The following is a 55,390-nucleotide window of genomic DNA, read 5'->3' as shown; positions in this document are numbered from 1 at the left end:
GACTGCCGACCCGGGCGCCGCGATCCGCGCGGCCACCGACGCCGCCCAGCGCGCGGCCGGGGTGATCGCCGCGCGACGGCGCGGGGACGACGCCGGAGCCGAGGCGCTGCTGGAGTCGTTCCCGGACGAGGGGGCGAAAGCCGGCGCGTTCTTCGTCCTGGCTGACCTGGCGATCGCGCTCCTGGCGAGTGCGTCGAACCAGTCCACCGACGAGGTCGTGCAGGACCTGACGATCCTGCTGGCCGCCAACGCCACGGTGCCCGACCAGCGCTGAACATCTTTGCGGCTCGGATCGTCCACGGGGGACGATCCGAGCCTCAGCGTGCGGAGCCGGCCAGGCCCGCGGGGGCGGGTGCAAACTGAAGAAGCGTGTCGCGCAGAAGCGGCACGTCATCCAGGGCGCGCCGGGCGATGGCGTCGGTTCGGGCGAGCCAGGCCAGGTGCCGGCAAGCATGCGCGGCGACCTGCCGGACTTCGACGGACGGCGGGCTCGGCCGCGTCGGGTCGTCGCTGACGGCGAGCTCCGCGGAATCCAGCGTCGCGGCGGGCAGCGACGGCGAGGGATCCGGCAGCGCCACGTAGGTGAGAACGAGACCGCCGTCGGTGTGCCGCCAGGACGTCGAGTGCAGCAGCGTCGGCCGTCCGCCCAGTTCGAGGGCGACGTTGTCCGGGTGGCCGTCGCCGGTCAGCGGTGCCGTCACGCGCCGGTAAGCCAGCCCGGTACCGGTCGCGCGCAGGAGGAGCAGCTCGACCGTCACCGCAGGGGCGTCACGTTGCGTCACGAGAGCCACTATCTAGCTCTTGCGAATCAGTTGCAACAAAGCCTGCATGGGGCCAGTGTCCTGGCTACCGTCAAGTTGAGCGGCCTGCACATCGGAGGTGCCCGATCGACGGGATTCTGGCGTTGATGGGCTCCGGCGAGACGAGCCCGACGATGGTGACCGTGCATCGGGAGCTGGTGTCCCGGCTCGGACTTCGGGCACCGCGGGCGGTCTTGCTGGAGACGCCGTACGGCTTCCAGGAGAACGTCGCCGACATCTCTCGCAAGACACAGCGGTACTTCGCGCAGAGCGTCGGCCTGGACGTCGTCGTGGCGCCCGGACTGCGAGGCGGATCCCCGGTCGACCCGGACGCGAACACCGGCGCGGACGAGGGTCTGGCGCTGGTGCGCTCGGCCGACTGGGTGTTCTCCGGGCCTGGTAGCCCGACCTACGCGCTGAATACCTGGTTATCGGAGCCGGTCGGGGCGGCCTTGCGTGACCGGGTCCGGGACGGGCGGGGCGTCACCCTGTTGGCGTCGGCCGCGGCGGCGACGGCCGGGGTGGTGGCGGTGCCGGTCTACGAGTCCTACAAGGTCGGGACGGCGCCGTTCTGGGCCGAGGGCCTCGATCTGCTCAGTGAGCTCGGTTTGTGTGCCGCGGTGATTCCGCACTACGACAACACCGAGGGCGGCACCCACGACACCCGGTTCTGTTATCTGGGGGAGCGTCGTCTGCGGATGCTGGAACAGCAACTTCCGGCCGACGCCGCGGTGCTGGGCGTCGACGAGCACACCGCCGTGTTCCTCGACCTCGCGACCGCAGCGGTGAAGGTGGTCGGGCGAGGTGGTCTGACCGTGCGCCGATCCGGGAACAGCACGGTGCTGCCGTCCGGGACCACGCTGCCCCTCGGCGAACTGCGTGGGCTCACACAGGGCGAGGCGTCCACGGTGACTCCGCCGGCTACGGACACGCCATCCCGCGGGGAACTCAACCTCGTCGAGATCACCGCGGCGTGTGAACGCCGCTTCGACGAGGCGGTGCGTGCTCGCCGCGCGCCGGACATGGTGCGCGCGATCCTCGACCTGGAACAGGCCATCCAGGACTGGGCCGAAGACACCGAAGAGGACGAAGGAACCGAAAGGTCCCGCGCGGTGCTGCGCACCCTGATCGTGCGGCTCGGTGATGCAGCCGCGACCGGAGTCGCCGATCCCCGGGAACAGCTCGCACCGATGGTCGATCCGCTCGTTGCGCTCCGCGGCCACCTGCGCGCCAAGCGCAATTTCCCGGCCGCCGACTCGATCCGCGCGGCGCTGGGAGCGGGCGGAGTTCGGCTCCGCGATAACGATGCTGGGACACAGTGGTCGGTCGGGTGACCGCGCTGGGCCGCTACACCGCCGCGCACGTCGTGACGTGGTTCGGCGGCGCGATGACCCTCGTCGCGTTGCCGATCCTGGTGTTCCAGCGGACCGGGAGCGCCGCGCTCACCGGGCTGCTGGCCGCGCTGGAGGCGCTGCCGTACTTCCTCTTCGGGCTGTTCGCCGGGGCGTTGGCCGACCGATGGGATCAAGGCCGCACGATGGTGATCACCGCCGCGCTCAGCGGTCTGGTGATGGCCGGCGTCCCGGTCGCGCACTGGTTCGGGATGCTGGCCACCGATCATCTGCTCGCGGCCGCGATCGCGACGCTGTTCGTGTTCTATGACGCCGCGAGTTTCGGCGCGCTGCCCGCGATCGTGGGCCGGGAGCGGATCGGTGCCGCGACCGGGCGGCTGTCGGCGCTGTCCACCACCATCGATCTCGCCGGGCCCAGCGCTGCCGGGCTGCTGATCGCCGGCATCGGGGTGGTGAACCTGATCGCGCTCGATGCCGCCAGTTATCTGCTCGCCGCGGGCGTGCTCGCGACGGTGCGCTGGACACCGGTGGCGCGCGGGCCGGGCCGGGCCACGATCGCCGAGGGCCTCGCCTATCTGTGGCGGCAGCCGGTCATCCGCAACCTGACGCTGCTCGGCGCGGCCCACAGCCTCGCCGGGGGCGCGGTCACCGGCTTGCTCGTCGTCGTCGGTGTCCGCCGGCTCGGGCTGGCCGCCGACGATGCCCGGCTCGGACTGCTGTACGCGGCGGCGGCCTGCGGCGCGCTGCTGGCCAGCCTCGCCATCGCCGGGCTGCAACGCCGGTACCCGATCGGGTCGATCACTCTCACCGCCCTGACCGTCTCCGGCCTCGCGTTGACCGGCTGGGCATGGAACGGGTGGTGGCTCCCCGGGCTGTTCCTGCTCGTGATCTGGCAGGCCGGAGCCACCACGGTGATTCTCAACGCGATCATCGTCCGCCAGACCCTCACTCCCGATCACCTGCAAGCGCGGGTCAACACGACGGCCCGGATGATCGGCTGGGGCGGCACACCCTTCGGTGCGCTCCTCGGTGGACTGCTGGCCGAGGCCGCCGGTACGCACATCGCGCTCTCCGCGGCTGCGGCGCTGCTCGGCGCGGTCGCCGTCGTCGTCGCGTCCACATCAGTGCGTCGTGTCCCGACGTTGAGCGATCTACGCGCGCCGCAGACGGTGGGAACCCTATTGCAATGAGTTTGCAGTTACGAGACAGTTGCATCTGTGTCCAGAGGAGGTTCGGCGTCAGCTCTCGCATTGGGGGCGCTGTGGGTCGACCCGCTGACAGCCGCAGGCTGATGACCTCCCACTCGATCCCGGCCGCCGCCGCGTTCTACGACCGTCTCGGCTGGCACCGCCTGGCCGGCGACGCCGACCTGCTCGTCCACGTCAGTCCCTCGACCTGATTCCGCCGCTTCTCGTCTCCGACGGAGTGCCCCCATGCGTCGATTTCGTCTGCGTTTAGCGGCTGCGGTCGCCATCGCCCTGCTGGCCGTGTCCGCCTGTTCTGATCCCTCGGCGTCCGAGGGCGGCCGAACCGACGGCACGCTGGTCGTCGCCACCTCCGGCGAGCCGGACAACCTCAACCCGATCCTGGGCTATGGCTCCGATGGCGGGACGCTGCTCTTCGACGGCCTGGTCGCCCGGGACGCTTCGAACAAGCTCATCCCCGCCTTGGCGAACGCTCTCCCCACGGTGTCCCCGGACGGGAAGACCGTCACCGCGACGCTCCGCGACGGTGTGACGTTCTCCGACGGGACGCCACTGACCGCCGACGACGTCGTCTTCACCTACCGGTCGGTGCTGGATCCCAAGATCGACTCGACGATCCGTTCCGATCTGGACATGCTCGCGACGGTCGAGGCGCAGGATTTTTCGACCGTGGTGTTCACGCTGAAGTACGCCTACGCGCCCTTCCTCCAACGTCTCGCATTGGGGATCGTCCCGGCGAAGGCGTTCGCGGGTCAGGACGTCAACAAGGCGCCGTTCAACCGCACGCCGATCGGCACCGGCGCCTACACCGTCGACTCCTGGACCGCCGGCGACCGGCTCGTGCTCACCGCGAACCCGAAATACTGGGGTGGCGCGCCGGCCAACGACCGGGTGATCATCGCGTTCGTCGAGGACGACAACGTCCGCGCCCAGCGGGCCCGGGCCGGCGAGTTCGACGCTGCTGAGCTCGCGCCGAAGCTGGCCGCGAGCTTCGCGAACGTCGACGGGTACCGCGTGGAGAAGGTGGCCTCGGCCGACTACCGCGGCGTGATGTTGCCGTTCGGCGACCCCGTGACCGGCGATGTGGCGATCCGGCGTGCGCTCAACCAGGCCGTCGACCGGGCCGCGATGGTGCAGGGTGTGCTGGGCGGTTCGGGTGAGCCGGCATTCAGCCCGGTGCCGCCGTCCTCGGAGTTCGTGGATCCGACCGCTGTCGGCAAGGACACGGCGGACGCCACCGCTGCGACGGCCGCGCTGGAGGGCGCGGGCTGGAAAGCCGGCTCGGACGGCATCCGCGCCAGGGGTGGGCAGAAGGCTGAGTTCACGCTGATGTATCCGGCGGCCGACAGCCTGCGCAAGGAACTGGCGTTGGCCGTCACGGCAGACGCCAAGAAGGTCGGCATCAAGGTCAACCCGGAAGGCCTGACCTGGGACGCAATCGAACCGCGAATGAAATCCGACGCGCTGATCATGGGGTGGGGTACACCGTTCGACCCGGATTTCGTCTCTTACCAGCTGTTCCACTCCCGGTTCGCCGGGCAGGGCTTCTTCAACCCGGGCTTCTACAAGTCCCCGGCCACCGACAAGGCCCTGCAGGACGGCCGCGACCACGCCGACACCGCGGCCCGCAAGGCCGCGTACTCGGCGTTCCAGAAGCAGCTGGCCGCCGATGTGCCGTGGATCTTCCTCACCTACTTGCAGCACACCTACGTCGTCCGCGACAGCATTCAGGGCGTGAGCCCGCGGGTCGAGGCGCACGACCACGGCACGAACGCGATCTGGTGGAACATCCGCACCTGGAAAGCCGCATGACCCAGCCCTCAACGCCGCCTGCAACGCCCACTGCCGGGGGCCGGTCGGTCAGGGCGCCGCGACCGGCGCGGAAGCGTCGCACGGGAGCGCTGACGGTGGTCCGCCGTCGGGTGCTGGTGGCAGTGCCGGTGCTGATCGCCACCAGCATGGGCATGTTTCTGCTCGGCGCGGCCTCCCCGATCGACCCGGCCAAGCAGTACGCCGGAGCCGCCGCGTTCACGATGAGCCAGGAGAACCTCGCGCAGTTGCGCGCGAACTGGGGCGTCGACGACCCGCTGCCGGTGCAGTACACGCGCTGGATCGGCAACCTGCTCCGCGGTGACTTGGGCTGGTCGACCAGCCGCCACGAGTCGGTGACCGCGGTGATCGGCGCCCGCGCCGGGTGGACGCTGCTGGTGATCGGCCTCGCGCTCGGCGTGGTGCTGGTGGGCAGCCTGCTGCTCGGCACGATTGCCGCCTACCGGCGCGGCGGATGGTTCGACCGTGCGTTGCGGGCCGCCGCCTACGCGGTCGAGTCGATGCCGGTGTTCTGGCTCGGGCTGGCCGCGATCGCGATCTTCGCGCTCGGCCTGGGCTGGCTCCCGGCGGGTGGCCTGACCGACGTGCGGGCCGACGGAACGTCACCGGCAGACGTCGCCCGTCACCTGGTGCTGCCGGTGACTGTGCTGGCTATCTCGCAGGCCCCGTGGTTCCTGTTGTTCGTCCGCGACTCGGTGGCCGATTCCCTGCTGGACGATCACGTGCTCGCCGCCCGGGCCCGCGGCTTGCCCGGCAGAGTGGTGCTGTTCGGCCACGCGCTGCGCACCGGGCTGCTGCCGTTCCTCACCCTCATCGGCACGCATCTGCCGGAGCTGGTCGGCGGGTCGGTGCTGGTCGAGACCGTGTTCTCCCTGCCGGGTCTGGGCGGCGTCACCGTACAGGCGGCACTGGGCGGCGACTTCCCGCTGCTCGCGGCGATCACGCTGATCACCACCGTCGTCGTCCTCACGGCCAATCTGCTCGCCGACCTCGCCTACGCCGCCGCCGACCCGAGGGTCGCCCTCGATGGCTGACCTCGCGCTTCCGCTCAGCGGGCGCCGCCTGCTGCGGCCCGGCCAGGCGACGACGATCCTCGCCGGCACGATCCTGGCCGCCGCGGTCCTGGGCGGGCTGCTCGCCCCATGGATCTGGCCGCTGGACCAGAGCGCCGTCGACCTGGGCCGCACCCGGCTCGCGCCGTCGCTCGAACACTGGGGCGGCACCGACGACCTCGGCCGGGACGTCCTGCACCGCAGCGTCTACGGGCTGCGCGTGTCGCTGCTCGTCGGCGCGGTCGCCGCGCTGGTCGCCACGGTCATCGGCGGGGCGGTCGGAGGGATAGCGGGCGTCGCCGGTGGATGGGTCGACCGGGTGCTGATGCGGATCATCGACACGGTCTCGGCGCTCCCGCACCTGCTGCTGGGCATCTTCATCGTCGCGATGCTCCGGCCGTCGCTGTATGCGGTGGTGCTCTCCGTGGGCCTGACGCACTGGCTGTCCACGGCCAGAATCGTCAGATCCGAGCTGCTCAGTCTGCGGTCCCGGCCATTCGTCGACGCCGCGATCGCCGGCGGAGCGAGCCGTTGGCGGGTACTGCGCCGGCACCTGCTGCCCCACGTCGCGCCGAAGATCGCGCTGGCCACCACGCTGATGGTGCCGCACGCGGTCTGGCACGAGACCGCGTTGTCGTTCCTCGGGCTCGGGTTGCCGCCGCACCTGGCGTCGCTGGGCAACATGATCAACGACGGCCAGCGCTCGCTGCTCACCGGCGCCTGGTGGGCCAGCATCGTGCCGGGGCTGCTGATCATCGTCGTGACGCTGGCGTTGGCGGCCGTGGTCGCGCGGTGGCGGGACCGGCTGGATCCGCGGGTGCGCGCGGAGCTCGAGCTATGAGCACCGTGCTGAGGATTCGGGATCTGACTGTCCGGTTCCGGCTGCGGGACACGATCGTGCAGGCGGTGAGCGGCCTCGATCTGGATGTCCGCCGGGGTGAGCTCCTGGCGATCGTCGGGGAATCCGGCTGCGGCAAGTCCGTGCTCGCCCACTCCCTGATGGGCCTGCTCCCCAAAAACGCGCAGGTCACCGGCTCGGCCCTGCTCCGCGACACCGATCCGGCGGACACCGGTCCGGTGGAACTGATCAGTGCCGCACCCCGTCGGTTCGCCCGGGGAATTCGCGGTCGGCGCATCGGGCTGGTGCCGCAGAGCCCCGCGACCGCACTCACCCCGGTGCGCACCGGCCGGAAACTCCTCGAAGAAACGTTGCGAGTCCACCGCCGGACCACCGACGCCGACACCCTCGCCGCCGACGTCGGCCTGGCCCCGGCCGATCTCGACCGCTACCCGTTCGAACTCTCCGGCGGCATGGCCCAACGGCTGACCACCGCCCTCGCGCTCGCCCCCGACCCGCCTCTGCTCATCGCCGACGAGCCCACGACCGGCCTCGACCGCCCACTGGTCGACCACACCCTCGACCTGCTCCGCCGCCGCTGTGACACCGGCGGCACGGTCGTCGTCATCACCCACGACCTCACCGCCGCCGAACGGGTCGCCGACCGCGTCGCGGTCATGTACGCCAGCCGCCTCGTCGAACACCGCCCCGCCGACGCGTTCTTCGCCAGCCCGTCACATCCCTACGCCGCCGCGCTGCTCGACGCGTTGCCGACCCGGTCCTTCAACCCGGTACCGGGGCACCCGCCGATGCTCACCGCGCTCCCCGACGGCTGCGCGTTCGCGCCCCGCTGCCCCGCGGCGAACTCCGACTGCGCGCGCCGCCCGGACCTCGATCCGGACACCACCGAAGGGGTGGCCTGCCACCACCCGCTCGTCACCGAGGAGGTCGGATGAGCACCCTGGCCGCCCGCGGAGTCGGCGTGACCTTCGGCCATGCAGTTGTCTTCGATGACGTGGACGTCGAACTCGCGCGCGGCGAAACCGTCGGGCTGCGCGGTCCCTCCGGATGCGGCAAGTCGACGCTCGCCCGCGTGCTGGCGCTGCTGCACGGACCCGATCGGGGGCACGTCAGCATCGACGGCTCGCCGATCGAGGGCGCCCGCTACGCGGTGCCAGTGGCCACCCGGACGCGGATCGCTCTGCTGTTCCAGAGCCCGCGGGCGGCCGCCGACCCACGGCTGAGCCTGCTCGACCTGATCGCCGAACCGCTGCTCGCGACCGGGACCGATCGCACTACCGGGCGCGCGCGGGCCCGTGCGTTGGCCGACGACGTCGGGCTCACCGAGGATCTCCTGGAACGCCGCCCGCACGCGGTCAGCGACGGCCAACTCCAGCGCGCCTGCCTGGCCCGCGCACTCGTCCACAACCCCGACTACCTACTGCTCGACGAGGCCACCGCGATGCTCGACGCGTCCACCCAGGCCCTCGTCGCCCAGGTACTCATCGCTTACCAGCGACAGCACCAGGCGGGCGTCTTGCTGGTCAGCCATGACCTCGCGCTCCTCGACCGCTGGGCCGACCGAACGATCGACTGGAACGAGCTGATCTCCTGAACCGGGGCGTGCCCAGGCCGCGGGAGCCGAGCGGCTCACCGCGCCGATGTGTGCCACCTCCGCCTACCGCGCCACGCCTGAACGCCTCGCGGAGACCATCCTGGCCGTCGTCGAAGCGCCAGCAACGCTACCGAGAGGCATCCCCGGCCGCCGAGGAGAACGACACATGATCGGTGGTCGGCGAGACCTCCACTGACGAGAAGTTGCAGTTCAACGCGGCCCCGGCTGAACGGACCTGCGCGGCGATGCCTGCCGCGGTTGCCTCAATGCCTTGATCCGGGAGTTGGGGTGCGAGTAGTCCGAGGATGCGTCGTTCGCTGAGGTAGAGGTTGCGTGGGTGGCCGTCGGGGGCGGGTCGGGCGCTGGTGTGGCCGTGGCGGCAGCGGTAGCCGGGTCTGCCGTGGACCCAGTGCGGTTGCATCCGTCGTCCACACGGTGCGCAGCGGACCAGGCCGGTGAAGGCGTAGGTGCGGGTCGTACCGTTGGTGGGCCGGGCCCGGTCGCTGATCGCTTGGGCGGCGACGAAGTCGGACTCGCTGACGAGTCCGAGGTGACTGCGCTGCGCCGAGACGGCCCAGTCTCGCCCGGGGTTCCACCGGCGGCGCGCGGCGACGTCCGCGGTCTCGTCGGTGGGATGCTCGGTGCCTTGGCGGTTCCAGACTTGCCGGCCGGTGTAGCGGGGGTTGCCCAGGATGCTGGCCACTGTGTGCACGGTCCAGTACTGGGTGGCCCGGTTCGGGTTACGGCCGGGGTCGGCGGCCGAGGGGCACGGGATGCGGGCGTCGTTGAGGCTGCGGACGATGGCCGCGACGCTGCGCCCGGCTAACCGCTGGGAGAAGATCCACGTCACATTGATCGCGGTGGCCGGATCGGGTTCCAGGCGGAGCAGGCGCCGCCCCCACTGCGCGTGCGCGGCGTTCGGGTGCGGACCGGCGTCGACAAGACGGTAGCCGTAGGGCGGGCGGCCACCGAGGTAGCGGCCCTGCACCAGGGTCTGGTGGCGCATCGCCGCGGTGGTCCGGAACCGAGCCCGGAGGATCTCCTTCTTCGATCGCGCGCCGAGCAGCAGCACGGCGGCGGCGTGGTCGGGCTCGGCGGGGTCGACCGGGCCGCCGAACTCCGGCAGCCACAGGTCGACACCGTGGGCGTCCAAAACGGGGAGCAGCTGACGGAGTTGACGGCCGGCGAAGGCGCGTTCGTACTCGCCGACGACAATCGCGTTGAACGCACACTCCGGGCAGCCGAGGTCGGTCAAGAGCCGGGCGGCTTCCGGACGGCGACTCCAGGGCCGTCGCCGGGTATGACCGACGTCGAGGTACTCGACGACGATCCGGCCGTGACCGGCGATCAGTTCCTCGGCGGCCTCGCGCTGCCACCCCAGCGACGACTCCGGGTCCTGGAACTCCTTGGTAGACATCCGCGCGTAGAACGCGAACCTCAACGACCCGAATCCGCCGCACGGGCCTTCTGCAACGTTCGTCCCTTGCTTTTCGACGAGCCAATTCGCGAACGAATCGGGCACAGAGTAACCAGCATCAGACATCGGCGATCCTTCGATCGGACGCCCCTACCGAACATGGTGCGACGGCGCTGCGCGCCCTGGTCATTCGCGGCCGTATTAACAGCCGATCAAGGTGCCTATCCACGCAGATCGGGTCAGTCGAATAGCGCGCCCAGTGCGCGATAGAAAGAGATTTGTGTGATTGCGAGAGAACATTGCGTCAAATGGCAACCTGTGAAATAAAAGGTGCATGGACACCCGCTTAAAGCGGATGTGCTGGGTGTGGGGGTTCAAGTCTCGGACACAGAATCCCCCCACGAGCGTTGTTCCTGCTGGTGAGGGTCTTGTGGTCTCGGGCTGGGAACTTGCGGCCTACGACGTTCGGCCGATCAGTCGGCGCGGTCGTCAGCGATAAGGACGAGTTCCTCCCAGCCGCATTCGATCGATTCGCTGGCATCGCGCAAGAACTGCGCCACCGTCGCCGAGGTGTCGGGTGAATCGGTGGCCCCCGGAACGCCTTCGGCGATGCGGTCGACGATGTCGTCTTCGCGCCAGTACACGTTTCTCGGGTGCCCGGCCGGTTTGCGCCGCGCGCTGGTGTGGCCGTGCCGGCAGCGGTACCCGGGTCGGCCGTGTGTCCAGTGCGCTTCGAGATGTCGGCCGCAGATGGCGCAGATAAGCAGTCCGATCAGGGCGTACCGCCGGTCGGGGATAGGTGTGCCGGGCGTCGCGTCGATCGCTTGGGCGGCGACGAAGTCGGATTCGCTGACCAGGCCGGGATGCGACACGGCCTCGCTGACGACCCAATCGCGTCCGGGATTCCAGCGTCGTCCGCCGAGCCCGGGTTCATCGGGCGGAGCCTCGTCCGTACGGGCTTGGCGATTCCACACCTGACGACCGGTGTATCTCGGATTGCCGAGCACGCTGGCCACCGTCTGGACTGTCCATGGCCCGCCGACCCGGTTGCGGTTGCGTCGGGGATCGGCGCCGGACGGACTTGCGATCCCGGCGTCGTTGAGGTGCCTGGCGATGCGTGCCAGGCTGCAACCGGAGAGGCGCTGCGCGAAGATCCACCTGACGTTCAGGGCCAGTTCCGGATCGGGGTCCAGGCGGTGCAGCCGGCGTCCCCACTGCGCATGAACCATGTTGGGATGCGGACCGGCGTCCACGAGGCGATAGCCGTAGGGCGGACGGCCGCCAAGGTACCGGCCTTGTTCGATCGTCTGGCACCGCATCGCGGCCAAGACCCGGAACCGGGATCGCTGTACCTCACGCGTCGACTGCGTCCCGAGGAGCAGCATGACGGCCGCATGCGTTGGATCGCCGGCCCGTACCGGTCCGTCGAACTCGGGGAGCCACAACTGGAGGCCACGGTCGGTGAGGAACGGAAGGAGCCGTTGAAGTTGGCGTCCGGCAAAAGCCCGCTCGTACTCGCCGACGACGATCGCGTCGAACGCTCTGACCGCCGATGTGGCTGCGTCGAGCAACGCCGCCGCCTGCAGGCGGCGCTCCCAAGGGACGCGGCGTGAGCAGCCGATATCGACGTACTCGACGGCGATCTGGCCGGAGCCGGTGATGAGCGCGGTGGCGGCAGCACGCTGCCAGGCCACCGACGAAAATGGGTCTTGGAAGCCAATAGTGGAAGTTCGTGCATAGAACGCGAACCGCATGCCTTGTCCGGGGCCGACCTTCTGCGGAACACGAGATCGGGGCCGCCGCCTGGTCATCCAGGCGGTGAACGGATCGTCTGCCAATCTCGTCGTTCTGGCCATCGTGGCGTCCTTGATCTGTAGGCGCCCCGGTTCCAGTCGAACATACGGAGCAGCCCATGGCAGGCGTCGAATGACTAACACCGCGGGGCGCTCTGACTATGCTGGTATGTATGAGTGAGGCGGCCCGGCCGGGCTGGGTAAACGACCCGGAGCTACCGTCCGCGGTCGACGACCTGCACGGCCCATTGGACGGCGAGATCCGTCTGCCGCTCCGGGTCTACTGGACCGGCCCTGACCCCGAGGCGGTCATTTGGGACCTCGCCCGGGAAAGCCGTAGGGCACGGCTCTACGAAATCGTGCTCCGCGAAGGCACGCTCGACGACATTCGGTCACTCGTCAACGGCCGGGAGTTGGTGCGGCTCTGGGACCGGCTCTGGCTACCGGTCCATCTACGCCGCGCCTGGCAACCGCTCATCGATGCCGCGGGCCTCGCCTGAGGATGGCTCTCGACCCGCTCCAGGAGCAAATCACCCAGACGGCGCTGTCCCTCCCGCAGGCACACACTCTGGCGCTCGCCGGCGGCGGCGCGATGATCGCCCACGGCCTCGTCGACCGCGCGACCCACGATGTCGACCTGTTCACCGAGATCGACGCCGACGAAGCCGTCCGAGTGGCCGCCGCTCTGCGTGACACGCTCGCCGCCGCCGGACTGGAGATCACACCGGCGGCGCGGCCCCACACGCCAACCGCTTCATCGCGCACGACCCACGGACCGGACTGTCCTGCGAAGTCGAAGTCTTCCCTGACGGCGGGCGCCTCCGCCCCACCGTCGATCTCGGGCTCGGCGCTGTTCTCCACCTCGACGACCTCGCCGCCGACAAAGTCCTCGCCCTCTGGGGTCGAGCCGAAGTCCGAGACTATATCGACGTCGTTGCGCTCCTGGACCGATTCACCAAGGAACGTCTTCTCCGACTCGCCGAGGAGAAGGACGCTGGCTTCACACCAGCGACCTTCCTGGATGCGCTCGGAGCCATCCGGCGATTCGATCCAGAGGACTGGACCGCCACAGGCGTCGATACCGACGCTATCGAACGCACTCAGCAGGTAGTCGCGGAATGGATCGAAGAACTGGGCAACTGACGGGACTGTCTCACCGTTGGTCAGACAGTCCCGGCCGATCTGGTCGTCGTGCCGCTGTATCAGCGCTCGGCAAGGGGGAGCAGCACGACGAAGGTGCTGCCGCCGGGCTGCTCGGTCACGGTGAGGGTGCCTCCGTGCCGTTCGGCCACCACGCGGGCGAGGACGAGGGCGATACCGGTGCGAGTGTCGGCGTCGCCGGTGCCGGTCGTGTTCGCCCGGGAAAATCCGTCCGCGCTCAGCGTGAGTCGACGTCTGCTGCCGACGGTGAGTTCGGCGTTGTCGCCCAGCCGCCGAAGCGTGACCATCGGCATTTCGGAACCGTCGAGCGCGAGGGTGAGGAGTTTGTCGGCGAGTTGGCGGAGCCGGTCCGGATCGCCGTGGACGCCGATCGCCGGTTCGAGCCTCAGCCGGAGCGTGCGGCCCGGGTCGTGTTCGGCGTGCGCATCGGAGATGAGCGCGGTCAGGTCGACCGGGTAGGTCGGCAGTGGGTCGTCGTCGCATTCGAGGGCGGTGATGTCGAGGAGCCCGTCGACCAGTTCGCGCAGCACGGTGGTGTTGCGGTCGATGCCGTGCAGCAACTGCAGGTCGGTGTCGGTGCGGGGAGTCGGGTCGTCGAGAAGCAGCTGGTTGTAGGTCGCGATGGTGGTGAGCGGGGTGCGCATGTCGTGGCCGATGAGCGCGGTGAAGTCGGTTCGGGCGCGGCGGAGCTCGGCGGCGAGCTCGTCCGCGCGGCGCCGGGCGAGGAACTGGCCGGCCTGGGTGGCGAAGTCGAGTAGCAGACCGGTGGTCTGGAACTCGTCGTGGTGCAAGGCCGGCGCGAAGCAGGTGAGGACACCGAGAACTTCGTCGCTGTCGAGGATCGGCACCGAAACCACGGCGCGCAATCCCCGGTCGGCGTAGGTGCGAGCGCGAGCCTGGGACTCCGATTTCTGCATGTACGGAGATCGGGCCAGGTCAGGTTCCCAGATCGGCTGTCCGGAGGCCCAGACCGCCACGGGGATCTCGCGGGCCGACCGGGTCAGCCGCTCGGGCAGCAGGTCACCGAGACGAAGCTCGGCGGGATGCCAGACGGCCACCCGATGCAAGGTGTCGGTGGTCCGGTCGACCAGCCGCAGGCTCAGGTAGGACCAGCCGAGAGCGTCTCCGATCAGGCCGAGTGCCTCGGCGCCGAGCGTGGCGAGGGTTCCGGGGCGACCCAGAACACGGGCGACGGCCAGTTGGCAGTCGCGGAACTGCTGGGCCCGGTACTGCTCGGTGATCTCCCGGATGGTCGCGACGGCACCGACCGGCCGTCCGGTCGGACCGACGATCGGTCGCGCGTCCGTGCTGAGATAGCGGTCGGGATGACCGTGACGACGGATCAGCGCGACGAACTCGTGCGTGGACTGTCCGGCGAGAGCGCGGACGAGGCGGCTGTCGGCCGGGTCGATTCGGGTGCCGTCGAGGTGACGCAGCTGCGCCAGGCCGGCACGGTGAGCCTCATCGGGCGACAGGTTCGCCGGCAGCTGATGGATCTCGCGGAGCGCGCGGTTGACGATTACCGCGTGGCCGGTGCGGTCGACGGCGACCACGCCTTCATCGAGGCTGTCGAGCAGCGTGTCAGCGAAGCCTCGTTGGGTCCGGGCGTCGAGGTCGGCTGCCGTAGCGGCGGCTTCGGCCGCTCTGGTGGCGGCTACCTGAGCGGTGATGTCGGTCAGGAAGACGCAGACCGCCGCGCCGCGGGGACTGTGAAGCACCGACATGCGCGCGTGCGCGTGCACGGGTTGGCCGTCGCGGTGCCGTGCCTCCACGACGCCGGCGATCCGGCTCGGGCGGGCCAGCAGTTCGGCGATCACCTCGGGGACCGGCCGCTGCCCCTCGTAGCGGGCACGCAGCAGCACATCGATCGGTTGGCCGTAGGCCTCGGCGGCGGTGTAGCCGAACAGGTCGTGCGCGGCGGTGTTCCAGCCGGTGACCCGCGCGTCGATGTCCAGGGCGACGAACGCCTCGGAGATGGCCTCGAGCACCTCCTGGCTGTTCAGATCGGCGAAGGTGACTGGAGGTGCGGCGGGCACGTGGTCGACGAGAGCAGCGATGTCCGCCAGCATCGCGAGGTCGGATTCGGTCCAGGGGCGGGGCCGGTCGTCCAGGACCGTCAGCGATCCCACCCCTCGGCCTTCGGCGTCGTGCAGCGCAACGGTGACGAACGCACGGACGCCGTGGTCGTGGGCCAGCGGGTGGGTTTGGGATTCCGCTCGGACGTCCGTGCACGTCACCGGGGTGCCGGGCGAGTTTTCGAACAGAGAAGCGAGGTCGGCCGGATGCCCGTCGGTGGTGAGCGGCTCCGGGAACCCGTAGGTTTCGACGAGGTGCCCGTCGCCAACGATGACCACCAGCCCCATCGGCGCGTGCAGCGCTTTCGCGGCCAACCGGGCTATCCCCGTCAGCGGTATCGAAAGCCGGTGCTGAGTGCGTCCGCTCGCAGCCGGCCGATCAGGGTCGTGCAGTGGGCCACTCTCGGTGATGCACATGACTGCGGACGCGCCTTCCTGACGGACGGGCGATCCCTAGCCCTGTGGCTTAAGGCTGACCACACCGGCGCGTCGATCCGCTGGGAGGCGACGTCGCGTGTAGTGAGGAGTCGGTCTGCGCACGTACGGTTAGTTTGGGGTGATTATCCGGCTGGACGGTGGGGTCGACGCGCAGGCGCGCGGAGCGGTGCCGATGCTCCCCGAACTCTCGACGGGCGGAGCTACCGGCCGGTCGGTTATCGTCCACCAGTGCTCCACGATGCGCCGTCGAACGGCTCGGACAGCGGTGTCTTCGAGATCCTGATCGTCGACGACGACGCCGGTGACGTCCTGCTGATCGAGGAGGCGTTGGCGGACCGGCAACTGGATCATCGGTTGCACGTCGCCGCTGACGGTGTCGCCGCGCTCGAGTTCCTCCGGTCCGAGGACACACCCCGACCGAACCTGGTCCTGCTCGATTTGAACATGCCCCGCATGAACGGCCGCGAGCTGCTAGCCGCGGTGTAGGCCGATCCCGAGCTGCGGTCGATTCCCGTGGTGGTGCTGTCGACCTCAACCGTCGATGAGGACGTGGCGGTCAGCTACGACTTGCAAGCCAACGCGTTCGTATCGAAGCCGGTCGACTTCGACGACTTCGTGGCGGCCGTGCAGCACATCGACGCGTTCTACCTCGGCGTCGTGCGACTGCCGTCGTCGCGCCGCTAGACCTGGACGAAAGCCGCCGCGCTGCGATCAGGGAGTAGTTCTCACCGATTCTGCAGGTCATCGGGTACGTGGTCGATGACAGGGCGTCGATGGTAGGTCTGATCGCACGGGGTGGGGCCCGGCTGTGAACATGATGGGCGGCCTGTTCGGTAGTCGGCGATGGCGGGTGTCCGAGCGGGGCAAAGTGACGCTGCTCGCTGCGGCCTTGGCGTTGCCGCTGCTGGTGGTCTCGGCGGCCTACGTGGGCGTGGAACACGGGCGTCTGACGTCCGGTCGGCTCGAGCGGGCCGGCGCGGACTATCTGGTGCCGTTGAGCCGGCTGGCCACTGCCGTGACGCTGGCCCGCCACACCGTCGCCGCCGGCGGGCGCGGTGACGCCGCGGAGATCGACGCATTGGTGCGGTCAGCGGAGGAGGTCGACACTCGCGAAGGTCGAGCGCTCGGCGTCCGCGCGGAATGGCGGGCGACGGCAGCAGCGGTACGCACAGCGCTCCAGCCGCGCTCACGACGGGTGACGGTAGCGAACTACAACCTGGCCGTCGACCGGATCCTGGCGTTGATGACGCACGTGCGGGATCCGAGCACGGCCCTGGACGGCGACGTGGACACGTACTACGTGATGAACGCCGCGATCTACCAGCTTCCGGTGCTCCTGGACACGCCGTTGCGCGCCATCGACGCCGTGCTGTTGGACACCGCCTCCGGCACGAGCACCGGCGCAGCCGGGCTGGCGCCGATCGCAGCGATGGCCGGCCGCACCACGGTGCTGACGAACTCGCTGGCGAACAATCTGAAACGTGCGTTCGCGGCAACCGGCAGCGAGGAACTGCGGGGCTTGCAGCGCCTCGCCGATCGGGCGGTGGCCACCCACCGGCAGGGCGCGCAGTTCGTGCTGCGGACCGCGGCCGCCGGACGGCCGCTCGCGGTCGAGGCGGCGTTGCTCGAACCCATGATCGAGCAGACCACCGCGCTCAGCGCAGCGTTGCTACCAGTGCTCCGCCACCTCATCGACGCACGCATCACCACCCTCGAGCACCGCATCTACGGTGTAGGCGCCGCAACGGGGCTGGCGGTGCTGATCGCGTCCTATGCCTTGATGTCGTCGCTGCGCGGCATGCGTCGGGACCGGGACCGCGCGGTGGCCGCAGCCGCGGCACAAGCGGCGTTCCTGGCCACCATGAGTCACGAGATCCGCACTCCGCTCAACGCCGTGATCGGCATGACCGGGGTGCTGATGGACACCGATCTGGACGCCGATCAGCGGGACTACGTCACGACGGTCCGCGACAGCGGCGAGGCATTGTTGAGCACAATTAATGACATCCTCGACTTCTCGAAGATCGAGTCCGGTGAGCTCGATCTGGACGACGAACCGTTCGACGTGCAGGAATGCGTGGACAGCGCCCTGGCGCTGGTCGCGCTGGAGGCCGACCGGAAAGGCCTGGAGCTGGTCGGGGCGGTCGAGAACTGTTCCCCGACGGTGCGCGGTGACGTCACCCGGCTGCGTCAGATCCTGGTCAACCTGCTCTCCAACGCGGTGAAATTCACCGAGCGCGGTGAGGTGGTGGTGACCACGACCGCGCAGCCGCTGACCGACGATCCGGCCGGACGGGTCCGGCTACGGGTCGCCGTGCGGGACACTGGCCCCGGCATTCCCCCCGATCGGATGCACCGGGTCTTCCGGTCCTTCGCCCAGGTCGACTCGTCCACCACCCGCGTCCACGGCGGCACCGGGCTCGGTCTGGCGATCAGCCGGCGTCTCGCCCGGGCGATGGGCGGTGACATCACCGTCGACAGCGCGGTCGGCGCCGGCTCGACGTTCGTCGCAACGGCGATCGTGACGAGCTGGCCCGATGATGCGGTCACCGACGCCGATGACGGCCGACTCGTCGGTGCGTCCGCGCTGGTCGTGGACGACAACGCCACCAACCGGCGCGTTCTGTGCCTGCAGCTGGGCGGATGGGGCCTGCGCTGCGTCGAGGCGGCCTCCGCGGCCGACGCCCGCGCGTTGGTCGACGCCGGAGAGCGGTTCGACGTCGCCGTCCTCGACCTGCAGATGCCCGAACACGACGGGCTGGAACTCGCCCGCGCGCTGCGCACCGATGCCCGGACCGCCGGTCTGCCGCTGATCCTGCTCAGCAGCATCTACTGGCGGCCGACCGATGCCGATCGAACCTTGTTCGTCGCGATGCTGTCCAAGCCCGCCCGGGCCGCGCTTCTCCGCGACCACCTCCGCCGTGCGCTCGCGCGGCCGGCGGAACCGCGTGACGTCTCCTCCAGCCGTTCCGGCGTTCCGAGTCCTTCGGCTGCGTTGCGGATCCTGCTGGCCGAGGACAATCCGGTCAACCAGAAAGTCGCCCAGTTGTTGCTGGCCAAACTCGGTCAGCGCGTCGACACCGTCGCCAACGGCGCCGAAGCGCTCCAGGCCGTGCAGCGCGTCCCCTACGACCTGGTGCTCATGGATGTGCAGATGCCGGTGATGGACGGGCTGGAAGCCACCCGGCGCATCCGCAGTGAACTACCTCCCGAGCGGCACCCCTGCATCGTCGCCATGACCGCCAGTGTGCTGGTCGAGGACCGCAACGCCTGCAGCGCCGCCGGCATGGACGACTATCTCCCCAAACCCGTGCGCGCCCAGGACCTCCACGCCGTGATCTCACGACTGACCGGGCGCATTGTGCCCGGCGAGCACCCCGTCACGGCTGATCAGAGCCGTGATCCAGCCCGTGAGGAAGAGATTCCGGACGCGATCCAACGGCGCATTCGGGACTTGATCGGTCCCACCACCGACCCTGAGGAACAACACTTCCTGGCCGGGATGCTGCGCGCCTTCACGACGACCGGCGACCAACTGCTCAGCGAAATCGACCACGCCCTACACACCGACGATCATCAGGCCGCCTTGGCGGGGGCCCATCGGCTCAAAGGATCCGCGGCCAACCTGGGCCTCGACGACCTCGCCCAAGCCCTGGGCGACCTTGAGGAAGCGCTCCAAGGTATTCCGCCCGGATCGGGACGCCTGGAGCACCTCGTCACCGCCGCCCGGACCGACCTGCATCTCGCAGGCCCTCATCTTCTCCACGCGGCCGACGCGTTGGAGGAGCCAGGAACAGTCCACGCGAACCCAGACTGAGCGTGCCTCCGGCTGCTCCTCACCCGCGGATGATCGAGCGGGCGCATCACGACGGTGGGTCGGGGAACTGCGCCGAGACGTGTTTGGTCTTCGTGTCGTCGTCGACGTATCAATCGACGTCGAGGGCCAGTTCCCGCGCCAGGTGCAGCCCGAGTCCGCCGTCGCCGGGAGCGCGTCCGACCGCGTACTCCGGCGGGTTGCTCAGGTCGTGGTCAGCCACGTCTAAGACGAAAGAGTCACCGGTATGCAGTAACCGGACGATGCTCGGCGGCAACCCGTGCTTGATCGCGTTGGTCGCCAACTCCGACGCGACCAGCACCATCTTCTCCGGCACGTCCTCCAGCCCCACGTCCGGAGGCAGCTGACGTCCTGTGATCGCCTCGTACACTCGGGCCTGGAGCATCCCCAGATCACCGGGGCTGGTCAGTACCCACCGCCCGATTTCGGTGTGCGGTGTCGCCGGGCGAGTGTTGGCCAGGGACGCCATGAGTCTCGCCATGCCCGGCCGCAGCCCGGGCTGCACGCCGCCGATGCGGTGGTGTCGGCGTCCCACTCCGCTCGTAGTTGCTCGGACATGACCCGCGCGCGGGCCGCCTCCGCCTGGAACCTCACAGTGAGGGATGGATCGCGCACCGAGTGCGCCACGTCCTCCCACATGATCGTGGTTCGCTGCATCGAAGCCAGAAACATCCGGCGCATCTGCATGGCGCGTTCGTGATCCATGGCCCCTCCTCGGCTCGCTTCCGGTCCCAGGAGGTATCCCGGATGTGAGGAATCATTCCGGGCTCGGCCGTCCGGAACCCCGTCACTCACCACCCACGGCGGTGAGGCCCCATTTCTCGCCGCTGGACACGTACAGTGCGGAACATGGCGGACGAGCTCGATCTGGTGCTGCAACCGATGATCCATGTGAACGACGTGGGCGCGACCGTGGCGATGTTCGAGGCGCTCGGTGGCGAACTCGTGCAGGGCAGCCGGGACGGAGACTGGGTCCAGATCCGCATCGGCGGCGCCGAGATCGGTCTCCTCGCACACCCGCCGAATCCAGCTCAGGGCGAAGGCGTCGTGGAGTTGAACTTCGAGTCGAAGAGCCGCTTGGAAGACGTGGAGCAGGTCGCTCGCTCGCGGGGCATCGAGATCGCCCGAGCCGCCTCGGACGAGCAGTTCGGAAGGCAGCTCCAGCTACGCACACCGGACGGTCTTCTCGTCAAGATCAACGAAATCGACGGTGATTTTGTCACTGGAAGCGGTCGCGACTGAGTAGCTCCGACGGCTCTCCGCTCGCGGAGGGCTCAGCTGGCCGGTCTCCTGGTCGATGTCCCGGCCGAAGAGGGCCGCGACCTGCGGCCCCGGGCCGGGGCCGAGGGGGCACGACGTGTCGTCCGATCTCGTCGCCCGCAAGCAGCGCCGGTTTCCCTCCGTGCCGGGTTCGATCATCGCCACGCGGGGTGCGCTGACCGCCACCACCGCGGGCGGGTGGGCGCTGGTCGGTCCCCTCGGCGTCCTGACCGCCGTGCTGACGCCCGGTGACGAGCCGAGCGGGCCCGTCTGGGAATCTCGGGGGTCGCGTTGGCCGCCGGTGCGGTGCTCGCGGTGGTCGGCACCCGGATCTCCGCGGAGATCAGCCCGGGCGCTGAGCCGGTCGTCGTGAACGACGACCGCAGGCTCTCCACTACTTCAGCGAGTAGCCCTGCATCGCTCGTGACGGAGCCGGTTGCCGAGACGGTGCCGAGGGTTCAGCGGCGGGGGCGAGGTCGCCATGATCGCGATCACCGCGTCTGCAGCCAGCGCGACGAACAGCAGGTACGTGACCGCCGGTGCGAAGACCGAAAACGGGAGCTCCCCGGTCACCCTCAACCCGGAGGGGGTGCGCCAGGCGGCGTAGCGGGCCTTGTAGTCGCCCGGAGATACTTCGGGTAAGAGGCCGTGCAGTTCCGCGCCTTCGACCGGAGGGCTGGCGGTCAGCGTCGGTCGGCCGTCGTCGGCGCGGCGACGGCAGCACCGGGTATCCGGCGATGACCCGGCCGAGGACGCAAACAGCGAGCAGTGCGGCGAGGCGACGCGCGCGCGGGGCGCTGCGCGGGCTGTCGTCGTCGTGCTGTCGGGGTCGGTGGCCATACTCGGTGAAATCCGGCACAACGTCGCCGATGCGTTGACCGCGCGCGGTCGCGGCGGCGGGTTTGATCGTGTTCGCCGGCAACGAGGCGATCGCCCGTTACCGCATCCGCGTCGGACGCAAGATCGGCTCAGCGGCGATGGTCGCCGACGGACTGCACGCTTGTACCGACGGGTTCACTTTCCTGGCGGTGCTGTCCCCGGCATGCGCGACGTAGAGGCGGTGAGGCTGCGGTGGATCGGGTGCCGTCTGCACGCCGAACCCGAGATCGTCGCCGACGCTTTCCGGTGATGGGGAACCAGCCTCTGCGCGTGGCGGGTGGTTCGCCGGTCACAAGGGGGGTTCGGCGGGGTCGACGTGCAGCCGGGGGAGGACGCCGCTGAGAGTAAGGACGCGGGAGGCGATGCGGGAGGGCCGGTGGATGACCAATGTGGTGCCGGTCGCGGTAAGGCCGGCGAAGATCCCGGCGGCGGCGGCGCTGAAGTACGCAATGGAGTGCAGGTCGAGATGAATCGCCGGGCGCTGTCGCTCGGAGGTGGCCTGCTTGATCGCGGCGGCGAGGCGGTCGCGGAACCACGCCTCGCTGCGCACGTCGATGTCTCCCAGCAGTTGCAAGGCCGCGCGTTGGGTGGCGGTGTCGACGCGGGTGTAGGCCGCGAGCAGGAGGTCCCCGTTCGCGGCATCGAGTTGGTCGTAGCTGAATCCCGGCGATAGCCGGATACCGTCCGGCGGCGTGGGCAGGTCGAGGTGGTCGGTCATCAGCGGGTGACTCTGTTTCCCGGGGTATCCGTGGGCAGCGACAGGGGATGCGCGTACCCATGCTGGCCGCGCCCCGACGCGGGGAGTTCGCCAGCGGGTGGGCACGCGTTCTGACCGGTGTGGACCCTTGTCTGGATCGATGTGCCTGGCTACGTCCCAGCCGTGCACACCTGTACCGCTCGCGAGGACCGATAGTACACACGTGCTACGCGGAGTAGGCCGGTATCGGAGGACGTGGGTGGTGAGGCCTATTCACCTTGGGCGAGCGTGTTCCACCTGTTTCCGGTCGTGAATCTGCTTCGGCTCGGCTGCCTCGTGTCTCACCGAGGAGCACCTCGACGGCTAACGGGACAATCAGAGCGCACCGGCTCCTGACCGTACTGACTTCATCGCCCGTCCCGCGGTCACTACCTAAGACGCGGGAGAACCTCGATGGTGAACAGGTCGACGATCTCCTGCCTGCGTGAGCCCTCACCGACCGGCGAGAAGATCAGTGTCTCCGCGCCGGCTTCCGCAAACTCACGAATCCGGGCGATGACGCGCTCGGGATCGCCGTGCAGCAGGTACCTGTCGGCCAGCCGGTCGAAGTCCTGCTGATAGGTCGTACTGACCCCTTCGACGACCTCCCGCCTGGCGACCGCCGGGTCCGCATCGACGCCGCCCCAGCAGAAGATCGCGCCGCGTACGCGGGCCGGATTGCGGCCCGCGGCCTCCGCGACTCCGCGGACCTCGGTGAGGCTGCTGGCGAGCTGCTCCGGTGTGTACATGTACGGCAGCCAGACGTCGGCGAAGCAGCCGGCGCGGCGGACCGCTGCCGGACGCCGGCCACCGAGCCAGATGGGTGGCCCGTTCGGCTGGACCGGCTCCGGCGCTAGCGCGAGTCCGGGCACCCGGGTGAACCGGCCGTCGAAGTCGACTGCTCCGCCCTTCCAGAGCGCCTGCAGCAACTCGAGCGCTTCGTCGGTGCGGGGGCCGCGTTCGGTCACGTCGACGCCGGCCGCCACGAACTCCGGTGGGTACTCACCACCCACGCCGATGCCGAAGTCGAAGCGGCCGCCAGAAACTTGGTCGAGGGTGGTGGCCAGTTTCGCCGCCAGCGCGGCCGGGTAGAGCGGCAGCACGGTCAGCGAGCTCAGCAGCCGGATGCGCCGGGTGGCGCCGGCGGCCGCGGCCAGCGTGACGAAACCGTTGCTGTGCGGGCCGTGGAAGAACAGGTGCTCGCCGGTGGCGAGGCCGTCGTAGCCGGCTTTTTCGGCCGCGCGTGCCTCCGCCGCGACCGCTCGCTGGTCGAAGCTCAGCATCAGGTTGACCCGCACGGGGCGTCCCTATTCGGCCGGCGCCGGCCCCGGAGCCAGCGCCGGGGACGCCGCGTCGACGTCCTGCCGCGCGTGTCCCAGACGGCCGTCTGTCTCCCCGCCGGATGCGGTCCGGACCGTGCCGAAGTAGGACGCGGTCTTGGCCTCGGAGGGACTGACGAACAGGCCCATAGCCTCGACCAGAACGACCTCGGGTTCGGCCTCCGTCGTGATGGCTCCGGTCACCGTGGTGCGACGACCGGCGGCTCCCGCCATCCGGCTGGTCAGCAGCAGCGGCGTGTGGAGGGGAACCGGCCGGCGGTAGCGAAGGGTCAGCTCCGCGGTCATGCCCCATCGGCCGGTCACGATCGCGCCCTGGCCCAGGATCTGGTCCATGAGCAGTGCGGACACGCCGCCATGGACGAAAGTCGGCGGCCCCTCGTGGACCGGGCCGAGCGTGGCGCGGGCCAGCACTCCGTCTCCGTCCGGCTCGAAGCGGAGCGGGAGCGCGAAACCATTGCCCGGCCCGACCACCGGGTTGAACATGCGGATGCCGCGCCCCATGTCGTCCAGCGGCGAGAGCGTCGCGGGGGAGCGCACTTCCTCGGTCAACGGCTCGATCGCGTCGCGGATCGCGGCCGCCGCCTTGCGCAGCTCGGCCGGCGATGCCACCGCGGTGGCCGCGGCCGTCAGCGCCGCGCGCAGTGCGTCTCCCAACTCGGTGGTGGCGTTGTAGAGGTCGGTGAGTTCGTCGTCCAGGGAAGCCGTTCAGTCGAGGAAGGCGCTGAGGCGCCGAATGATGGACGCCGCTTCGGCCGCCATCGCGGGCACGAACTCGGCGATGTTCACCAGGCTAGTGATCGCGGAGGCGACCTGGTCTGTGAGCGCGAGACCGTTCTCAACATCACCGTCGGACTGCGCCCGCTGCATCGATTCGATCCCTTGTTCGTGCCGGAGTCGCGGCGAGCCCGGTCGTCGCCGGGCGCCGGAGCTACCCCCTACTCCCAACTCAGGCCGCAGGACAGCTCTCGTCAACGGTCTGCCGGGAAATCGTCATCGTTCCGTCACAGAAGCATGTACGGATGAACGCTTTCTCGGTTCGTCGCGTCTCTGGGACGGGTGGCCGGCATCGAGGCGATGCGGCCGTCACCGCGGGGCGACCGGCTCCGCGGGCCGACGAACCAAGGAGAGGCCATGCAGCACCAGGGTTCACACGCGCGGCGGCGGGGTCTTCAAGGCGCCGGGCCGCCCGGGATCGCCGCGGTCGCGATCTTGCTGGCGGCGTTGGCGACCGCCTGGGTCTACCGGGCCGATCTCGGTATCGGGACTGCCTCCGCGCAGCCCGCCGCCAACCTGGCCGGGGGCCACGACACCGGTCACTCGGCGCTCAGCCCTGCGGATGCCGTGACTCCGATCGACGCGAGTCAGGCTCCGTCTTCCGGCCCGGTGAGCGAGCTCGACAAACAATTGCTGGTCAAGGTGCGTCAGGCGGACCTCTGGGAGCTGCCTGCTGGCCTCTTCGCACAGGACAACGGCTCGATGGAACAGGTTAAGCGAGCCGGTCTGCACCTGATGGAAGGCCACTCCCGCCTGGATCAGATGGTCCGCGAGATCGCAACCGCGCTGAACGTGCCGATTCCCGACAAACCCACCGCCGACCAGCAGTCGTGGCTGCGCACGCTGGAGACGTCCAAGGGCACCGAGTTCGACAAGTTCTTCGCCAACCAGCTGCGGGACTCCCACGGAAAGGTGTTCGTCGCGATCGCCAAGGTCCGCGCGACCACTCAGAACAGTGTGATCCGCGACCTGGCGATCGAAGCCAACAAGCAGGTGGCCGACCACATGGAGGTGCTGGAGGACACCGGTCTGGTGAAGGCTCAGACGTTCGACTCCATCGCCGCGGACGTGCTGCCCTGACCGTAGTCGGTGCTCGCCGACAGACGCTGCCACCAGCCGGGATCGGGAACCTCCCCAGCGGCGACGACCAGTTGGTCCAGTGCGCCCGCGACGAGTTCGGGCTGGTCGACGGCGGCTCGTGCGACGAGATCGGCGAGTGACCGGTGACGGCGGAGCATCGTTTCGCCGATCACCTCTTCACCCTCGGCGGTGAGGCCCAGCCACGAGACCCGGAGGTCGTCCGTGCGTCGGAATCGCCGGACCAATCGTCGGCGGACGAGCCGGTCGCAGTTCCTGGTCGCGGTCGAGGGTGTCACCCCGAGTTCGGCGGCGAGGTCCACCGTGCGCTGATCCCCGCGCGATGCGAGCACGACCAGAATTCGGTACTGGGGGAGCGTCATCTCCACTTGTAGATCGCCGAGAGTCCGCGCGGTCAAATCAACCAGTACCCGGCTCATCGCCATCAGCGCGTTCACCAGTGCGGCCGAGGGGAGGGCGTCCGAATCCACGGGAGAGCTCACCGCTTCACCATGCCAGCACCGGCGCAACGACTGGATCACCACAGTGTTATCTGATTGGCGATCAGCGCCTTCTTGCCGTCATACGGCCGCACACGTGCGGGGTCACCCAGGGGGAACCGGGTGAACTCGCCGACCCGCACGATCGCGACTACTCCCTCGACATGGACAACGGCCGAAGGTCGCACCTCCTCCGGCACGGACGGCGAGAGGATGAGCAGACCGCGGTCCGGCAGGTCGGCGTCGCTGACCACGAACGCGGTGGGTCCGAGGACGCGTTCGACGCCGGCGGTGAGCACCAACCGGGCCCCCACCTCCGTTCGAGCCATGGTGCGGATCGGTGTGCCGCCGGTCGGCGTCGGGTCGGGCGCCTCCGGCCGAGAGCCGCAACCGGCGGCAATCAGCACCACTGCCACGAGAAGCACCGTCAACGCCCTGCTCGGTGACCGGCTGGAAGACGAGTCATCGTCGCTCTCCCTTCCGCCGACACCCGGGCTGGGTGCCGGCGTGGTGCCGCGTCCGTCGTTGTCGTCTCCATCCGGCGGTACGGCTGGGTCTGGTCCTTGTCAGTGGTCGAGACCGAGTGCGGCGCCAAGCGCGAAAAGCAGGGCGATTACAGCGGTGAGCACGACGGCCCAGACCCAGACCGCGACGCCCGGTCGGATGCCGCTGAAGTGGGCCATGCGCCCGGGGTGGTCCGGTCGTCGGTCGTGTTCGGGATGGGATCGACCTCGTGCTGCGCGGAGTCGTGATGGGTGAACCGGGTCTTCACGATGACCTCTACTCAGACGGTCGGGGCACCGGCATCACGACCCTGCGCGTAGCGGATCGGCGCCACCAGGGCGACGCTTGCGACCAGGGCGATGAGGACGCCGCTGAGCGTGTCGCTCCACGTCGCGGCGCGCACGCCCGCGTCGGCGCCGAATCCCAGCGCGACCGGGGAGAGCGCCAGCCAGATGCCGGCGAGCACCGATGCGCCGGCCAGCCACTGGAGTGATCGTGGACCGATCAGCCGAAGGAGGGCGAGCGCGATGAGCGCCAAACCGACCAGCAGGTCGTTGACGGCTGCGGTGTAGCCGTTCCAGTAACTCGCGTAGTCCAGGACGAGTGGCGAGAAGACGACCCAGAACCCTCCGGTCAGAGTGACCATGGCCAGCGGACGGGAGGTGGCGTCATAGAGACGGTCGGGGCGCGTCGGTGGTGATTCGTCCGATGCCTCGCTGCGGTGGCTGTCGAGGTCGAGGGGTAGCTCGTACTGTCCACGCCCAGTGGTGGTGATATCGGGTGCCATGGTTCCTCCCTCGTTCGTTGGTCGACCGGCCATCGGGCCGGTCGGGACACGTGAGGGGTTCCTCCGTGAGGCAAGTCGATGCACTGCGTAGCGGTACCGCCACCGGTTCGTCGGTGTTCTGTCATTTTGCCGCCCAGCGCGAGCGGGCTGTACCCGGTGACCGACCGGTGTGACGGATCGATGACATCCCGGCCGGATCGGTGTGGCACGGTCCACGCGGACACGCTGCACTACGGGAGCCGCCGAGGCTCTCCGGTGGACTCCGCCAGAAACACGGCTACTACGGTCACGCGCCGTTCTGGGGCCCTGAGCTGATCGTGCCGCCGCCCGATAAGCCCCGGGGAGGACGAGCAGTGGCTGAGAAAGAACGGCAGGACTGCGGACCGAGCTCGGGTGGCCCGGGGCGTACGGCAGTGGATCGGGAACGCTCCCCGCTGAGCGTGCTGTCACCGGAGAAACCTCGCGTGACGAAGCGGTTGGCCGGCGGGGAGCGGGTAGGAACGGGGAAGAGCAACTGTCGAGGCCGGGAGTGGAATGGCGACGGAGCGGCATCATGGCCGGTGGCCACGGCTGCGCGGGCTCGGTCTCCGGGGGCGGATCACGGTCGTCTTCGCGCTCGTCGCGTTGATTGTGTCCGCGTTGCTGGCTCTCGTGGCCTGGTCGCTGGTCTCCAGCTACCTGCTGGCCCAGCGTGAACAGACCACGCTGCGGCAGGCCGTCTCGGGTGCACGGATCCTGCAGCGCAGCCTCGGTTCGACGTCCACCTCGGTGCCTGAGCTGCTCGACAGCTTGCCGGCGTCGATCGGTGCGGAGTCACTGCTGTACTACGGCGACCGGTGGTACGCGAGCTCGCTGGACGCGGATCCCCGCACCATTCCGGCCGGGCTGCGCGACGTGGTTCTCGCGGGGGGCCCGGCTCGGCAACGTGTCCGGGTGGGGGAGTCGCCGGTGCTTGTGGTCGGTGTTCCCCTGGGCGCCGAGGGGGCGGGTGCGTACTTCGCGGTGTTCCCACTCACCGAGCTCGACCGGACGTATCGTGCGCTCTCGGCGACGCTGGGCGGCGCGGCGGCGGCGACCACGGCCATCGGGGCGATGGCTGGAGCGTTGGTGAGCCGCCGGGCACTCCGGCCGCTGCAGGGTCTCACCGCGGCCGCCCGGTCCATCGCGGCCGGGCGGCTGGAGACCCGGCTGCCGCCACACGCGAACGACCCGGAACTAGCCGATCTGGCCGCCGCGTTCAACGAGACCGCGAGCGCGCTGCAACGCCGGGTGCAGGCCGACGCCCGGTTCGCCGGTGACGTCAGCCACGAACTGCGCACCCCGCTGACGACGATGCTCAACGCGGTGGCGCTGCTGCGCACACGTCACGACGTGCTACCGCCGGCCGCGCAGGAGGCGGTGGACCTGCTGGAGGAGGAGATGGACCGCTTCCGGCAGCTCACCACCGACCTGCTGGAGATCTCCCGCGTCGAGGGGGACTCGTCTCCGGCGCGCGAGCCGGTCCGCATCGGAGAACTCGTCCGGCGGACCGTGCCGACGGTTGCCGGTACGGACGTCGAGGTGACCCAGGGGGCGGAGCAGCTGATCGTGACCGGTGACAAGCGTCGGCTGGAGCGGGTGGTGGCGAACCTGGTGCAGAACGCCGAGCTGCACGGTGAAGGGTGTGTGGCGGTGCGCGTTTCCGAAGGGGACGGCAGCGTGCTGATCGACGTCGACGACGCCGGACCGGGGGTGCCGGTCGAGATGCGCGAACGGATCTTCGAGCGGTTCGCCCGCGTCGCCGGCGACCGGGTCGCCGGTACCGGGCTCGGGCTCGCGCTCGCCCAGCGGCACGTCGCCGTTCACGGTGGCGCGGTGCGGGTGGAGGACCGTCCCGGGGGCGGAGCGCGGTTCCGGGTCGAGCTGCCGGCGGTGACCGAGTGAGTCGCAGGGTTCTGCTCGGTCTTATGCTGGTACTGGTGGCGGGCTGCGGTGTGCAAGTGACCGAGGAGCCGGAACTGCTGCCGTCCTCGGTGGTGCCGGGCTGGACGCCCTCGGCGCCGCCGACCGGCGATCCGGCGCGCCCCTCGCCGGTGTACTTCGCCCGGAACGACCGGCTGGTCGCCGTCGAGCGGGGTCTGAGCGGCAACGCGCCCGTCGCGAACGCCGTCGCCGCGGTCGTGTCCGGACCGACCGATCGGGAGACGCAAGCGGGTCTGCGCACGGCGCTGCCCGCGGATCTGTCGCCGGAGGTCACCACGTCGGACGACACGACGGTGATCAGCCTGCGCCCGGGTGCGCTCGACGTTCCGGCGGGCGAGCAGGTCGTCGCGGTGGCCCAGCTGGTCTGGACGGCGACCGCTCCACCAGGTGCCGCGCCACGCGTTGAGTTGCGGGTCGGCGAGAAGACGCTGCCGGTGCCGGTCGACGGCGGCCGCCTGGAGAACCGCCCGGTCACCCGCGCGGACTACCGATCGGTCGCGCCCCGCTGAGTGAGATGACAACTCCGTGACGAACCCTCGCGGTGCCTCCGCCGCGGGTCCTTGGCGCCTGGTACAGATAGGGACATGACACGTCGGGTGCTGCTGGTGGAGGACGACAGCCGGGTTAGGCGTGCGCTGCGTCTCGCGCTGGCCGACGAGAGTTACCAGGTGACCGAGGCGGGCACGGTCGCCGAGTGCCATGCCCGGCTGGCCGAAGGCTATCCCGACGTGGTGCTGCTCGACCTGATGCTTCCCGACGGGAACGGGTTCGACGTCTGCCGCGCGATCCGGCGGCACAGCGACGTCCCGGTCATCATCGTGACCGCGCGCGCCGACAGCCACGACGTGGTCGCCGGCCTGGAGGTCGGCGCCGACGACTACGTCACCAAACCGCTGGTGGCCAAGGAACTCTCGGCGCGGATCCGGGCGTTGATGCGCCGCGCGACCGCCGCGCCGGCCAAGCAGGTGCTCACCGCGGGCAACATCCGAATCGCCGTCGACGAACGCCAGGTCACCCGCGACGGCGAGCCGCTGGATCTCACCAAGACCGAGTTCCGGCTGCTCTGCGAACTGGCGCAGGCCGACGGCGCGGTTTGCACGCGCGAGCAGCTGCTGGAGAAGGTCTGGAACTACGACTACTTCGGCGACGACCGGGTGGTCGACGTCCACATCCGGCGGCTGCGCCGCAAGGTCGAGCACGACCCGAACGACCCGCAGATCGTGCAGACCGTCCGCGGGCACGGCTACCGCATCGGCGTCTGATCCCCGGCCGGTCCGTCGGGGCCGGGAAGCAGCCGGCCGAGACCGGTCAGTACCAGGAGTCGGCGCGTCTCGGGCTTCGCGCCGGTGACGGCCGTCGTGTGGCCGGTCCCCTCGACCAGCCGGCTGAGCCGCAGCAGGAACTGGACCTCACTCGCACCGAAGAAGCGCACCGCCGAGACGTCCACGACGACGTCGGCCGGCGGCACGACGGTCAGAATGTCCAGCGCCGCCTCCAGATGGCTGTGGCGGCCGCCGTCGAGATGGTCCAGCAAACGCACGTGCAGAGGGTCACCGTGCAGGACGCACTCGACGGTGCGGGGGACCTCCGGGACGGATACCGGGCTCATACCGTTCCTCCTCGGAATCGAACGTGATGACATCGGCTCCTCCACCGATCGCGAATCGATCGGTCGTGCCCTCGTCTGGTGGTGGCTAGGCGCCGGATCTACTCCCTGGCGGTCAGCGCGCCGGCTGCCGCGAGCAGGAGCAGCACGACACCGCCGATCACGTCGTTCCAGATCGCCGGCCAGGTACCCGAGACCGAACCGTAGGAGAGGACGAACGGGGCCGCGACCAGCCAGGCGCCGACCGCTGCGACCGCGGCCATGCACCACTGCGCCAGCCCGGGAAGAACGAGCCGCGTGATCATCGCCGCAGCGATCAGCAGGCCGGCCGTCTTGTCGCTCCACGTCCCCGGGAACGCCCACCGCTCGGCCCCGGAAACGGCCGTGAACGACTCGTAGGCCAGAAAGCGTGGCGCGAGGAACATCCAGAGTCCGGCCAGCACCACCAACATTCCCACCGTCGCGTCGGTGCTCACCCGGCCGGCCCGGGCGGGTCGTGTCGGGGACCACGTCATGACCAGGTCGTTCCGGCGCCTGTCCGCAGAGGTCGGCGCGGGGACCGTCCAGCGTCGGACACCACTCCAGGTGGACATCGGTTCTCCTCGTCTCGGATCGCCCGGCCATCCCGACCGGTCTCCGCCTCAATCAGGCATATCCCGCGGCGAGGCCGTAACCGACCTCCGTCGGGGCATCGACCGACGATCGTCGGCGATCTGTCATCTGGCGGACCGCGGTATCTCAGAAGGCATGCGGTCCGTCCGGCGTGTGCTGCCGGAGGACCAGCGCCCATTCGTGCCCGTGCCAGGTGTAGAGCGACGTGATCCGGGCGCGGTAACCGGGTGTTCCGTCGCCGATTGCGGCGACGGAGTAGGTGACCAGCAGACCGGGTCCCTCCAGGAGCAGCATGCGCGGCTCCGACAACGTGACATCGCGCAGTGGACCCGGCCGTTCCTGACCCGCGACGAGCGCGTCGCGGGTGAGAACGCCGTCGGACAGCACCACGTACCCGTCGACGGTGAGGTACCGGGCGTAGAACCCCGCCGTGTCGCCGGCCGCGACGTCCTGCCAGTACTGCTGCTCCAGCTTCCAGGCCTGGTCCATGACTCTCCCTTCGAAAGAACGGGGGGCTATCGGCGGACCGCTGCGGCCACCCCGGTGACGCCCAGAACTGCGACGACCGCGCCGATGAGGACGTCGTTGCGCAGGGCGTGGCTGGTCGCGAACGTCGCGTCGTACCCGAGCGCGAACGGTGCGAGCGTCAGCCAGCCACCCAGCACCGCGCAGGCCGCCAGGCACCACGAGGCCGCCTCGGGAAAACTGAGACGGCCGGTGACCAGCACGAACAACAGCGCGCCCACGGTGGCGTCGTTCCACGTGCCGCCGAACCGCCACATCCCGCCGAGCCCCGGAATGGCCGAGCCGTAACCCAGGACGCTGGGCGCCACGACAAGCCAGAACGCCCCGAGCACCAACCCGGCCGCCACCAGCCCGTCGAGCGGGCCGATCCGGCTCGTGCCGGTGGTCTCCGCCCTGCCCTCGAATCCCCGGCCGTACGTGTTCGCTACCACGGTGTGACCGTCCCTCTCCTCGTTCCTGGTCGTGCAGCAATTGGTATCCGCAGGACTGACGAGTCGAGCGTCTGTCAACGGTCCGCCGGAAGACCGTCATCGGCCCGTCATGCGCGCGGCTGAGCGAGCACATGACAGTTCCGAGACGGAACCGTGTCGATGTCCGATCACCGGGTGAGCCCGACGCCTCCGGGCGGGAAGGTCGAGGTGAAGCCCGTGAACCCCAGACAGGGGCATCGATACGGAGGTGGATTCGTGTTCGAACTCCACTGCGCGGTGTGTGCCCGGCCGGGCGCGGTCAGCCAGTGCCGCGACGAGGTCCGCACGCTGGTCACGCTGCACAACGACCTGATCCACCGGGGCGGACCGGTCGCCGTCTTACGACGGCGCCGTTCAGCGCTGATGCCGCGCGCCGCGGCGGCGTGACGGCTGTTCGAGGAGGCATCCATGCAGGCATTCGCCGGCTTCGGTCTGCTGCTGGCCGGGACGGTCGTGACGTTGCTGCCCGGCCGATTCGTACGGGCCGAGCAGTGGCAGTACGGCGTGGTCGCCGGTCGCCGTGGCGGGCAAGTCTTGGTGCGAGCGGCACTCGTGCTCGTCGGCGTGACACTCGCGGTCTCCGGAATCGCCCTCCTGGTCCGCATGCACTGACGCCTTGCGCCGCCCGGAAACTCTTGCCCGTTCCGGCTATCCCGGACGTGGCAGCCGATCGTGGAAAGGCGAGAGCCGATGTACTGGCCGATTCCGTTTCCCGAGGACGGGGTGTTCCCGGAGCGTCCGAGCCGCATGCACGAGCCGACCCCGGACGAGCGGCTGACTCTCGCCGTGACGGCCCGTCTGCTGCTGGACGACCGGACGCGGACGGTGCCGATCACCGCGTGGACGCAACACGGGGTGGTGATCCTCACCGGCGTGGTCCGCACCGCGGAACTGCGGCGCGCCGTCGGTGAAGTCGCCGCGACGACCGATGGGGTCCGCGACGTGTGCAACGCTCTCCGCGTCCCGGGCCGCCGGTGGGCGGTTCGTTCGTTGAAGGCGCTGCTGTTCGTCGCCGCGTACGCCAGCCTGGTAGGGGGCATCGTCGGCTCGCAACTGGCGCTCGTCTACCTGGCGTTGTTCGGCGCGCTCGGGGTGTCGCTCCTCGAGGCTCGCTCGCTGCGACGGGATACGGACGCCCCACGGTAGGAGGGTGCGTGCTGGACGCGTGCCGAACGTGTCGGCCACGAGTGGCCCGACGGCCTGGAAGCTGCGGCGGTCCCGGATCCTCGGGGTCACCCTGGCGGGTGTCGTTCCGGCGGCGGTCGGCGGCAACGCGGGCGGCGTGCAGCCCAGCCAGGCAGTGCCGAGAGCCCAGCCACCCGCGACGGCGATCAGCCCGGTACAGCGATGGACAGCTCGGTGGAATCCGCCCTGTCGTTGTCCTCGGCTCAGCCCGGTTCGCGCGCTGCGAGGGCGCCGATGGTGGCCACGATCATCACCGCGAAGCCGAGGGTCACGTCGTGCCAGACGGCCGGCCAGTTGGCGGAGTCGTCGGTGTAGCCGAGGACCAGCGGTGCCGCGACCAACCAGACGCCCGCCGCCCAGGCCGTCCCCATCGACAGGACCGCCGGTCGCGGAACGAGGAGCCGGATGATCACCGCCGCACCGAGGAGGGCCCCGGCCAGTGCGTCGCTCCACAGCGCGGTGGACGAGCCGTTGCCGAGTACCTGGTCGGCGAGAACGACCCAGGCGGCGGCGAGCGCCAGGAGCAGGAGGACGGTGACGGCGAGCCGGTCCTGCACTGTCGGTCGCCGGCGATGACGCGGGGACCACGTCATCTCCAGACCGGTCGGTCGGCCGAGTCCCGAAGAGACCGGAAGCCTGATCGGGGCGGTGGAGCTGTCGTTCCAGGTCGACATCACTGGCTCGCTTTCCACGATGAACGAGGGTGCTGCGGCCGTCGCCGCTCGCTTCCAGGTCTATCTCCGGGCTGCCGTAGTCGGCGCGTCTCGTCGCGGCTCCGACGGCGAAGCGTCAACGCATCGTCATACGACGGCGTCTACCCGCTCGAGCGCCGCGTTCCCGAGAGATCGACGCGCTCTCGGCCGATGGACCTATCAGGTCGAGAAAGGCTCGCCGGCAACTGACGACGTGCAGATCCACTGGGAACCACCCGCGCGCTACTAGGGAGGCAGCCGGTACGGCACCCGGCGGCTGCGTTCGTCGAGTTCTGTGTGACGCATCCAGCCGGAGCGGCCAGGTTGCCGGCTGAGCCGTGCAACCGAACCGCCACGAAGCCGGTCACCGGCGCGCTCCCGACGGTGTCGATCTACTCCTCGACGCGTAATCGACGCATGGGGAGTACATCGTGGACCGCCGTTCGCTATTGAAGGCCGCCGCGCTAGCGGTACCCGTTGTCGCCGGTGGGGTGCTGCTGAGCGACTCCGCGGCGGCCGCGACCGCGGCCGGCACCACCAAGAATGCCGCGCCGCCGGTGGTGGGGGCGCAGTTCCACGGCACCTGGGAGATGTACTGGAACGGCCTGACGCCGAACACGATGTTCACCAAGCACCTGGACACGCTCGCGGCGCACGGCGTCCAGATGATCCGTACGGACGTGGGCTGGTCGTCGGCGCAGCCGACGAACGCGGCGCCGGTCGCGACCCAGTGGTACCACCAGCGCCTGGCGACGGTGATCGACGCGGTCCGTGCCCGCGGGATGCAGATCTTCCTCACCGTGCACCAGTCGCCGGCGTGGTCGCGGCCGGGCACCGGTAGCGAGGTCAAGCAGTACCCGACCGACCCGAACGCGATCAAGCCGTGGCTGACGTTCATCGCCCGGACGTACGGCGCGAAGCTCGCCGCGATCGAGGTGTGGAACGAGCCGAACCTGGCGGAGTTCGTCGGCATCAGCGACGCCTACCAGCAGGCCGTGAAGTACGTGCCGGTCCTCAAGGCCGCGTACGCCGCGATCAAGGCCGGGCGTTCGTCGTTGCCGGTGATCTTCGGCGGGCCGTCGCAGACCGACGACGGTTTCATCAAGAACTGCTACGACTTGGGCGCCAAGGGGTACTTCGACATCATGGGCGTCCACCCGTATCAGGGGAACCAGACCAAGGCCCCGGAGTCCACGGACATCACCGGCAAGGCCCGGATGACGAATATGCCGGCGGTCATCAACCTGATGGCGGCCAAAGGTGACGGCGCGAAGCCGATCTGGTGGACCGAGTTCGGGTTCAGCGTGCACTCCAACGTGGGCATCCCGAGCAACCAGGTGTGGCTGTTCGGGGTGCCGGACGACGCCACCGCCGCGTCGTACCTGTCGCGGTCGTTCTACCTGGCGTGGAACCAGTGGCCGCAGGTGAAGCTCGCGGTGGCGTATTGCGCCTACAAGACGCCGTCGGACAGCTACGGCCATCAGTACGGCTTCCGCATGATCGAGCCCGACGGTACCGCGAAGCCGCAGCTCAAGGCGCTGGCGGAGATCCGCCGGACGTTCGGAGCCACGCAGAAGCTGTGAATGTGACAGTTCGTTGACGGTTGGCGTCCGAACGGTGCGCCGAGCGCGCAGGTGGGCGACGGTGGAACAGGGAAGTGGACGGCGCCCGGGCACTGCTGCCCGGGCGCCGCATTCTGTACCGAACACCGTTAGGAACCCGCTACGCTGCGGGTATGGCAGTCGATCCTCGTGGCAGCGACCTGAAGGCCTTCCTTGCCGACGACCCTGACGAGCCGGTGGTCATGGTGAACCTGCTGCGCTACGCCGAGGGCGGGCGTGAGTCGTACGCGAAATACGCCGCGGCGCTGCGCGACCGGTTTCTCGAGCGGTACGGCGCGAAAGTCCTCTACGCCGGAGACGGGGACACCGCCCTGGTGGCCGAGGACGGCCAGCAGTGGGACGCCGTTCTGCTGGTGCGGTATCCGAGTCGGAGGGCGTTCACCGCCATGGTCGCCGACCCCGAGTACCAGAAAATCACGCACTTCCGGACCGAGGCGCTGTCCGAGGCCGTGCTGCAGCCCACCCGCCCCTGGCCGTCCTGACGATCAGGCGAAGGCGAAGTAGCGCAGCCAGAGGTAGACCGCGCTGAGCGCGACGGTGACCGCGGTGACGATCAGGCCGTACTTGGTGAACTCCCAGAACGAGATCGGCTGCCGGTTGCGTTCGGCGATGCCCAGGACGACGACGTTCGCGGAGGCGCCGATCGCGGTGGCGTTGCCGCCGAGGTCGGCGCCGAGCGCGAGTGCCCACCAGAGCACGTGGTTCCCGCCGGAATTCTGGACCAGGTCAGCGGTGATCGGGGCCATCGTGGCGACGTACGGAATGTTGTCGACGATGCCCGACAGCACGGCCGAGCCGAAGAGCAGGATCATCGCCGCACCCAGGTCGGAGCCGCCCATGGCGTCGGCCAGTGCGCGGGAGGCCTCGCCGATGACGCCGGTTTCGATGAGTGCGCCGACCATGATGAACAGCCCGGCGAAGAACGCGAGCGTGGGCCATTCGACCTCGCGGAGCACCTCCGGTGTTTCGACTTTCGAGATCGCGACGAGAAGCCCGGCGCCCAACAGTGCGACGACGCTGGGCGCGTAGTGCAGCACCGGGTGCAGGACGAAGCCGGCGACCACGAGCGCGAGCACGACGAGGCCCTGGACGAGCAGGCGCCGGTCGCGGATGGCTTCGCGCTCGTCGAGCGTCATCACCTCGGTGGCACGTTCGGCGTCGAACGTGAAGACGCGGCGGAAGAGGACCCGGCAGAGCCCGATCAGTACGACGGTCAGTACGGCGGAGATCGGGAGCAGGTGGACGAGGAAGTCGTTGAAGCTCAGGCCCCCGCGGCTGGCGATGATGATGTTCGGCGGGTCACCGACCAGGGTGGCAGTGCCACCGACGTTGGAGGCGAAGACCTCGGCGATCAGGAAGGGCGCGGCCGGGAGGCCGAGCCGGTCGCACACCAGGAGCGTGACCGGCGCGATGAGCAGCACGGTCGTGACGTTGTCGAGCAGCGCGGAGGCGACCGCCGTGAGCACGACGAGCATGACCATCACCCGGAAGGGCCGGCCGCGGGCGCGCTTCACCGCCCAGATCGCCAGGTACTCGAACAGACCGGTCTGGCGCAGCACGCCGACGATCACCATCATGCCCAGCAGCAGGAAGATGACGTTCCAGTCGATGCCGGTGGACTCGTCGTAGAACGCGGCGGCGTCGTCGGTGGCGGCGATCGCGAGCATCAGCCCGGCCCCGCCGAGCGCGGCGGCAGTCCGGGGTATGCGTTCGCTGATGATCAGCGCGTAGACGGCGACGAAGACCGCGAGCGCGGCCCAGGAGTGCCAGCCGCTCACGTGATCTCCAGCAGGCGGTCGAGCAGGTGGGACGAGCTGATGACCCCGAGCGTCCGCTCGCCGTCGGCCACGACGACGAACGGGCTGCGTTCATGGACCATGAGCGTGGCGACCTCCAGCGCGGTGTCGTCCGGCGCGACGACCGGCGGCATCTTGCGTTTCTCGGGCAGGCAGTCGCCGACCCGGCGTCCGGCCAGCGCATCGCAGAGCCGGTCGGCGTGGGGTTCGTCGACCACGGCGGCCAGCCGTGGGTCGTCGAGGATGTAGGCGGGCACGATCAGTTCCAGCAGGCGGGCGGCGGACAGGACCGCGACCGGCAGATCGTCTTCGGTGACCAGCACGGCCTGGAGGTCGCGTTCGGCGACGAGCTTCGCGGCGGTGAACGCGTCGCTGTCGGCGGACACCAGCGGGTAGGGGCGGACCAGGTCACGTGCGAGCATCGTCGGCCTCCTTCGAGGGGGTTTCGTCGTCGTCAGGTATCCCCACGAGCTTCTCCACGTCGAACATGCGCGCGATCGGCACGTCGGTACTGCTGTGCGCGACGATCGAGAAGGCGATGCAGACCGCGATCAGCGTGTAGGCGGCCTCGGCCTCCGGGATGCCGGATTGCAGCACGAGGATGCCGTAGACGACCGACGCGAACCCCTTCGGTCCGAACCAGGCCGCGGTCAGTCGTTCCCGGCGGTCGATGCGAGTGCCGATCAGCGAGAGCAGCAGCGACGCCGGCCGGATCAGCACGATCGCCAGGACCACCGCGACATAACCGCCGACCGACAGGTCACCGAAGAGCGCCGGGGTGAGCAGCGCGCCGAAGATCAGCAGCGCCGCGAATTTGCTCAGTTCGGAGAACGCTTCGCCGAGCGGTTCGAACGCCTTCGACGATTCGGGAGCGAGGGCGGCGAACATCGCGCCGGCCGAGAACGCGGCCAGGTAGGGGTTGGCGTGGGTGAGGTGGCAGGTCGCGTAGAGGATGACACCGGTGGCCACGGCCAGCAGCGGCTGCAGCTTCGGCTCCGCCCCGAGCAGGCGGAACCGTGACAGGAACCGGATCACCAGCGGCAGGACGACGCCGAGCGCGAGGCCGGCGACCAGTTCGAGCGCGATCTTTCCGAGCGAGGACTCCGCCGTGCCGGACGTCGGGCCGGCGGCGGCGATCAGGACGAGCACGATCGGCAGCGCCAGCCCGTCGTTGAGGCCGGACTCGACGTTGAGCAAGTTGCGGAGCCGCTCCGGCACTTCCTTCCGGCCGACGATCGCCGACGCGAACACCGGGTCGGTCGGCGCGAGGACCGCGCCCACCAGGAACGACGTGGTCCAGTCGAGGCCGACGAGGAAATGCGTCAGTACCGCCATGCCGACGATGGCCAGCGGCAGACCGAGGCCGAGGGCGCGCACCGGGTTGCGCCAGGCGTTGCGCAGTTGCCCGAACGAGACGTGCATCCCGTCGGTGAACAGCACCACGAACAGCGCCAGGTCCGCGGTGACCTCGACGATCTCGCTGTCCGGCGTGACGTGGATCAGGCCCAGCAAGCCGTCACCGACCAGGGCTCCGCCGACCAGGAAGAGCAGCGACGTGGAGAGCACCGACCGGGCGGCCAGCCCGGAGAGCAGCACCGCGATCAGCAGCGCGACGCCGAACACAGCGATCAGTACCACGGGGCGGCCCCCACCCGGTTGGCGACATGACGAAACCACACGCCGACCAGGCTTCCCGGCACACCGCGAGCGACACTACACGTCGAATAGTTGCGCGGCGCCACCGACGCATCGGTGGTTCTCGGGCTACCCGAACAGCACGCTGAGGGCGAGCACGATCGCCAGTGCGGCGAACAAGAATTTGAGGGCTTTCACGACCGGCGGGGGTGCGATGTAGGTGCTGACGCAGACATCGCAGCGGCAAGCCGGGTAGTCGGCCGGGTGCGAAGGGGCGGTCATGTCATCAGTGTCGACCCGCGGTCAACGCTCCTGATAGACGTCGGGGACACCGTCGTCATCAGCGTCGACAGTCTCCGCTTGGCGGATGCGACGGTAGACGCGATTCCGGACCCGGAGGATGGCCGTCGCCAGGACGGCGGCGAGGACCGACCCGGTGAGTACGGCGACCTTGACGTGTTCGTCGCGTTCGCTGCCCGATCCGAACGCGAGTTCGCCGATGAGCAGCGAGACGGTGAAGCCGATGCCGGAGAGTACGGCGAGTCCGAGGACGTCGATCCAGGCCAGGCCTTCGTCGAGTCTGGCGCGGGTGAAGCGGGCGATCACCCAGGTGGTGAGGAAGATGCCGATCGTCTTGCCGGCCACGAGGCCGACGACGATGCCGATCGCCGCCCGGTCGGTGAGCGCGGTGAGCAGGCCATCGAGACCGTCGACGGTGACACCGGCGGCGAAGAACGCGAAGACCGGCACGGCGAAGCCGGCGGAGATCGGCCGGAAGCGGTGCTCGAAGTGCTCGGCCAGCCCGGGGCCGTCGGAATCGGTCCTGCGCAGGACGGGGACGGCGAAGCCGAGCAGGACCCCGGCGACGGTGGCGTGCACGCCGGAAGCGTGCACCAGACCCCACGTCAACGCGGCCAGCGGCAGCAGAATCCACCAGGCGCGTATCCGGCGCTGCACCAGCACGGTGAACGCCGCCAGCGGGACCAGGGCGCCGAGGAGCGGCCAGACCGAGAGGTGGTCGGTGTAGAAGAGCGCGATGACGACGATCGCCAGCAGGTCGTCGACGACGGCGAGGGTGAGCAGGAACGTGCGCAGGGCCGGGGGGAGTGCGCTGCCGATGACGGCCAGGACGGCGAGCGCGAACGCGATGTCGGTGGCAGTCGGGACAGCCCAGCCGGAGAGCCCGTCGCCGCCGAAGTTGACCGCAACGTAGATCAGCGCGGGAACAGCGACACCGCCGACGGCAGCGGCCACCGGCACGGTGGCCCGACGGGGGTCACGCAGGTCACCGGCGACGAACTCACGTTTGAGCTCGAGCCCCGCGACGAAGAAGAAGATCGCGAGCAGGCCGTCGGCGGCCCACGTGCCGAGGGACAGGTCCAGGTGCAGGGCGTGCGGCCCGACGACGGTGTCTCGCAGCGACGAATAGCCGCCCGACCAGGGCGAATTGGCCCAGATCAGCGCGAGGACGGCTCCGGTAAGCAGCAGGATGCCACCAACGGTTTCGCTGCGGAGCACCTCGGCGACGCGGCGGGCTTCGGCCCAGGAACCACGACGAAGCAGGTTAGCCGGCGGCATGAGTCTCCCAAGGGTCGGCAATAGACGTCGCCGACCAGGCTTCCCGGCACACCGCGAACCATTATACTTGGTGAGCGGCCCTACGGATCGTGTCGAGCAGGCCGGGAAACCGCGCGGCGAGATCGTCGCGGCGTAGCCGCACATAGCTACCGTTGCCCGCGTCGCGCTGGTGCACCAGGCCGGCCTGGCGCAGGACGCGCCAGTGGTAGGTGCGGGTCGACTTGGCCAGCGGCAGGTCGAAGGAGCTGCACGCGTGCTCGGTGTCGTCGCGCCCGAGCAGGTCGAGCACGACCGATCGGCGCAGCGGATCGGCGAGCGCGCCGAGGACCGCGCCGAGGTCGATCACCTCCGGTGCGGGGGCGTCCGTGTACGGCATCGCGCTGTTCCTTCCACCCAGGTACGTGAATCGTAGTACCTTCCGGGCTAGGTACGAATTCCATCGAACCTTGGAGGCCGGTGTGCTCTGGATCTTCGACATCAACGAGACGATGCTCGATCTGACGCCGCTCGACGGGGTACTCGGGTCGCCGGCCGCGCGTGAAGAGTGGTTCGCGCTGGTGATCCAGGGCGCGCTGGTATCGGCGGCGACCAGCCGGTACCGGAACTTCGCGGAACTCGGAGCGGCGAGCTTCCGGCACCTCCGCGGCGCTGACGCGTCGACCGCCGGCCTGGGTGCCACGATGCGGGCGCTCCCCGCCCACCCCGACGTGGCCGGTGGGCTGGGTGCGCTGCGCGCCGCCGGGCACCGGCTGGTCGCGCTCGGCAACTCGCCGAAGGCCGTGATCGACGCCCAGCTCGGCCACTCCGGGCTGGAGGCTTCGTTCGACGCGGCGTACTCGGCGGACCAGGTGGGTGCGCTCAAGCCCTCGGCGGCGCCGTACCGGTTCGTGCTCGAGCAGGAGCGGGTGGAGCCGTCGGCGGCGGTGATGGTGGCCGCGCACGGCTGGGACATCGCCGGAGCCCAGGCCGCCGGGCTGCGGTCGGTGTTCGTCGCCCGGCCGGGTCGGGCGGTGCTGCCGGGCGAGCCCGCGCCCGACGCGGTTGTCGGTGACTTCGCGGCGCTCGCGGGCTTGGTGCTTCCCTAGGCGGTCACGGTAGGAGTACCGTCCATTTCGGTGTGCCGGGAAGCCTGGTCGGCGGTTTCTGCTCCGTGTCGACCGGAAGGCTCTGGCGATGAGTGGTTCCGCCGTGCGCACCGTTGCGCTCACCAAGAAGTACGGCGGGGTGCCGGCCGTGGACGACCTCACGATCGAGGTTCCGCCCGGCGAGGTTTTCGGGTTCCTCGGCCCGAACGGCGCCGGAAAATCCACGACGATCCGCGTGCTGCTCGGTCTGGCCGCGCCCACGTCCGGCCGCGCGGAGATCTTCGGAATCGCCGCCCAGGACGTCGCCCAGGCCCACACGAAGCTCGCCTACGTCCCGGCTGACGTCGCGCTGTGGCCCCGGTTGACGGGCCGCGAGACGCTGCACCTGCTGGCCTCGATCGGTCCTGGCACCGACGTCGCCTACCGCGACGAGCTGATCGAGCGTTTCGACCTCGACGTCACGAAGCGGGCGGACACCTACTCGACCGGCAACCGGCAGAAGATCGCTCTCGTCGCGGCGTTCGCTACCCGGGCGCCGCTGCTGGTGCTCGACGAGCCGACCAGCGGGCTGGATCCGCTGATGGAACGGGAGTTCCGCCGTGCGGTGGCCGAAGCGCGCGAGCGCGGGCAGACGATCTTCCTCAGCTCGCACCTGCTCGCCGAGGTCGAAGCCGTCTGCGACCGGGTGGGAATCCTGCGGGCCGGGCGGTTGGTCGAGACCGCAACCGTCGCCGGGCTGCGGCGGCTGCATCGTTCCGAGGTGACCGTGGCCTACACCGGGGCGGCACCGGAGCTCGCCGCGGTGCCCGGCGTCGACGGGGTTGAGCCTCTCGGCGACGGACGCCTGCGTTTCGGGCTCACCGGTGCACCAGGCCCGGTGCTGCAGCAACTCGCCCGGTTCGACGTCACCGCGCTGAACGTCCGCGAGCCCAGCCTCGAGGAGATCTTCCTCGACTACTACGGCGAGCCGGTCCGATACGACTGCGGTGGCTGACCGGGCGCTGGTCGGCCTGGCGCTGCGGCAGATCCGGTTCGGTGGGCTCGCGGTGACGTCCGTCGCCATTGCCCTCACGGCGCTGGTCGTCGCGACGGCGGAGACCATCGTGACCGATCGGTCGAACCTCGCCTCGTTGGAGGCGCTGGCGAGCAACCCCGCCATCCGGACCCTGTTCGGACCGCCGATCGCCCTGGACTCCGTCGGGGGCTTCACGGTCTGGCGCACCGCCACGCCCCTGGCCGTCATCGTCGGTGTCTGGACGATCGTCGCCGCAACGCGGATCACCCGCGGCGAAGAGGACGCCGGACGCTGGAGCCTGCTGTTGAGCGGACATCGCCCGCTGCGCGACGTCTTGTCCTGGACCGCCGGTGTGCTGGCGGTGGCACCGCTGGCGGCCGGGGTCGGCGCGGCGGCGGCTCTGGCGAGCGCGGGCACAGCCGGTGCGCTGATTCACGGCGCCGGAATCGTGATGGTCGGGTGGTTCTTCGTCGGCTGCGCGGTACTCGGCGCGCAGGTGTTCGCGTCCCGGTCGGCGGCCACGACCGGTGCCGTCGCGGTGCTCGGGGCAACGCTGCTGGCCCGGATGATCGGCGACGGCGTCGAGGCGCTGGGTTGGCTGCGCTGGGTGTCGCCGTTCGGCCTGCTGGAACTGTCCCGTCCGTACGCGGGAAACCGGTGGTCGCCGCTGGTGCTGCTGCTCGTCGCCGCGGTCGCACTAATGGCCGCGGCCCTGGTCGTCGCCGGCCGCCGTGACGTGGGCAGCGGGGTGTTGGTGGCCGGACCGCGCCGTTCGTCCACGGTTCTGCTCGGCTCGGTCGGCGGCTTCGCGGTGCGTCGGCTGCTCGTGCCGCTGACCGCGTGGGCGATCGCGCTCGGCGCCTACTATCTGCTGATCGGGCTGGTCGCCGACAGCGCGCTGACGTTCCTGCGCGACAACCCGGAGTTCTCCTCGCGCGCTGGCCAGGCGGGCTTCGCCGACCTGGCCTCGGTGGAGGGCTACACCGCCACGCTGTTCGCGATCCTGGCGATGCCCGTCGGTGGCTTCGTCGCGGTGCGGCTGGCCGCGTTCGCCGATGCCGAGACCGACCGACGGCTCACGCCGCTGGTCGCCGCGCCGGTGACCCGGCTTCGGCTGGTCGGTGCGGAGATCACGGCGACTCTCCTCGGAGCCGTGGCGCTCACGGTGCTGTCCGGCGCGGCGGCCTGGGCGGGCGTGACCCTGAGTGGCAACCGCGACCTGTCGTTGGCCGAAGCGCTGGCCGGCACGCTCAACATGCTGCCGATCGTGCTGCTGTGCGTCGGCACCTCGGTGCTCGCGCTCGGCTGGGCACCCCGAGGGGTGACCCTCCTCGGTGGCCTGCCCGGCGGTGGTGGATTCCTGCTCTACGTTCTGGCCCTCGACGCCGGGGCCCCGGCCTGGGTGGTCAACTGCTCACCGTTCGCGCACCTGGCCGCCGTGCCGCTCGAGTCACCGAACTGGCTCGCGTCGGGGGTGATGAGCGCGTTCGGCGTGGCGGCCACCGTGGTCGGCGCCCTCCGGTTCGGGCGACGCGATCTGCGCGGATAGATGACGCCTGTTCAGCGGGGAAGATTGGCCCGCATCACGCGGGCGATGCCCACGGTGGTGGCGGCGCCGGCGAGAGCACCGAGTCCGGCCACGGCTGGGGACCCCTCGCCGCGTACGACCGCGCTCGTGATCACGACGGCGCCGGCGACCGCGAGCATCGCCCCTACCAGTTCGAGAACGCGGGCGACCCGCTTCGCTGTACGCACACTCACGAGCGTTGGTCGGGAGGTAGATGTCCGAGCCCGACGGCCCTCGCGATGTCCCCGGCGCTCAGCAGCCACGCGACCATTATCGAGGCTGCCAACGCTCCGAGAATCGGGGCCCAGCCGTAGAAGATCAGGATCGGGATCTCCACCGCCAGCGTTGCGCCCACGAACCCGATCCTCCGGATCAGGCGAGGCCATCGTGGACGGGCCGGGCGGATGGCGGTGGCGAAGCGCGGGTCGTCCGCGGACAGCGCTCCGACGATGTCGTCGAAGCGCCGCCGCGGATCGGGGGAGTACATCGAGCGCCTACGGGTGCCTGTTCCGCACGCCGGCGGGCGGCGGGATGAGGCCGGGACCCCAGAAGGGCGTGTAGCCGTAGTAGCCGTAGAGACCGCTGTAGTAGTCGGCGTCGGTCACGTCCGGGTCGTAGGACGGGGCGTCGGCGACGACGTCCCGCGTACGGTCGACCCGCACCTCGTCGTCGATGCGGGTGATCGCCTCGACCGGTACCAGCGAGTGGGTCGCGCCGAAGCCGAGAATGCCGCCGTGTTCCAGGCGCAGGAAGCGGACGCGGTGCTCGTCGCTGTCGACGAGCAGGTCGTCGATCTTGCCGATGTTCTCGCCGTCGCGGTCCCGCACCGTTTTCCCGCGGACGTCGTCCTCGGGCGGTGTCACGGTCTGTCCGGTGTCGCTGAGCCGTACGAGCGTGGCGAGCGATTCGGTAGCCATCAGGTGCTCCTTTCCGTGTGGTCGTGGTCGTGCGGGTCGACCGACCCCGTCGGGATCACGAAGAGTGCATTTCCGCCGGTGCGGACTTCATGCACGGCAGCGCCGAACGTCATCGTTCCGTCATGCGGCGCATCCGCGGTGACCGCCCTGAGCAGGCCGCACCCGGCTCGACGAGCTGTCCGAGCCAGTCAGCTCGGGCTTCGGCGGTCCCGGCACGGTGACGGAGATACCAGTGACGACTGCTTGACGGATCCGTGTCGATTTCGTGGCAACCGGTATGCGCGGTGCTGGTGGCGGTGACTACTCATGGAGCTCGGTCGGCGGCGATCGGGTACCGCGAACTGCCCGTCGGAGCCGCGCGGTGTCGATTGACGTGGTCGCCGGGCCGGACCGGAAACTCTTAGTCGAGGTGGTCGCTGTGTATCTCGAGGGATCGTTCGAAGAGCGCCCGGCGCGGACGCGGGAGCCGGATGAGCGCCTGACGGCCGCCGTCGCGGCCCGGCTGCTTCTCGACGACCGGACCCGGACGGCTCCGATCACCCCGCGGGCCGACCACGGGGTGGTGATTCTGACCGGTTCCGTCCGGGCGGCGCAGGTCAGGTGTCTCGCTGCCGAGATCGCGGCGACCACCGACGGGGCCCGCGACGTGTGCAATGCGATCCGCGTCGCACGCCGCCGGCCGCCGACGGCGAGGGTGTACAAAGCCGTTCTGCTCCTCGCGTCCTATTCCAGTCTCATCGGCGGCATCGTCGGTTCGCGGGTTGCGCTCATCTATGTCGCGCTCGTCTGCGGGATCGGCCTCTCCGTCCTCGATGCCTACTCGCTGCGTCGCCAGGACGCCGAGCGGTTTCGGTGGCAAGGAGGTGGGTAGCCGCGTGCAACTCGCAGGAGATGCGCCGACGGGCAAGGAGTACGGCGACGAGCGGGCCTCGCTCTACGGGCACTGCGGGCAGGGGGTGCGTGCACACCCGGATGAACCCCGGCAAGGTCACCACCCCCAACCCGCTCGACGGCAATGTTCGGCTGGGCGCCGACTTCTGCTGGACTCCGGCCGGCGCAGGCGGCGGCTTTCCGGTGCGTGCTGACGGTCTCGCCTCGTGACGCGAACGCCGAGAATCAGGCACCCGCACAGCGGCTCGCCTGACCGAGTGATGAGAGGGATGTCGGCCGGCGTGCGGTCGCGGATGGCTGCGGTCAGGCGGCGGACCGGGGCGCTCGCCGAGAGGGTCCGCGCGGCCGAACGGTCGCTACCCGGCCCGGTACGGCGGTTCGAACGCTGGCTGCGCGGCCCCGAGCTGGTCACGACCAGCGCCAGCTTGGCATTCTATGCGCTCATCTCGATTCCGCCGATGGTCCTGATCGCGTTCTGGCTCGCCGGGCTGGCCGTCTCCGACGCCACGCTCCAGGCCGTCGTCGACGAGCTCGGCCGTCGTGCACCGGCCGAGCTGCCGGTGGGGACGGCCGTCGACGGCCTGCTGGACGTGTCGGCCGGCGCCGGCCCGCTCACGGTGCTGGCCGCGCTCTGGCCCGCGACCGCCTACGGAGCCGCGCTGGGACGCGGATTCAGCGCGGTCGCTCCCCGGGGCGAGCAACGTATCCGCGGCTGGAAGGGGCGTCTGCTGGCGCTGGCCGTGGTTGGCCTGTTGCCGCTACTGGTCGTGTCGGCCGTCGCGGCTCTCTACGTCGGGCCGCGGCTGCTGCAGGCGCATGACACACTGTTCACGATCGGGCTGGCTGCCGGAGTGGCGCTGGCGCTGTGGATCTGGTGGCGGTCATCTACGGGCTGTATCGCTTGTACGACTCCTCCGCGGGGGACGTGCTCTTGGGCGCCGGGCTGGCGACAGTGCTCGAGATCGCCGTCAGTGGCGGCTATCTGGTGTATCTGCGCGAATTCGCGGACTTCGCACAGCGGTACGGCCGGACGTTTCTGGCCGTCACGGTCCTGCTGGCGCTGTGGTTGCTTCTCGGCAACGCGGTCCTGCTCGTCGGCTACCGGCTGATGCTCCGCCGTACGCTCCACCGCGCCGGTCGGCCGACTCCCCGCCCGGCCGGGCCATCGAGCGCCGAGCCGGTCGCCTGATCGCACCGGCCGTGGTACCGGGCTCGGTGCGCTGCTCGCCCTCGCCACCGAGCTGGGCGGGGCGCGGTTCTGGAGGTCCGGCGCGGAGGGGACGGTCAATTCGGCGGCCGCGGACGGCGTGATGTTCGACGTCGAGGCCCGGGTCTTGCGTTACGGCACGTGAGTCGGGGTGGCCGGCCATCGGCCGATCAGTGCTTCGCGGGCGGCCCGGATCTCTCCGTGCAGTCGTTCGTGCTCGGTGGTGTCGAAGTCCTGCCGGTCGATGGTGGCCGCCAGCCGGTCGACCTGGGTGGCGACGGCCAAGTGGTGCTCGGGGTCGGTGGTACTCCAGGCGACCTCGCGCAGCAGCATCGCCAGCCGGGAGAGCACGTCGGGGTCCTTGGCTCCGTAGCGGCGTGGCTGGGCGACCGCGAGTTCCAGGAGTTCGGTGAAGCTGGGCCGGCGCAACACGACCCGCACCTGGTCGTCGGAGTCGGTGAGGATGCGGGGTCCGAGGTCTTTGCGGGCGAGTTCGCACAGCAGCGCGGCGATGTGCCCGAGGCCGTGGACGGCGGTCGTCGGGTCGTTGACGCCCGGCGAGAGCGCTTTGACGGTCACGTCGACGAGTTGCCGGAGCCCGAACGCGACGTCTTGCACGGCGGTGCGCTCGAACCCGGTGTCGATCGACTGAGCGATGCACCGCTGGAGCTGTTCGCGCGCCGCGCCGTCCAGCTCGTCGCCATTCCGGGCCCAGGCGTGCGCGACCGGGGTTCCCGCGATCAACGACTCGCCGGGAAGCCGGTCGACGTACACCACCGCCGACGCGGTGTTCGCGGCGGAGAGCAGCGCGTGGTCGTCGATCGAGGAAAAGAACCCCGAGCGGTCGGCGTGGAGCACCACGGCATCGGCGGGCACGGCAAGAGGTGCGCGCGAATGCGGTTCGGCGTCGGACAGCAGGTGGTTCATGGTCGCGGTGGTGTCGGCGTGGACTTCGCTCATCATCCGTTCGACCCGGATCTGCCGGGCGAGGTGAGCGAGGAACACCACCAGCATCAGCACCGCGGCCAGTGCCAGCAGGTAGGCGACCGTCACCGCGATCTGCGGCACGAACGCTGTTTGGTCCGACAGCGACGCGCGTACTGTGCGCAGGACGGTCAGCGCGTAAACGAACGTGGCCAGCAGCAGGCCCAAGCTGGCGTGGACCAGCCGGTCGCGGGTGAAGGTTCGCAGCAGCCGCGGGGAGAACTGGCTGCTGGCCAGTTGGAGCGTCACGACGGTGAGCGAGAACGTCAGCGACGTGACCGTGATCAGCGAACTCGCGATCGCCGACAAGACGGTGCGGGCGGCCTCGGGTCCGCCGCTGAACAGGTAGGCGGTGACGGTGGCCGGCAAATGCTCGTCGATGCGCGCGTCGAGCCGCGGCAGACCCACCCCCAGCACGATGGCCGTGAGGACCGCGAAAGCAGGCACCGGCCACAACTGCGTCCGCCACGCATCAACGGTCGCGGCACGCCATCGCCGGATCCGAGCTCTCACGACGTTCTCGCCTCGCTCTGATGTGATTATTCGGCTATCCGGGACGATTATGCGGTGCCGAGGCGGCCGCTGGTTTCCAGCAGTAGGGCGTGGACGAAAGCTTGAGGCAGGTTGCCGCGGCTGGTGCTGGGTGACGTCGAACTCCTCGGACAGGAGCCCGGTGGTCCGGGCTGCGCTGCCAGTACCCGGCGGGGTGGCGGCAGCGCCGGTCGGTCTCGGCGAGGATGCCTGCGGCCAGCCTCTCCCACTCGACGCCGGGGCCGAGGGCGGGAATGGTCGCGGCTTGCCGGAGCCCGGCGACGCGGGCCAGCCGGGAGTGCGTCCACAGGCGTTGTCCAGTTCCCAGATCCCTGCGTCGGGCTCGGTCCGCCGGTGGCGGATGACGTCGACGGCGGTGCGTGCGGCGGCGACGCCGTCGGCGTCGAGCAGGTCGTGGCGGGCGGCTGCGGCGAACAGCGGCAACGCCTTGCCGGGGGCGTGGAGCTGGAATTGCCGGTTGACCCGGTTGCCGACGACGTCGGTGCCGCCGGGGTGACCGGGCAGACCTAGGCGCCGCTGATTGGGCACGGGTCCGCCGTCGGTGCGGTAGGCCGGTTTGAGGGCAGGCCCGTCGGAGTTCACCGCGGCGGCGACGAAACCGGTGGCCTCGGCCAGCAGCGGGTGGGGTCGGTCGGCGGCCACCGCGAGACCGGCGTAGCACTGGTCGTGAATCCACACGTACCGGTAGTCGTAGTTACGGACACGCTCGGCGTGTTCGGGCACGGGACATGGGGCCGCGACCATACCGCCGGACCGGGCGGTCAGCCCGCGCAGTCGGTCGGCGTCCGGCGCGTCCGGCAGGGGCCGGTCGCTGACAGGCGCAGCGTCAGAGCACGACGTGTTTGGCCAACCGCACCTGGCTCGTGACGTTCAGCGCGAGCATCGACAGCTCGTCCTCCAGATCGGCGTCGAGAAGCGCGGTGGCTAGGGCGAGGTGGCGACCGGTAGTCGGACGGTGATGGTGCTGCCGTCGGACTGATCGGTGACCTTGAGGGTGCCGCCGTGCCGTTCGGCGATCAGGCGGGTGAGGACGAGGGCGACGCCGGTCCGGGTGTTGGCGTCTCCGGTGCCGGTGGCGTTGGCTGGGGAATAGCTACCTGACCGCGGGGTGAGTCGGCGGCTGGTGGTCACTCGGAGTTCCGCGGTGTCATCGCTTGGCCGCAGCGTGAACGACGGCGCCGGGCCGCGGGGATCGGACCGGTCGACGGCGAGAGCGGCGAGGTTGTCGGTGAGCTGGCGGAGCCGACCGGGGTCACCGCGGACGACCAGGGGTGGGCCCAGGTCGGTGTGCACTGTTTCCGGCCGGCTCGAGGTCCGGGAAGCCCGGATGCGGGTGAGGTCGTCGGCGAGCAGCGCGGTGAGATCGACGTCGTAGCTCGGTAGCGGGTCGTTGTCGTCCTCGAGCGCGGCGAGATCGAGGAGACCGTCGACGAGCTCACGCAGCACGCTGACGTTGCGGCTGATGCCGTCGAGCAGTTGCCGATCATTGCTGGGGCGGGGCGTCGGGTCGTCGAGGAGCAGCTGGTTGTAGGTGGCGATGGTGGTCAGCGGGGTGCGCATGTCGTGGCCGATGAGGCCAGTGAAATCGGCGCGGGCGCGCCGCAGGTCGTCGGTGAGGTCGTCAGCGCGGCGGCGGGCGAGGAATTGGCCTGCCTGGGTGGCGAAGTCCAGGAGCAGACCGGTGGTCTGGAACTCGTCGTGATGCAGGGCCGGCGCGAAACACGTCAGGACGCCGAGGACGTCGTCGCCGTCGAGGATCGGAACCGAGACCACCGAGTGCAGTCCTCGTTGCGCATAAGCCCGGGCGCGGGCTGGCGACGTCGGATCGCGCATATGCGGTGAGGTGCGCAGATCGGGTTCCCAGACCGGTCGCCCGGTGGCCCAGACCGTGACGGGTATCTCGTGCGCGGACCGGGGCAGTCGTTCGGGCAGAAGATCACCGAGCCGGAGCTCTGCCGGGTGCCAGACGGCCACCCGGCGCAAGGTGGCCGTGTGCGTCTCGACCAGTCGAAGGCTCAGGTAGGACCAGCCGAGGGTGTGTCCGAGCAGGCCGAGCGCTTCGGTGCCGAGTGCGGCCAGGGTGCCGGGGCGGCCCAGTAGGCGGGCGACGGCGAGTTGGCAGTCGCGGAACTGCTGGGCGTGGCGCTGGTCGGTGACGTCGCGGACCGTGGCGACCGCGCCGATCGGCTCGCCGTCGGGGCCGAGGATCGGACGGGCATCGGTGCTGATGTACCGGTCGGGGAGGCCCGGCCGGCGGATCACCCCGGGCGCGTCCGGCACGGCCTCGCCGCGTAGCGCGCGGGCCAGGCCGCTGTGCTGCGGATCGATCGGGGTGCCGTCCGGGTGGTGCAGTTGGGCCAGGTCCACGTGGTGTGCTTGCTCGGGCGCGAGGTCGGGCGGGTGCCGGTGGATTTCGCGCAGCGCCCGGTTGTAGATGACGACGTGGCCGGTGCGGTCGATGGCGACGACGCCTTCGTCGAGGCTGTCGAGCAGGGTGTCGGCGAATCCCAGCCGGGTGCGGGCGTCCAGATCTGCGGCTGCGGCTGGGGCGGCGGCGACGTGCGCGGGCAGCCGGTCGACGAGCGTGGCGACCTCGAGCAGCATCGCGACGTCGGCTTCGGACCAGACATTGGGACGCTCGTCGAGCACGGTCAACGACCCGACCGGGCGATCCTCGGCGTCCCGGATCGGCACGCCCAGAAAGGCCCGGACTCCGAAGTCGCGCGCCAGCGGATGGTCACGAACCTGCAGGTTGGTCTCTTCGTGCATGTCCGGGCAGGCCACCGGGGCGTCGGCGTCGACCATGTATTTGCCGACCGAGTAGGCCTCGGTCATCCGGCCTCCGGATCTCAAGGGCTCCGGAAGGCCGTACGCCCCGGCCACATGCTCATGGTCATCGCCCACGAGGGTCAGCAATCCCATCGGCGCGTCGACCGATCGCGCGGCCAGACGCGCGATCGCCGGCGTCCGTGTCGGCAGCACCGAAAGTGTGCGGCAGGCGTGCTCCACCGCTTCCAGCCGTTCCGGATTCCGTAGAGCGCCGCTGTCGGCTACGCGCATGCGTAGCACGCCTCTCGGGGGTCAGGGACGATCCCGGCCCGGCTGCTTCAGGCTGGCGACCCGACGAACTCGACGGCATGCCGTCGTCCGACGGGTAGGGATCGATCACCGCTCTGAGCGGTGGTGTGAGTTAATTATCCGATTAACGCTGCGGAATGGTGCGGTGACGCGTGGAGCTTCGGTCGCAAAAGCCGGGAGCGCAGCGTCGGGGTGCGGGTATCTTGTCCGACGCACCGCGTGCTGAGTCGGCCGAGGCGAGCTGACGTCAACGATTAAATCGTGGATGGGCTGGCCGATGGGAAGCGATGTGACGAGCGGTGAGCGGCGGGTCCGGCTAGCGGGAGTCGGCTGGCCGCTGCGCGCTACCGCCACCCTGACGCTGCTGAATGCGATCTGGGTAACGGCCGGGCTCGCGGTCCCGTCGCGTTATCCGGTCCTCGGATGGGTTGCTCTGCCGCTCACCGCGCTGCTGGCCGGCTCCGCCTGCTGGCGGGTGGCCCGCGAACACGCGTTGGACTCCTCCACTCGCCGGTTCTGGCGTCACCTGGCGGTCGGCTGCGTGTTTTTTGTGGCCGGCACGATCTCGAACGCCGTGGATGCGGTGGGCGGTCCGGTGCCGTCCCAGCGCGTCGGTCCGGTGACGCTGGCGCTCTACCTCGGCATGCTCGGCATCGTGTTGTGGGCGTTGCTGCGCCTGCCGTCCTGGCAGCGCAACCGCAGCGACTGGATCCGGTTCGGCCTGGATGCCTGCATGGTGCTGATCACCGTCGCGGCGATCGTCTGGCATTTCTCGCTGCGCGAGCACCAGCAGTGGGTCACCCAGACCGGGTCGGCCGGCGCGATGCTCTCCCTCGCGGTGGTCGGGTTCGTATCGATGGCCACGTTCGTCAAGGTGGCGTTCGCCGGGGCCGGTCGCCTCGACCGCCGTGCGCTGCACGTGCTCGCGACCGGGAGCGCGCTCAGTACCGGGTTCGGCAGCCTCTCGCCGTTCCTGGTGTCGCGGCCGTACTTGTCCTCGAGTCTGATCGCGGTGCCGATCGCCGCGCTGAGCCTCCATCTCGCCGCGGCGCGGCAACTACGCGCCGGGGCGGAGGAACCCGCCGCCCCGACGTCGATCCGGCCGCGTCAGCCTCATCCCGTACCTGGCAGTGGCGGTCACGGACGCGCTGCTGCTGACCACCGGGGCCCGGGACCCGGCCGAGACGATGATCATGGAGCTCGCCGCGGTGACGCTGACGGGGCTGGTCATCGTGCGGCAGATCATCGCGCTGCGCGACAACAACCGGCTGCTGGCCACCGTCGACGCGCAGCTGGCCGACCTGCGCCGCTACCAGGAGGAACTGGAGTACCAGGCGACCCACGACAGTCTGACGACGGCAGCCAACCGGGCGCTGCTCGAGCGGCACGTCGCGGAGCTGCTCGCCGCGGACCAGCTGTTCCATCTGATTCTGCTGGACGTCGACGATTTCAAGGTCGTCAACGACCGGCTCGGTCACGGCGTCGGCGACGCACTGCTGACCACTCTGAGTGATCGGCTGGCAACTGTCGTCGGAGACGACGGCCTGGTGGCCCGCCTCGGGGGCGACGAGTTCGCCGTCGTCGCGCGTACGGAGGCAACGAGCGTGGAGATCCTGATCGACGACGTTCTCGCGGCGCTGCGTGAACCGGCCCACCTGTTCGGGCACACCGTCGTGACCGCGACCAGCGTCGGGGTGGCGACCAGCTGGGTGGGGGACACGCCGAAGGAGTTGCTCCGCCGCGCCGACGTGGCCATGTACACCGCCAAGGCGGCGGGTGGGGACCGGCGGCACTGGTTCGACCCCGCCATGGACCGGGCCGCCGACGAGAGCGCCCGCCTGTCGGCCGATCTGCGGACCGCGCTGTCGGCCGGGCAGATTTTCGCCGTGTACCAGCCGATCGTCGACCTGACGTCCGGGGCCACGGTCGGTGGTGAGGTGCTGATGCGCTGGCGCCACCCGGAACGTGGTCTGGTCCCTCCGGACCTGTTCATACCGCTGGCCGAGCAGAACGGCTGCATCCTCGAACTCGGCGCCTGGATACTCCGGCACGCCTGCACGCAGGCTGCGGCCTGGCAGCAGCAGTACGGTGACCGAGCGCCGAGCAAGATCAGCGTCAACGTGTCCGCCCGGCAACTGGCCGAACGCGGCTTCGTCGACGACGTCGCCGGCCTCCTGCGCGAAACCGGCGCCGACGCGTCCCGGCTCGTGCTCGAGGTCACCGAGACCGCCGTGCTCACCACCGACCTGGCCGTCGAACAGCTCCACCGCCTCCGACAACTCGGTCTGCGTATCGCCCTCGACGATTTCGGTACCGGGCACTCGTCGCTGAGCCTGCTGCTCAACTGCCCGGTCGACGTCCTCAAAGTCGACAAGTCCTTCATCAGCGGGACGACCGCCGAGGGCGCCGGGGCCATCATCACCAAGAACCTCGTCGGGTTCATCAACGACTTCGACATCGAGGCCGTGGCCGAAGGCGTCGAAACCGACGCCCAGGCCGAGCGGCTTCGCCAGGCCGGCTACCAGCTCGCGCAGGGCTACCTCTATGGCCGCCCCATGGTCGTCGCGGACTTCGAGCGACACTTCGCGGCGGTGAGCGCACAGGTGACCGTGTGAGCCGACGAGCGCTTCTTCGATGAGCACCACATCGCCCGAATCGTCGTTCGCGATCAAGCGGGAGCCGGCCGACCTGACGGGCGGCCGGCTCCCGCGTGCTCAGCTGCTGCGGACCGCGGCGGCCGCGACCACCAGGTGCCTCAGCGAGGCCTCGACTTCGGGGTAGCCGCGGGTCTTCAGGCCGCAGTCGGGGTTGACCCAGAGCCGCTGGCCCGGGACCACCGAGGCGGCGGCGCGGAGCGCGGTGGTCACTTCGTCCTGCGTCGGCACGCGCGGGGAGTGGATGTCCCAGACGCCCGGGCCGATGCCCCGGCTGTATCCGGCGGCGGCGAGGTCGTCGAGGATCTCCATTTTCGATCGGGACGCCTCGATGCTGGTGACGTCCGCGTCCAGCGCGTCGATGGCGGGCAGCACCTCACCGAACTCTGAGTAGCAGAGGTGGGTGTGGATCTGGGTGGAGTCCGCGACACCGCTTGTGGCTAGGGCTTGTCCTGCGAATCAGGTCAGCCAGATCAGTGTCGCGGCGAG

General features: G+C 69.9%; 59 protein-coding genes and 4 pseudogenes (2 of these 63 running past the window's edge). 32 read left to right on the top strand and 31 right to left on the bottom strand.

The genetic code is table 11. The annotated features are described in order from the left end of the window. Window positions 1-2, top strand: partial view of a superoxide dismutase gene (locus ABD437_RS01430; RefSeq protein ID WP_344646868.1) — a 2-nt sliver only. It extends 622 nt beyond the left edge of the window; just 2 of its 624 coding nucleotides fall inside the window; its start codon lies off the left edge, out of view; only part of the stop codon is in view: it crosses the left edge, with 2 bases visible at window positions 1-2. Continuing rightward, on the top strand, window positions 1-274 hold the 3' portion of the coding sequence (locus ABD437_RS01425) for a superoxide dismutase (RefSeq protein WP_344646867.1). 2 nt of this gene lie to the left of the window's left edge; only the last 274 of its 276 coding nucleotides appear in the window; the start codon is cut by the window's left edge — 1 of its three bases falls inside, at window position 1; the stop codon is at window positions 272-274. Before ABD437_RS01430 ends, ABD437_RS01425 begins: the two co-directional genes overlap by 4 nt. Window positions 275-317: 43 nt before the next feature. On the opposite strand, the gene ABD437_RS01420 is transcribed toward ABD437_RS01425, so the two are convergent. Further along, on the bottom strand, window positions 318-758 hold the full coding sequence (locus tag ABD437_RS01420) for a hypothetical protein (RefSeq protein ID WP_344646866.1): 441 nt from the start codon (window positions 756-758) through the stop codon (window positions 318-320). Between the two features lie 176 nt (window positions 759-934). On the opposite strand from ABD437_RS01420, the gene ABD437_RS01415 reads away from it, so the two are divergent. From ABD437_RS01415 to ABD437_RS01385, 7 genes are all read left to right on the top strand, one after another. Continuing rightward, entirely contained in the window at window positions 935-2,134 is a 1,200-nt protein-coding gene (locus ABD437_RS01415; RefSeq protein WP_344646865.1) for a hypothetical protein, read from the top strand. Beyond that, window positions 2,119-3,342: an MFS transporter gene (locus ABD437_RS01410; RefSeq protein ID WP_344646864.1), complete on the top strand. Its 1,224-nt coding sequence runs from the start codon at window positions 2,119-2,121 to the stop codon at window positions 3,340-3,342. Before ABD437_RS01415 ends, ABD437_RS01410 begins: the two co-directional genes overlap by 16 nt. Window positions 3,343-3,585: 243 nt before the next feature. Then, on the top strand, window positions 3,586-5,169 hold the full coding sequence (locus ABD437_RS01405; protein ID WP_344646863.1) for an ABC transporter substrate-binding protein: 1,584 nt from the start codon (window positions 3,586-3,588) through the stop codon (window positions 5,167-5,169). A 95-nt stretch (window positions 5,170-5,264) separates the two neighbouring features. After that, the gene (locus tag ABD437_RS01400) at window positions 5,265-6,221 is read left to right on the top strand and encodes an ABC transporter permease (RefSeq protein WP_344646862.1); all 957 of its coding nucleotides are present in this window, start codon (window positions 5,265-5,267) and stop codon (window positions 6,219-6,221) included. After that, entirely contained in the window at window positions 6,214-7,080 is an 867-nt protein-coding gene (locus tag ABD437_RS01395) for an ABC transporter permease (protein ID WP_344646861.1), read from the top strand. Before ABD437_RS01400 ends, ABD437_RS01395 begins: the two co-directional genes overlap by 8 nt. Then, complete coding sequence (locus tag ABD437_RS01390) at window positions 7,077-8,033, top strand: ABC transporter ATP-binding protein (protein WP_344646860.1); 957 nt, start codon at window positions 7,077-7,079, stop codon at window positions 8,031-8,033. The genes ABD437_RS01395 and ABD437_RS01390 overlap by 4 nt, the downstream gene beginning before the upstream one ends. After that, window positions 8,030-8,692, top strand: coding sequence for an ABC transporter ATP-binding protein (locus ABD437_RS01385; protein ID WP_344646859.1), 663 nt, complete (start codon window positions 8,030-8,032; stop codon window positions 8,690-8,692). Before ABD437_RS01390 ends, ABD437_RS01385 begins: the two co-directional genes overlap by 4 nt. Window positions 8,693-8,819: 127 nt before the next feature. Here ABD437_RS01385 and ABD437_RS01380 read toward each other — a convergent pair whose 3' ends face one another. After that, window positions 8,820-10,133: a recombinase family protein gene (locus ABD437_RS01380; protein ID WP_344646858.1), complete on the bottom strand. Its 1,314-nt coding sequence runs from the start codon at window positions 10,131-10,133 to the stop codon at window positions 8,820-8,822. 449 nt (window positions 10,134-10,582) lie between these two features. Next, window positions 10,583-11,965 carry a recombinase family protein gene (locus ABD437_RS01375; protein WP_344646857.1) on the bottom strand — a complete coding sequence of 461 codons (1,383 nt, stop codon included), beginning with the start codon at window positions 11,963-11,965 and terminating at the stop codon, window positions 10,583-10,585. A 110-nt stretch (window positions 11,966-12,075) separates the two neighbouring features. Here ABD437_RS01375 and ABD437_RS01370 point away from each other — a divergent pair, with 110 nt between their 5' ends. Beyond that, on the top strand, window positions 12,076-12,402 hold the full coding sequence (locus tag ABD437_RS01370) for a hypothetical protein (protein WP_344646856.1): 327 nt from the start codon (window positions 12,076-12,078) through the stop codon (window positions 12,400-12,402). 256 nt (window positions 12,403-12,658) lie between these two features. Next, complete coding sequence (locus ABD437_RS01365; RefSeq protein WP_344646952.1) at window positions 12,659-13,045, top strand: nucleotidyl transferase AbiEii/AbiGii toxin family protein; 387 nt, start codon at window positions 12,659-12,661, stop codon at window positions 13,043-13,045. 59 nt (window positions 13,046-13,104) lie between these two features. Here ABD437_RS01365 and ABD437_RS01360 read toward each other — a convergent pair whose 3' ends face one another. Continuing rightward, on the bottom strand, window positions 13,105-15,453 hold the full coding sequence (locus ABD437_RS01360; protein ID WP_344646855.1) for a PAS domain-containing protein: 2,349 nt from the start codon (window positions 15,451-15,453) through the stop codon (window positions 13,105-13,107). Window positions 15,454-15,804: 351 nt separating this feature from the next. On the opposite strand from ABD437_RS01360, the pseudogene ABD437_RS01355 reads away from it, so the two are divergent. Further along, window positions 15,805-16,260: pseudogene (locus ABD437_RS01355) on the top strand (response regulator). Between the two features lie 130 nt (window positions 16,261-16,390). Beyond that, on the top strand, window positions 16,391-19,393 hold the full coding sequence (locus ABD437_RS01350; RefSeq protein ID WP_344646951.1) for a hybrid sensor histidine kinase/response regulator: 3,003 nt from the start codon (window positions 16,391-16,393) through the stop codon (window positions 19,391-19,393). 109 nt (window positions 19,394-19,502) lie between these two features. Here the strand turns inward: ABD437_RS01350 and ABD437_RS01345 are convergent, their stop codons facing one another. Further along, entirely contained in the window at window positions 19,503-19,796 is a 294-nt protein-coding gene (locus tag ABD437_RS01345) for an ATP-binding protein (RefSeq protein ID WP_344646854.1), read from the bottom strand. A 464-nt stretch (window positions 19,797-20,260) separates the two neighbouring features. On the opposite strand from ABD437_RS01345, the gene ABD437_RS01340 reads away from it, so the two are divergent. Beyond that, window positions 20,261-20,653, top strand: coding sequence for a hypothetical protein (locus tag ABD437_RS01340; protein WP_344646853.1), 393 nt, complete (start codon window positions 20,261-20,263; stop codon window positions 20,651-20,653). A gap of 417 nt (window positions 20,654-21,070) precedes the next feature. Here ABD437_RS01340 and ABD437_RS01335 read toward each other — a convergent pair whose 3' ends face one another. Beyond that, complete coding sequence (locus tag ABD437_RS01335; RefSeq protein ID WP_344646957.1) at window positions 21,071-21,511, bottom strand: hypothetical protein; 441 nt, start codon at window positions 21,509-21,511, stop codon at window positions 21,071-21,073. On the opposite strand from ABD437_RS01335, the pseudogene ABD437_RS01330 reads away from it, so the two are divergent. Continuing rightward, a pseudogene (locus ABD437_RS01330) lies at window positions 21,459-21,705 on the top strand (cation efflux transmembrane domain-containing protein); the annotation flags it as partial. The gene ABD437_RS01335 and the pseudogene ABD437_RS01330 overlap by 53 nt on opposite strands. 134 nt (window positions 21,706-21,839) lie before the next feature. Here ABD437_RS01330 and ABD437_RS01325 read toward each other — a convergent pair. From ABD437_RS01325 to ABD437_RS01310, 4 genes are all read right to left on the bottom strand, one after another. After that, window positions 21,840-22,268, bottom strand: a complete 429-nt coding sequence (locus ABD437_RS01325; RefSeq protein ID WP_344646852.1) for an STAS domain-containing protein — start codon at window positions 22,266-22,268, stop codon at window positions 21,840-21,842. 407 nt (window positions 22,269-22,675) lie between these two features. Then, on the bottom strand, window positions 22,676-23,584 hold the full coding sequence (locus ABD437_RS01320; RefSeq protein ID WP_344646851.1) for an LLM class flavin-dependent oxidoreductase: 909 nt from the start codon (window positions 23,582-23,584) through the stop codon (window positions 22,676-22,678). A gap of 9 nt (window positions 23,585-23,593) precedes the next feature. After that, window positions 23,594-24,280 (bottom strand): PaaI family thioesterase, encoded by a 687-nt coding sequence (locus ABD437_RS01315; protein ID WP_344646850.1) that lies wholly within the window; start codon window positions 24,278-24,280, stop codon window positions 23,594-23,596. Between the two features lie 51 nt (window positions 24,281-24,331). Then, entirely contained in the window at window positions 24,332-24,493 is a 162-nt protein-coding gene (locus ABD437_RS01310) for a hypothetical protein (RefSeq protein ID WP_344646849.1), read from the bottom strand. 264 nt (window positions 24,494-24,757) lie between these two features. Here ABD437_RS01310 and ABD437_RS01305 point away from each other — a divergent pair, with 264 nt between their 5' ends. Next, a complete protein-coding gene (locus ABD437_RS01305) occupies window positions 24,758-25,480 on the top strand; it encodes a DUF4142 domain-containing protein (protein WP_344646848.1) in 723 nt (240 codons plus the stop codon). Here the strand turns inward: ABD437_RS01305 and ABD437_RS01300 are convergent. The 3 genes from ABD437_RS01300 to ABD437_RS01290 all read right to left on the bottom strand — a co-directional run bounded on the left by ABD437_RS01300 (window position 25,441) and on the right by ABD437_RS01290 (window position 27,268). Next, a complete protein-coding gene (locus tag ABD437_RS01300) occupies window positions 25,441-25,980 on the bottom strand; it encodes a MarR family winged helix-turn-helix transcriptional regulator (RefSeq protein WP_344646847.1) in 540 nt (179 codons plus the stop codon). The two genes, ABD437_RS01305 and ABD437_RS01300, sit on opposite strands and share 40 nt — an antisense overlap. A 35-nt stretch (window positions 25,981-26,015) precedes the next feature. After that, window positions 26,016-26,393, bottom strand: a complete 378-nt coding sequence (locus ABD437_RS01295) for a hypothetical protein (RefSeq protein WP_344646846.1) — start codon at window positions 26,391-26,393, stop codon at window positions 26,016-26,018. A 368-nt stretch (window positions 26,394-26,761) separates the two neighbouring features. Beyond that, on the bottom strand, window positions 26,762-27,268 hold the full coding sequence (locus tag ABD437_RS01290) for an SPW repeat protein (protein WP_344646845.1): 507 nt from the start codon (window positions 27,266-27,268) through the stop codon (window positions 26,762-26,764). Window positions 27,269-27,802: 534 nt separating this feature from the next. Here ABD437_RS01290 and ABD437_RS01285 point away from each other — a divergent pair. The 3 genes from ABD437_RS01285 (at window position 27,803) to ABD437_RS01275 (ending at window position 30,492) form a co-directional block, all read left to right on the top strand. Beyond that, on the top strand, window positions 27,803-29,191 hold the full coding sequence (locus ABD437_RS01285; protein ID WP_344646844.1) for a HAMP domain-containing sensor histidine kinase: 1,389 nt from the start codon (window positions 27,803-27,805) through the stop codon (window positions 29,189-29,191). A gap of 56 nt (window positions 29,192-29,247) precedes the next feature. Next, window positions 29,248-29,739 carry a GerMN domain-containing protein gene (locus ABD437_RS01280; protein ID WP_344646843.1) on the top strand — a complete coding sequence of 164 codons (492 nt, stop codon included), beginning with the start codon at window positions 29,248-29,250 and terminating at the stop codon, window positions 29,737-29,739. Window positions 29,740-29,814: 75 nt separating this feature from the next. Further along, entirely contained in the window at window positions 29,815-30,492 is a 678-nt protein-coding gene (locus tag ABD437_RS01275; RefSeq protein WP_344646842.1) for a winged helix-turn-helix domain-containing protein, read from the top strand. Here the strand turns inward: ABD437_RS01275 and ABD437_RS01270 are convergent. The 4 genes from ABD437_RS01270 to ABD437_RS01255 form a co-directional block, all read right to left on the bottom strand. Beyond that, complete coding sequence (locus ABD437_RS01270; RefSeq protein WP_344646841.1) at window positions 30,474-30,839, bottom strand: STAS domain-containing protein; 366 nt, start codon at window positions 30,837-30,839, stop codon at window positions 30,474-30,476. The genes ABD437_RS01275 and ABD437_RS01270 overlap by 19 nt on opposite strands. 98 nt (window positions 30,840-30,937) lie before the next feature. Further along, window positions 30,938-31,351 carry an SPW repeat domain-containing protein gene (locus ABD437_RS01265; RefSeq protein ID WP_344646840.1) on the bottom strand — a complete coding sequence of 138 codons (414 nt, stop codon included), beginning with the start codon at window positions 31,349-31,351 and terminating at the stop codon, window positions 30,938-30,940. A gap of 223 nt (window positions 31,352-31,574) precedes the next feature. Continuing rightward, window positions 31,575-31,937: a nuclear transport factor 2 family protein gene (locus ABD437_RS01260; protein WP_344646839.1), complete on the bottom strand. Its 363-nt coding sequence runs from the start codon at window positions 31,935-31,937 to the stop codon at window positions 31,575-31,577. Window positions 31,938-31,963: 26 nt separating this feature from the next. Beyond that, entirely contained in the window at window positions 31,964-32,404 is a 441-nt protein-coding gene (locus ABD437_RS01255) for an SPW repeat domain-containing protein (RefSeq protein ID WP_344646838.1), read from the bottom strand. A gap of 255 nt (window positions 32,405-32,659) precedes the next feature. Here ABD437_RS01255 and ABD437_RS01250 point away from each other — a divergent pair, with 255 nt between their 5' ends. The 3 genes from ABD437_RS01250 (at window position 32,660) to ABD437_RS01240 (ending at window position 33,589) form a co-directional block, all read left to right on the top strand. Beyond that, window positions 32,660-32,830, top strand: a complete 171-nt coding sequence (locus ABD437_RS01250; protein ID WP_344646837.1) for a hypothetical protein — start codon at window positions 32,660-32,662, stop codon at window positions 32,828-32,830. A gap of 21 nt (window positions 32,831-32,851) precedes the next feature. Beyond that, a complete protein-coding gene (locus tag ABD437_RS01245; protein ID WP_344646836.1) occupies window positions 32,852-33,055 on the top strand; it encodes a hypothetical protein in 204 nt (67 codons plus the stop codon). 78 nt (window positions 33,056-33,133) lie between these two features. Next, complete coding sequence (locus ABD437_RS01240) at window positions 33,134-33,589, top strand: BON domain-containing protein (RefSeq protein WP_344646835.1); 456 nt, start codon at window positions 33,134-33,136, stop codon at window positions 33,587-33,589. A 242-nt stretch (window positions 33,590-33,831) separates the two neighbouring features. On the opposite strand, the gene ABD437_RS01235 is transcribed toward ABD437_RS01240, so the two are convergent. Next, window positions 33,832-34,221, bottom strand: coding sequence for an SPW repeat domain-containing protein (locus ABD437_RS01235; protein ID WP_344646834.1), 390 nt, complete (start codon window positions 34,219-34,221; stop codon window positions 33,832-33,834). Window positions 34,222-34,751: 530 nt separating this feature from the next. On the opposite strand from ABD437_RS01235, the gene ABD437_RS01230 reads away from it, so the two are divergent. Then, window positions 34,752-35,903 carry a cellulase family glycosylhydrolase gene (locus ABD437_RS01230; protein ID WP_344646833.1) on the top strand — a complete coding sequence of 384 codons (1,152 nt, stop codon included), beginning with the start codon at window positions 34,752-34,754 and terminating at the stop codon, window positions 35,901-35,903. Between the two features lie 152 nt (window positions 35,904-36,055). Then, window positions 36,056-36,424: a DUF1330 domain-containing protein gene (locus tag ABD437_RS01225; protein ID WP_344646832.1), complete on the top strand. Its 369-nt coding sequence runs from the start codon at window positions 36,056-36,058 to the stop codon at window positions 36,422-36,424. 3 nt (window positions 36,425-36,427) lie between these two features. On the opposite strand, the gene ABD437_RS01220 is transcribed toward ABD437_RS01225, so the two are convergent. The 6 genes from ABD437_RS01220 to ABD437_RS01195 form a co-directional block, all read right to left on the bottom strand. After that, entirely contained in the window at window positions 36,428-37,720 is a 1,293-nt protein-coding gene (locus ABD437_RS01220; RefSeq protein WP_344646831.1) for an ArsB/NhaD family transporter, read from the bottom strand. Continuing rightward, complete coding sequence (locus ABD437_RS01215; RefSeq protein WP_344646830.1) at window positions 37,717-38,160, bottom strand: CBS domain-containing protein; 444 nt, start codon at window positions 38,158-38,160, stop codon at window positions 37,717-37,719. The genes ABD437_RS01220 and ABD437_RS01215 overlap by 4 nt, the downstream gene beginning before the upstream one ends. After that, entirely contained in the window at window positions 38,147-39,376 is a 1,230-nt protein-coding gene (locus ABD437_RS01210) for a cation:proton antiporter (protein ID WP_344646829.1), read from the bottom strand. Before ABD437_RS01210 ends, ABD437_RS01215 begins: the two co-directional genes overlap by 14 nt. A 126-nt stretch (window positions 39,377-39,502) precedes the next feature. After that, entirely contained in the window at window positions 39,503-39,655 is a 153-nt protein-coding gene (locus ABD437_RS01205; RefSeq protein ID WP_344646828.1) for a hypothetical protein, read from the bottom strand. 21 nt (window positions 39,656-39,676) lie between these two features. Further along, window positions 39,677-40,951 carry a Na+/H+ antiporter NhaA gene (gene nhaA / locus ABD437_RS01200; protein ID WP_344646827.1) on the bottom strand — a complete coding sequence of 425 codons (1,275 nt, stop codon included), beginning with the start codon at window positions 40,949-40,951 and terminating at the stop codon, window positions 39,677-39,679. A 61-nt stretch (window positions 40,952-41,012) separates the two neighbouring features. Further along, window positions 41,013-41,327, bottom strand: coding sequence for an ArsR/SmtB family transcription factor (locus tag ABD437_RS01195; protein ID WP_344646826.1), 315 nt, complete (start codon window positions 41,325-41,327; stop codon window positions 41,013-41,015). A gap of 82 nt (window positions 41,328-41,409) precedes the next feature. On the opposite strand from ABD437_RS01195, the gene ABD437_RS01190 reads away from it, so the two are divergent. The 3 genes from ABD437_RS01190 to ABD437_RS01180 all read left to right on the top strand — a co-directional run bounded on the left by ABD437_RS01190 (window position 41,410) and on the right by ABD437_RS01180 (window position 44,600). Next, window positions 41,410-42,036 carry a haloacid dehalogenase type II gene (locus ABD437_RS01190; RefSeq protein WP_344646825.1) on the top strand — a complete coding sequence of 209 codons (627 nt, stop codon included), beginning with the start codon at window positions 41,410-41,412 and terminating at the stop codon, window positions 42,034-42,036. Between the two features lie 88 nt (window positions 42,037-42,124). Beyond that, complete coding sequence (locus tag ABD437_RS01185; RefSeq protein WP_344646824.1) at window positions 42,125-43,030, top strand: ABC transporter ATP-binding protein; 906 nt, start codon at window positions 42,125-42,127, stop codon at window positions 43,028-43,030. After that, on the top strand, window positions 43,023-44,600 hold the full coding sequence (locus ABD437_RS01180) for an ABC transporter permease (RefSeq protein WP_344646823.1): 1,578 nt from the start codon (window positions 43,023-43,025) through the stop codon (window positions 44,598-44,600). Before ABD437_RS01185 ends, ABD437_RS01180 begins: the two co-directional genes overlap by 8 nt. Window positions 44,601-44,611: 11 nt before the next feature. On the opposite strand, the gene ABD437_RS01175 is transcribed toward ABD437_RS01180, so the two are convergent. From ABD437_RS01175 to ABD437_RS01165, 3 genes are read right to left on the bottom strand one after another with little or no spacing between them, the layout of a single operon-like run. Next, window positions 44,612-44,806, bottom strand: coding sequence for a hypothetical protein (locus tag ABD437_RS01175; protein ID WP_344646822.1), 195 nt, complete (start codon window positions 44,804-44,806; stop codon window positions 44,612-44,614). Between the two features lie 2 nt (window positions 44,807-44,808). Then, window positions 44,809-45,105 carry a DUF3040 domain-containing protein gene (locus ABD437_RS01170; RefSeq protein ID WP_344646821.1) on the bottom strand — a complete coding sequence of 99 codons (297 nt, stop codon included), beginning with the start codon at window positions 45,103-45,105 and terminating at the stop codon, window positions 44,809-44,811. A 7-nt stretch (window positions 45,106-45,112) separates the two neighbouring features. Further along, on the bottom strand, window positions 45,113-45,535 hold the full coding sequence (locus tag ABD437_RS01165; RefSeq protein ID WP_344646820.1) for a PRC-barrel domain-containing protein: 423 nt from the start codon (window positions 45,533-45,535) through the stop codon (window positions 45,113-45,115). Window positions 45,536-45,896: 361 nt separating this feature from the next. Here ABD437_RS01165 and ABD437_RS01160 point away from each other — a divergent pair, with 361 nt between their 5' ends. From ABD437_RS01160 to ABD437_RS01150, 4 genes and pseudogenes are all read left to right on the top strand, one after another. After that, window positions 45,897-46,406 (top strand): BON domain-containing protein, encoded by a 510-nt coding sequence (locus ABD437_RS01160; protein ID WP_344646819.1) that lies wholly within the window; start codon window positions 45,897-45,899, stop codon window positions 46,404-46,406. Window positions 46,407-46,495: 89 nt separating this feature from the next. After that, complete coding sequence (locus ABD437_RS01155; protein ID WP_344646818.1) at window positions 46,496-46,636, top strand: hypothetical protein; 141 nt, start codon at window positions 46,496-46,498, stop codon at window positions 46,634-46,636. A gap of 50 nt (window positions 46,637-46,686) precedes the next feature. Next, window positions 46,687-47,241, top strand: a pseudogene (locus ABD437_RS42915) (YhjD/YihY/BrkB family envelope integrity protein); the annotation flags it as partial. A 50-nt stretch (window positions 47,242-47,291) separates the two neighbouring features. Then, window positions 47,292-47,615, top strand: a complete 324-nt coding sequence (locus ABD437_RS01150) for a hypothetical protein (protein WP_344646817.1) — start codon at window positions 47,292-47,294, stop codon at window positions 47,613-47,615. A gap of 150 nt (window positions 47,616-47,765) precedes the next feature. Here the strand turns inward: ABD437_RS01150 and ABD437_RS01145 are convergent, their stop codons facing one another. The 3 genes from ABD437_RS01145 to ABD437_RS01135 form a co-directional block, all read right to left on the bottom strand. Further along, complete coding sequence (locus ABD437_RS01145; protein WP_425558067.1) at window positions 47,766-49,934, bottom strand: DUF2254 domain-containing protein; 2,169 nt, start codon at window positions 49,932-49,934, stop codon at window positions 47,766-47,768. A 159-nt stretch (window positions 49,935-50,093) separates the two neighbouring features. After that, window positions 50,094-52,229 (bottom strand): sensor histidine kinase, encoded by a 2,136-nt coding sequence (locus ABD437_RS01140; RefSeq protein WP_344646815.1) that lies wholly within the window; start codon window positions 52,227-52,229, stop codon window positions 50,094-50,096. Window positions 52,230-52,880: 651 nt separating this feature from the next. Then, window positions 52,881-53,111, bottom strand: a complete 231-nt coding sequence (locus ABD437_RS01135) for a hypothetical protein (RefSeq protein ID WP_344646814.1) — start codon at window positions 53,109-53,111, stop codon at window positions 52,881-52,883. Between the two features lie 266 nt (window positions 53,112-53,377). Between ABD437_RS01135 and ABD437_RS01130 the strand changes: the two genes are divergently transcribed. After that, the gene (locus tag ABD437_RS01130; protein ID WP_344646813.1) at window positions 53,378-54,862 is read left to right on the top strand and encodes a putative bifunctional diguanylate cyclase/phosphodiesterase; all 1,485 of its coding nucleotides are present in this window, start codon (window positions 53,378-53,380) and stop codon (window positions 54,860-54,862) included. 99 nt (window positions 54,863-54,961) lie between these two features. Here the strand turns inward: ABD437_RS01130 and ABD437_RS01125 are convergent. Continuing rightward, window positions 54,962-55,345: pseudogene (locus tag ABD437_RS01125) on the bottom strand (5-methyltetrahydropteroyltriglutamate--homocysteine S-methyltransferase); the annotation flags it as partial. Between the last annotated feature and the right edge of the window lie 45 nt (window positions 55,346-55,390).

It is taken from the genome of Cryptosporangium japonicum (assembly GCF_039524755.1).
In the GTDB taxonomy this organism is placed as follows: Bacteria; Actinomycetota; Actinomycetes; order Mycobacteriales; family Cryptosporangiaceae; genus Cryptosporangium; species Cryptosporangium japonicum.
Note: the sequence above shows the minus strand (reverse complement) of the source record. Positions and strands in the feature narration are given on the sequence as shown.

Coding starts and splice junctions, on each gene's coding strand:
- ABD437_RS01310 (WP_344646849.1), bottom strand. CDS start 24,493: ATGCAGCGGGCGCAGTCCGACGGTGATGTTGAGAACGGTCTCGCGCTC.
- ABD437_RS01290 (WP_344646845.1), bottom strand. CDS start 27,268: ATGGCACCCGATATCACCACCACTGGGCGTGGACAGTACGAGCTACCC.
- ABD437_RS01350 (WP_344646951.1), top strand. CDS start 16,391: ATGATGGGCGGCCTGTTCGGTAGTCGGCGATGGCGGGTGTCCGAGCGG.
- ABD437_RS01415 (WP_344646865.1), top strand. CDS start 935: ATGGTGACCGTGCATCGGGAGCTGGTGTCCCGGCTCGGACTTCGGGCA.
- ABD437_RS01195 (WP_344646826.1), bottom strand. CDS start 41,327: ATGCCGTACACGGACGCCCCCGCACCGGAGGTGATCGACCTCGGCGCG.
- ABD437_RS01370 (WP_344646856.1), top strand. CDS start 12,076: ATGAGTGAGGCGGCCCGGCCGGGCTGGGTAAACGACCCGGAGCTACCG.
- ABD437_RS01390 (WP_344646860.1), top strand. CDS start 7,077: ATGAGCACCGTGCTGAGGATTCGGGATCTGACTGTCCGGTTCCGGCTG.
- ABD437_RS01215 (WP_344646830.1), bottom strand. CDS start 38,160: ATGCTCGCACGTGACCTGGTCCGCCCCTACCCGCTGGTGTCCGCCGAC.
- ABD437_RS01285 (WP_344646844.1), top strand. CDS start 27,803: ATGGCGACGGAGCGGCATCATGGCCGGTGGCCACGGCTGCGCGGGCTC.
- ABD437_RS01170 (WP_344646821.1), bottom strand. CDS start 45,105: ATGTACTCCCCCGATCCGCGGCGGCGCTTCGACGACATCGTCGGAGCG.
- ABD437_RS01325 (WP_344646852.1), bottom strand. CDS start 22,268: ATGACCGACCACCTCGACCTGCCCACGCCGCCGGACGGTATCCGGCTA.
- ABD437_RS01395 (WP_344646861.1), top strand. CDS start 6,214: ATGGCTGACCTCGCGCTTCCGCTCAGCGGGCGCCGCCTGCTGCGGCCC.
- ABD437_RS01245 (WP_344646836.1), top strand. CDS start 32,852: ATGCAGGCATTCGCCGGCTTCGGTCTGCTGCTGGCCGGGACGGTCGTG.
- ABD437_RS01340 (WP_344646853.1), top strand. CDS start 20,261: ATGGCGGACGAGCTCGATCTGGTGCTGCAACCGATGATCCATGTGAAC.
- ABD437_RS01235 (WP_344646834.1), bottom strand. CDS start 34,221: ATGACGTGGTCCCCGCGTCATCGCCGGCGACCGACAGTGCAGGACCGG.
- ABD437_RS01240 (WP_344646835.1), top strand. CDS start 33,134: ATGTACTGGCCGATTCCGTTTCCCGAGGACGGGGTGTTCCCGGAGCGT.
- ABD437_RS01185 (WP_344646824.1), top strand. CDS start 42,125: ATGAGTGGTTCCGCCGTGCGCACCGTTGCGCTCACCAAGAAGTACGGC.
- ABD437_RS01225 (WP_344646832.1), top strand. CDS start 36,056: ATGGCAGTCGATCCTCGTGGCAGCGACCTGAAGGCCTTCCTTGCCGAC.
- ABD437_RS01140 (WP_344646815.1), bottom strand. CDS start 52,229: ATGCGCGTAGCCGACAGCGGCGCTCTACGGAATCCGGAACGGCTGGAA.
- ABD437_RS01375 (WP_344646857.1), bottom strand. CDS start 11,965: ATGGCCAGAACGACGAGATTGGCAGACGATCCGTTCACCGCCTGGATG.
- ABD437_RS01165 (WP_344646820.1), bottom strand. CDS start 45,535: ATGGCTACCGAATCGCTCGCCACGCTCGTACGGCTCAGCGACACCGGA.
- ABD437_RS01335 (WP_344646957.1), bottom strand. CDS start 21,511: ATGGCCACCGACCCCGACAGCACGACGACGACAGCCCGCGCAGCGCCC.
- ABD437_RS01260 (WP_344646839.1), bottom strand. CDS start 31,937: ATGGACCAGGCCTGGAAGCTGGAGCAGCAGTACTGGCAGGACGTCGCG.
- nhaA (WP_344646827.1), bottom strand. CDS start 40,951: ATGCCGCCGGCTAACCTGCTTCGTCGTGGTTCCTGGGCCGAAGCCCGC.
- ABD437_RS01345 (WP_344646854.1), bottom strand. CDS start 19,796: ATGCTCCAGGCCCGAGTGTACGAGGCGATCACAGGACGTCAGCTGCCT.
- ABD437_RS01385 (WP_344646859.1), top strand. CDS start 8,030: ATGAGCACCCTGGCCGCCCGCGGAGTCGGCGTGACCTTCGGCCATGCA.
- ABD437_RS01305 (WP_344646848.1), top strand. CDS start 24,758: ATGCAGCACCAGGGTTCACACGCGCGGCGGCGGGGTCTTCAAGGCGCC.
- ABD437_RS01270 (WP_344646841.1), bottom strand. CDS start 30,839: ATGAGCCCGGTATCCGTCCCGGAGGTCCCCCGCACCGTCGAGTGCGTC.
- ABD437_RS01275 (WP_344646842.1), top strand. CDS start 29,815: ATGACACGTCGGGTGCTGCTGGTGGAGGACGACAGCCGGGTTAGGCGT.
- ABD437_RS01205 (WP_344646828.1), bottom strand. CDS start 39,655: ATGACCGCCCCTTCGCACCCGGCCGACTACCCGGCTTGCCGCTGCGAT.
- ABD437_RS01405 (WP_344646863.1), top strand. CDS start 3,586: ATGCGTCGATTTCGTCTGCGTTTAGCGGCTGCGGTCGCCATCGCCCTG.
- ABD437_RS01265 (WP_344646840.1), bottom strand. CDS start 31,351: ATGACGTGGTCCCCGACACGACCCGCCCGGGCCGGCCGGGTGAGCACC.